The organism is Novosphingobium sp., from assembly GCF_041915465.1.
In the GTDB taxonomy this organism is placed as follows: Bacteria; Pseudomonadota; Alphaproteobacteria; order Sphingomonadales; family Sphingomonadaceae; genus Novosphingobium.
The window spans coordinates 1-45,274 of the sequence record NZ_JAYSBK010000013.1 but is presented as its reverse complement, the minus strand read 5'-3'; the positions used below and the strand labels follow the sequence as shown (position 1 = coordinate 45,274).

The following is a 45,274-nucleotide window of genomic DNA, read 5'->3' as shown; positions in this document are numbered from 1 at the left end:
GCACCTCGAATCGCGCGTCGGCGATACGCTGGACGCCGCGATCGTGCTGGCCAAGAAGCCCGATCCGCAGTTCCATGCGGTGCGGCTGGATCACAACCGGGTCTATGCCTTCACCTCCAAGACCCTGACCGCCGAAATCGGGCACAATCCCGATTCATCGGTGCTGTCGCGGCAGACGTTTCTGATCCACACCGAACTGCCTGACAGCTTCGTGGCGTGGAAGCAGGCGCTTGGCATGAGCGACCTGGAACCGGCTGCAATCGACCATTACGATTCCGGGCAGCTGATCCTTGAAGCCGCCGCCAATGGTCTTGGCATCGCGATCATGCACGACGACCACTTCAACCGCAGCCACGACGCCCGCCTGGCCAAGCTGTTCGACGTGCAGGTCGAAAGCCCCTATTCCTACTGGTTCATTTGCCGCCCCCACGCACTGGAAGTGCGCAGCGTGCGGATCTTCCACGACTGGCTGGTACAGGCCGGGCTGTGATGGGGATGCTGGCCGCTGCCCTGCTGCTTGCCCCGGCGGCCCCATCTGCCGTTTATGCAATGCAAAGTTCGATTACGCCGTCGTTCTCTTGCGAGGGCAGGCTCTCCCCCACCGAGACGGCAATCTGCCAGGATTTCGAACTGGCAGCCTGGGACCGGGCGATGGCGAAGATTTACCCGTTGCTCAAAAAGCAGTCGGAGATCACGCTCGCGGAGCATCGCAGGTGGCTTGGCCAGCGCGATGCCTGCGGCGCGGACGCCAAGTGTATCCTTTCCGCCTACCGAAAGTGGCCAGGCTTTGACGCCAATGTTCCAAGTATTGGCAGCAGCTTTCATCGCAAAGACACCGACTTTGACGACACGGCGGATATGACCGTTCTGCACATCTTTGGCGATTGGTACTATTTCTCGATCATGGCGCTGCACGTCCAAGTGCCGCCCGAAGGCGTCAACGATGGTCAGGCTTGGGGACTGATCGAACTGAAGAACGGCAAGGCCACTTACGACGAAGCGCCGGGTGAGGACTATTCCTGCCGTTTCCATCTCCAGCGCATCAGCGCAAGCCATTGGTCCGTTGAAGAATTCGGCGAAAACACGGTGTGTGGCGGCCTCAACGTGTTTCTCACCGGCGACTACGTTCGTTCAGCCCGTTCCAGGCACTAGAGGCTGGCAAGTTCCGCCGGTCGCGGCATGATTGCGCGCATGAAGCGCCGATTCGTCCTTGCCGCCCTGCCTATCGCCCTGCTGACGCTGACCGGCGCCACCGCCAAGAAGCCTGCTGCCAAGCGTGCGCCTGCCAAGGCTGCCGCCCCTGCGCCAAAGCCCGCGCCGCTGGGCGACACGGTGCGGATCGTGATGGTCACCACGGCCGGCACGATCGAGCTGGAACTGGATCACAAAGCCGCGCCGATCACGACCGAGAACTTCGTCCATTATGTCGACACCCGGCGGTTTGACGGGATGACGTTCTACCGCGCGATGCACCTGCCCTGGGGGGATCAGCCCAATGGCCTGATCCAGGCCGGGCTGCGCGGCAATCCGCAGAAGATCTTCCCGCCAATCGCGCACGAACCCACCAGCCAGACCGGCCTGTCGCACAGGACTGGCGCGATCTCGATGGCCCGCAATGCACCGGGCACGGCAGACGCCGATTTCTCGATCCTGCTTTCGGATCTGACCAGCCTCGATGCCGATCCGGCCTCGCCCAATCCGGAAACGCAGGCAGGCTATGCCGTGTTCGGCCGCGTGGTGACGGGAATGGACGTGGTGAAGGCGATCTGGGATTCGCCAATTTCGCCGGACAAGGGCGAAGGGCCGCTGAAAGGCCAGATGCTCGATCCGCCGGTAAAGATCATCACCGTCCGGCGCGCGCCAGTGCAGGCACCAGTTCAAGCGCCGGCGCCAGCGGCCTCGCCGCCAGCGCCGGTGCAGTAATCAACCTTACGAAATCGTCGCCTTGACGATCTTGCCGGGTTCGCGCGGCGGCTCGCCCTTGGGCAGAGCGTCGACGTGTTCCATGCCTTCTTCGACCGTGCCCCAGACGGTGTACTGGCGATCGAGGAAGGTCGCGTCGTCAAAGCAGATGAAGAACTGGCTGTTGGCCGAGTGCGGGTAGCTGGTGCGCGCCATCGAGCACACGCCGCGCACGTGCGGTTCGTTGTTGAATTCGGCCTGGAGGTCCGGCTTGTCGCTGCCGCCCATGCCGGTGCCCTGCGGGCAGCCGCCCTGGGCCATGAAGCCAGGGATCACGCGGTGGAACTTGATCCCGTCATAGAAGCCTTCGCCGACCAGTTCCTTGATCCGGGCGACGTGGCCGGGGGCCAGATCGGGGCGCAGCTTGATCTTCACGTCGCCGCCCGTGCCGTTGCCGGTATCGAGCGTCAGGGTCAGGTATTCGTCGGCCATTTTGTCTCTCCTGTGAGAATTTGCCACGGGATATAGGCACCTTGCGCACAAAGTCACGCCTTGCCCGGTTGCTTTTGTTTCCGACCGGCCTAGACCACGCCCGATGACTCCCGAGGAATTCGATCCTGACCTGTTCGAAGGCGCGCCGCCGGCGGCCGAGGGCGCGCGGGATTCGGATAGTCTGGACGAGGAAAACACTCTCAAGAAGGACTTCGTCCGGCGCGTCCGCGATGCGCTGGAAGCGAAGGACGACGCTGCGGTCTATGACCTCGTCGAACCGCTGCACCCGGCTGACGTTGCCGACCTGTTCGAACTGCTCGATGCCGATGAGCGTCCGCTGCTTACCAAGGCAATCAGCGACCTCATGGGTAGCGAGGTCTTCGCCGAGCTGAACGACCACGTGCGCGAGCTGCTGGTCGAATCGCTCCCGGCAGAAGCCGTCGCAGACATCGCCGAACAGCTCGACACCGATGACGCCGTCGCGATGCTCGAGGACCTCGACCGCGAGGACCAGGAAGCCGTTCTGGCCGAAATGGAGCCGGAAGATCGCGCCGCGATCGAAACCGCGCTGTCCTATCCGGAGGAATCCGCCGGCCGGTTGATGAGCCGCGATTTCATCGCGGTGCCCGAACACATGACCGTGGGCGACCTGATCGACTTCCTGCGTGAGGGCCACGATCTCGCCAACGAGTTTTGGGAAGTGTTCATCGTCGATGCGCGCCACCATCCGCTTGGCACTTGCGCGCTCAGCTGGATTCTGCGCACTCCGCGCTCGATCGCGCTGACCGACGTGATGAAGCGCGACCAGACCCTGATTCCGGTTTCGATGGACCAGGAAGAAGTGGCGCTGCGCTTTCAGAAATACGCGCTGATTTCGGCCGCGGTGGTCGATGAAAGCGGGCGGCTGGTCGGCCAGATCACGGTCGACGACGTGGTCCACATCATCCAGGAAGAAGCGGGCGAAGACGTCCTGCTGCTGTCCGGTGCGGGCGACGGCGACATCAACGAGCCGATCCAGGTGACGATCCGCACCCGCCTGACCTGGCTGGTGGTAAACCTTGGCACCGCCATCGTTGCGTCAAGTGTGGTCGGGTTGTTCCAGGGCGCGATCGCCAAGTTCGCGCTGCTGGCCGTGCTGATGCCGATCGTTTCGGGCATGGGCGGCAACGCGGGGACGCAAACGCTGGCGGTGATCGTGCGCGCGCTCGCCACCAACCAGCTGACCAGTTCGAACACCTGGCGCATGATCGGGCGCGAGTTCACCATCGCGGCGGCCAATGGCCTCTCGCTCGGCATCATGATCGGGACCGGCGTGGGGCTGATCTTCGGCAACCCGCTGCTAGGCGTGGTGATTGCATCGGCGATGCTGATCAACAACCTGGTCGCGGGCTCGGCCGGTATTCTCGTTCCGTTAACGCTTGACCGGCTCAAGATCGATCCGGCGGTATCGTCCGCTGTCTTCGTGACGATGGCGACCGACGTGATGGGTTTCTTCAGCTTCCTTGGCCTTGCCGTGCTGAGTGGTCTGGCGAGCTGACGGCAATGCCGCTGCATCTCACCAAGGTTGCCTATGGCGCCCAGTCGCTCGACGAGATGCGCGCATGGTTCGCGACGCGCGGTGACGAGGCGCGGCTGCACACGCGCTACCTGCCCAAGCGGATCGACGAGATCGTGCCGCCGGATGGATCCGAACCCGGTTCGCTGTTCTGGATCTTCAAGCACCAGTTGGTAATGCGTTCGCCGATCATCCGTTTCGAGGAAGTCGAAGGCGCCAAGAACCACATCGTGATCTTGCCCAGGCTGATCGAGGTCCACCCCGTGCCCAAGCGCGCCCACCAGGGCTGGCGTTACCTTGAGGCCAAGGATGCCCCCGCCGATCTCGCTGCAGGCGATGCGAGCGGCGATGTCATGCCCGGCGGCATGGCCAGCGAACTGGCGCGTTTGGGACTCGTCTAACCTACCACGCAATCAAGCGCGGGATCACAAGTCGCCCAACAAGGCCTGCAATCACCACCGTTGCTCCGTGCCAGACGCCGATGTGCAGCAGATCGTTGTGCGGGCAATAGAGCGCGACGGCAAAGATCCCCGCGCTGCCGGAAGCCACGCCCGCCATCAGCCCCGCCCGATCCGGCCGCGAGGGCGCGCCGCGCCGCAGCCACAGGGTCAGGACGGCCGCCGTAATCAAGCCCCAGACCAGCCCGAACTTCAGGCAATTGATGCCATCGCTGTCGAGCGTCATGGCCTGGCCGCCCAGCCGCGCGACAAGCCATTGCACCATCGCGGCAAGCGGCAGCACCGCGGCCATCAGCGCCGTCCAGCCCCAGCCCTCGCGCCGGATGCCGACATAGGGGCGCGCCATGTCGATCACCGCCCAGCTGGACGCGAGCGTCAGGACCAGGAACAGCCCGCCCGAAAGCAGCAGCATCGCATCGGGATGCCCGCTGGCAAGATCGCTGCGCAATCCGAACATGGTCACCATGCCCAGCACGCCGGCCAGCAGCGCCAAGATCGCCCGGCCCATCCCCGCGCGCTGGCGCAGCGGACGCACCGGGGCAAGATCGGCAACAAGCCCGGCGATGAAGGTGTCTGGATCGTGGGGCATGGCCTCAGGCTCTTTCAATCATGGCGGCGAGGCGCTTCAGGCCCCGGTGGATGTTCACTTTGATGAGGGATTCGCTCTGTCCCGTCGATTGCGAGGCTTCGGCAACCGACAGCCCCTCGATCCGGACCAGTTCGATCGCCCGGCTCTGCGCGGCTGGCAAGGCTTCGAACAAACGCTCAAGGCTGACGCGGGCGGCAACCGCATCTTCCTCGCTTTCAGCCGCGATGTCGGCTTCGATTGCGGCCTCCTCGCCGCGATAGACCTGCCGCAGGTGATCGACGAAGCGGTAACGGGCGATCGCGCCAAGCCAGGGTGTGAACGGGCGGGCGGGATCATAGCTTGCCAGCTTGCGGTGAACCGACAGCAGAGTGTCCTGCACCAGATCCTCGCATTGCTGGGGAAGCACCCTGCGCCGGTAGAAACGCAGCAACCAGTGCCGCGCCGCTTCGAGCAGCGCGGCATAGGCTTGCCGGTCGCCCCGCTGGGCAAGGCCAGCCAGCCGGGTCAGGGTGGCTTCATCGGCAATCATCTGCGGCGCAGTCCTACCACAAGCGCATCGAGCGAGAACAGCCCGCCCCCGCGCACGATCAGCATCAGCGCCAGCGCCGCCCACAGCGAATGGTCGGGCCACCAGGCATCGGGATAGACAAAGACCTGAATGGTCAACGTCATCGCCAGCAGCCCGACAGCCGCGCCGCGCGTGAACAGCCCTGCAACCAGCAGGATCGGCAGGATTTGCTCTCCCGCATTGCCCAGCACGGCGGCGAGGTCCGGCGGGAGGGGCACCCCGGCATATTCGGTGCGAAACAGCTCGACCGTGGTGTCGGTCAACTGGAACCAGGTGCCCTCCACCACTTTGGTCTGGCCAGAGCGCCAGAACACCCCGCCCAGTGCGAGCCGGGCAAGAACCAGCGCCAGCCCTTCGGGCAGACGCCGTTCCAGTTGGCGCGTCAGGGTGTCATATCCGGCAACAGCCTTGGTGACTGCGCTCACGGCTGGGGTTCCAGCGTCCCATGGCCCTTAGGCGTCTTGATCGAGAGGCAGGTACCGGCCTTGACCAGCTTCCACGCATTGCCCTGGTAATCACGCGTGGCGCTGCCGGCGCAGCTGGTGCCGGGTCCGGCCTTGCAATCGTTCTGCCCGGCCTTGGCGATGCCATAGCACTTTTCCATCGCGGGCTTCGCGGCCGGATTGGCGGCATGGGCCGAAGTTGCGGCAGCGGCAACAGCGGCGGCAGCAATGGCGGCAAGGGTCGTTGCGGTCTTGGTAGGCACGAAGGCATCTCCTTTAGTGGTGATGCCTGCCAATTCGCGCCTGATCAGAGGAAGGTTACAGCACCGGCCCGAAAAAAAATTTGCGCCGTCCTGTAACCTGCAGCCACTCTGCCACGAATCTGCTCATGCCACTTCGGCAAGACTTTCCATCCCTTAGAGCGGAGACAATTCATGACCCCCATCAAGACCGGCGCCAGCCTGGCCTCAAGCGTTGCCATGTTCGCGCTGAGCGCGCTGGCCCATGCCGCCCCCCCGCCCGCCGGTAGCACCGGCGCGGCGGTTGCATCGACCGACATGGTCCATTGCTACGGCGTCAACAGCTGCAAGGGCACAGCCGACTGCAAGACCACCCAGCACGACTGCAAGGGCATGAACGAGTGCAAGGGCCACGGCTTCAAGGCGCTCTCGGCGGGTACCTGCCTTTCCAAGGGCGGAACGATCGGCGACGTGAACTGATCACCCCCTAACCAGGCCCGGTCGGTCCAAACGCCCCCCTTGTCCTGCCGGCCGGGCCACCCCTTCCTTCCTGCCACTTGCGGACCCTTGCGATGCCTGACGCGATCCCCGTTTTCACCGGCTTTGGCCTGGGCCTGCGCAAGCAGCATCACCGCGAATTTCTCGACGCCGACCAGCCGGTCGACTTCGTGGAAATCATCTCGGAAAACTTCATGGCCTGCGGAGGCCGTCCGCTCGCCACGATCGAGGCTGTGCGCGAACGGCTGCCGGTCGCGATGCACGGGGTTTCGATGTCGCTGGGTTCAACCCAGGGCCTTAGCCGCGACTACCTAGCCGAGCTCAAGGCGCTGGCCCGCCGGATCGATCCCCTGTGGATTTCCGATCACCTGTGCTGGACCGGGGTCGACGGACTCAACACCCATGATCTGCTGCCGCTGCCCTATACCGAGGAAGCACTGGCGATCTGCGCCGCCAACATCGCGCTGGCGCAGGACGTGCTGGAACGGCCGCTGCTGATCGAGAACCCGTCGAGCTATGTCGCCTTTCCCGACAACACCATGCAGGAATGGGAATTCCTGACCGCGTTGACCGAACGGACCGGCTGCTACCTGCTGCTCGACGTCAACAACGTCTATGTCTCCAGCGTCAACCACGGCTTCGATCCCGCCGCCTTCCTGCGCGGCATTCCGGCGGAACGTGTGCGCCAGATGCACCTCGCCGGGCATAGCGCCGGGCCCGGGGGCATGTTGATCGACACCCACGACGCGCCGGTCCGCGCCGAAGTCTGGACGCTCTACCGCGAGGCCGCCGCCCGGTTCGGCCCCGGCGCGACGATGATCGAGCGCGACGACGCCATCCCGCCGCTGGGTGAACTGCTCGGCGAACTGGCAATCGCGCGCAAGATCGCCGGGGAAAGGCTTGCCGCATGACCCTGGCCCAGTGGCAGCACCAGTTCCGCGCCGAAATTGCCGCCGCCGACGATGGCCTGCCTCCGTCATCGACCGGGATGGCGATCTATCGCAACGCCTATCGCGCCCGGTTGGACCAGGCGCTCGAAACGTCGTTCGAGCTCACCCGCAAATGGGTCGGCGAAGAAAGCTTTGCCGCCGCGGCCGCGCATTACATCCTGACCTCGCCCCCGCGCAGCTGGACGCTCGACGCCTTTGGCCTGGGCTTTCCCGCGCTGCTGGAGGAACTCTTTGCAAACGATGGCGAAGTTGCCGAACTCGCGTGGCTCGAATGGGCCATGCAGCAGGCCTTCGCTGCGGCGGACAGGCCAGCACTCGACCTGGCCGGATTGGCCGCCGCCGGGCTTTCCCCGGCCGATTGGGACGCGCAGCGCTTTGCCATGGCCCCCGGCTTTGCTGCGCGCGAAGTACGGACGGCCTGCACCGCGCTGTGGCAGGCGCTGGCCGATGGCAATGCGCAGGACTTCGATCCGGCAGCCCCCGGTCCGCAATGGCTGATCGTATGGCGCAGCGGCTATTTCCCGCGCTATCGCCTGCTGGATGCCGACGAGTTCGCCGTGCTCGATGCGCTGGCCGCCGGCCATCCGCTAGGTGAAGCGCTGACCCGCGGCGATCCGCAAAGGCTTGGTCCCTGGCTCGCCGGATGGCTGGAACAGGGCTTGTTCTCGCCGCTTCCCGCGCGCTAGGCCTTGTTCCCAGACGGGCAAGCCGGTTCGGGCAAGCATGCCCCTTTACCCGCTGCGGCGCTAGGCTTTGCGCTCCGCCCGCAAACGTTCGACCACTGCGCGAACATCGTATTCGTCATCGCCCTCGTAACGCGGCGCATGTTCGGCAAAGGCCGCATCGAGCGCATCGATCCGCTCGTGGATGCGCACCACGTTATAGGAATGGGCAACCACAAAGCGTTCGCAGGTCAGCATCTGCGGGACGATGATCTGCGCGAATTCATCCACCGGCATGCCATGACGCATCGCTGCCTCGGGGCCGATCCCGGTGAAAACCCAGCCGGGGATCACCAGGCCGGCATGGACGTGCGCAGGCAGGTCCTCGCGCAGGTTCTCGGTCAGGCCCAGCACCGCGTGCTTGGCAGCAATGTAGGCCGCGCTGCCAGGCATGGCGCAGAAGAACGAGTTTTCCGAGCCGGTGTTGTAGATCGCGCCCGGACTGGCCTGCGCGGCAAGGCGCGGGGCGAAGGCGCGGCAGCCGTGCCAGACGCCCCAGAAATTGACGTCGAAGTGCGCCCGCGCCGCCACCGGGTCGACTTCCCACAGCTTCCCGCGCGGCCCGCCGACCCCGGCGTTGTTGAACACGAGGTCAACCCGGCCAAGCCGCTCGAATGCGGCATCGGCCAATGCCTCGACCTGGGCGAGGTCGGACACGTCGCAGGGTTCGGCCAGGGCATCAATCCCGGCTGCTTCCAGGCTTGCCACGACCGCGTCGAGCCGTTCGCCCGGCAGGTCGGCAAGAAGTACCCGCGCGCCCAAGGCGCCCAGCTGTCTCGCCACGGCAAGGCCAATCCCGCTGGCGCTGCCGGTTATCACCGCTGCGCCCAGTTGCAGGGCGCTGCTCACACCACCAGCCCTTCCTTCACCGCAACCTTGCGCAGCACCTGCGCATAGGTTTCAGGCTCCTGCGCGCCGGGGATCAGGAACTTGCCGTTGACGATCATCGCGGGAACGCCCGAGATGTTCATGTCCCACGCCGCTGCTTCCTCGCGCCGGACGATCGCGCCCAGCGCCTCGTCCTGCGTCGCGGCCAGCGCGCCCGCGCGGTCCAGCCCGACCGATGCGGCGATGTCGGCCAGCACTTCGGGATCGCCAATCTTGCGGCGCTGCTGGAAATGCGCGTCGAACAGCGCACGCTTGAGCCGGGTCTGGACCTCTGCCCCGCCCTCGATCAGCGCCCATTTGAGCAGCTTGTGCGCGGCAAAGGTGTTCCACATCATCGCCTTGGGCGGATCGCCCTCGCCCGAATAGGCGAACGAATAACCCGCTCGTTCGCCAATCGAAAGCAGCTGCGCGCGATTGGCCGCGGCCTGTTCGGGCGTGCGGTTGTACTTGCGGGCGATGTGCTCTTCCTGCCCTTCGCCTTCGGCGGGCATATCGGGATTGAGCTCGAAGGGCAGCCAGCGCACTTCGGCTTCGATCTCGCCCGAGAGCTGTTCCAGCCCCTTGGTAAGCTGCGAAAAGCCGATCACGCACCACGGGCACATGACATCCGAATAGATGTCGATGGTGAGTTTAGCGGGCGCGCTCATCGGGCGAGCCACCACTTGAGGAGGTGATGCGCCACGGCTTGTGGTGGCGGGGCGATGAAACGGGCATTGTCATCCCCGGCCATCGCGGCGGCCACTTCCTCGCGCGTGAACCAGTCCGCTTCGTCGAGTTCGTTGGTGTCGATCGTCAGTTCCGCGCTCGTGGCATAGGAATGGCAGCCGATCATCAGGCTCGATGGGAACGGCCAGGGCTGGCTCGCGACATAGGTTACATCGCGCACGTCGATCCCGGCCTCTTCGCGCACTTCGCGCGCCACCGCCTCCTCTATGCTTTCACCCGGCTCGACGAAGCCCGCCAGCGCCGAGAACCGCTTGGGCGGAAAGCGCGGCTGGCGGCCCAGCAGCAGGCTGCCGCCATGTTCGACCAGCATGATCGTGACCGGATCGACGCGGGGGAAATGCTCGGCCTTGCAATCGCCATTGGTGCAATTGCGCTGCCATCCCCCCTTGGCGAGCTTCGTGCCGCTGCCGCAGCGCGCGCAGAACCGGTGCCGGGCGTGCCAATCGACCACCGCGCGGGCCGTGCCATAGGTTGCCAGTTCCTCGCCCGAGAGCGCCGACATCGCTGCCCACAGGCGCGGGTTGGCCGGGGCAACCGAACCGATCAGCCGGGGCGCAACCTCGGCAAAGCAGGCCTTGCCGCCCAGCAGGCCAAGGAACACCAGTTCGCTGGCCGGGTCGGCATCGCCCAGCGTGCCCCAGTCCAGCGCGCCATCAGGCGTGATCAGCGGATCGAGCCCGTCCAGCTTCAAGAGCCGGGCGCGCCAGTCCATCATCCCTTCCAACGCGGCGGGATCGGCGCGGATATGGTCCGCCCGGTCAAGATTGCTGCCCGAAAATGCGATCGTTCCAACGCTCATTTCGCGATCCCCTGCGTGCTAAGGTCTGCACCGACCGCCTTGGGGAACTCCTCAAGGATCGGCAATTTTTCCTGCGGCATATACTGGACGAACAGCCCGGTGCGCAGCCCGAGACGCAATTGCGCATAACCGACCGTCCCGGCCGCGCCGGACCAGCCGAACAGGCCCTCGTCCTTGCCGGTGCCAACAATACCGCCAGCCCCGAAATGGTTTCCCGCCACCCAGGTCCCGCTCAGATCCGCAGTGGCGGGCAAGAGGTTCGATGTGCCCATGCGCACCGCCGCTTCGCTCATCACCCGGCGTCCGCCGATCGTGCCGCGCCCCACCAGCATGGTCAGGAAGCGGTCGTAATCGGCCGGACTGGTGACCAGCCCCGACCCACCGAAGGCGAAAGGAATCCGAGCCTGATAAACCGAGTGCCCCGGCCCGTCGATGGCGACCGGGCGCCGGCCAAGCAGCGAGTAATTGGTGGTCAGGTGCTTGTTGGCGCGAGGCGGGACCTGGAACCAACTGCTGGTCATGCCGGCGGGGGCAAAGATTCGTTCGTGGACGAAGCTTTCAAGTTCCTGCCCCGTGACGCGGCCGATCAGCAGGCCCAGCACGTCCAGCCCCATCGAATAGGACCACCGGGCGCCTGGCTCGGCCACCAGCGGGACCAGCGCAGTGCGGCGCAGGAACTCGTCCGGACCGGGGGTCGGCGCGCCATCGTTGATCCCGGACAGTTTGCCGAGCGAGACCAGGCCGGGATTGACCCCCAGCCGCGCCAGTTCCTGCGATGGTTTGTCCCTGCCCACCACGGCATAACCCAGCCCGCTGGTATGGGTCAGCAGATGGCGGATCGTCATGACATTTTGCGCCGGGCGCGCGGCAAGGCTGGTTTGCGGATCGATCGCGACCTGCAGCCTCGCGAACTCGGGGATGAAGTCGGCCACCGGCTGATCAAGCCCGATCCGCCCCTCGTCGATCAGGATCATCGCCGCCATGCCGGTAATCGGCTTGGTCATCGAATAGGCCCGGTAGAGGCTGTCCGGGCTGCTCGGATCGCGGTCAGCGAAGCCTTCGCGGCCGCGGGCGATATAGCCGGGCGCCTTGTCGCCCCAGCCCAGCGCGGCGATCATGCCCGCAACCTGGCGCGAGCGGACATACTTGTCGAGCATGGCGGTGACGGCGGGCCACTGCCCCTCGATCCCCTCGGCCGCAAAGGCCCATCCCGGCAGCGCGCCCATAGACGCCCCCGCGCCAAGCAGGGCGCAGCCACGCAGCAGCGCCCGGCGCGAGAGGATGGCGGCTTCTACCTGGCTCAAGGTCACACTCCCGGATCTTGTTCTTGTCCCGCAAGCGCAAGGCGGGCGGCCTTCGCAAACAGCGTTGGCAGGCCCGCTTCGTCCAGCCGCGCCAGCGGCCACCACTCACCGGTATCGGCGTCCAGCCTAGCCAAATCGCTCCCCGAATAAAGCATCAATTGCAATTCGAGATCGAAATGCGTGAAGCCATGCCTGACGCTGCCCGCGGGTTGCCACAGCCCGGCAATTGGCATGGTCCCGTGGCCGTCCGTGCGCGCGCTCCAGCCGTCGTCGGGCAAGGCGCGCATTCCGCCCAGCATGCCCTTGCCCTCGCGCCGGACAAGCCAGACAGCATCGCCGCGCACAATCCAGAACGCTTGCCCCCGGCGCAGTGGCTTGGCCTTCTTTGCGGTCTTGACCGGAAACCGTTCGGCACCCGCACGCCGCCCCGCACAGCTTTCCGCCAGCGGGCAGAGCAGGCAGCGCGGACTGCGCGCGGTGCAGATCGTCGCCCCAAGGTCCATCATCCCTTGCGCAAAATCGCCCGGACGATCGGTCGGCGTCAGCGCGTCGACGCGCGCGCGGATTTCGGCCTTGGCGGCGGGTAGCGGCGTTGCGATGGCAAAGAGGCGGGCAATCACCCGCTCGACATTGGCATCGACCACCGCCGCACGCCGATTGAACGCGATCGCGGCAACCGCTGCGGCGGTATAGGCACCCAGCCCCGGCAGTTCGCGCAAGGATTCCTCGGTATCGGGAAACACGCCGCCGCGCGCCGCCACGGCCCGCGCGCAGGCGATCAGGTTGCGCGCCCGGGCATAGTATCCCAGCCCTGCCCAGGCGGCCATGACGTCGCCCTCGTCCGCCGCGGCTAAAGCCTCGACCGTCGGCCAGCGCTCGGTAAAGGTCCGGAAATAGGGACCGACGGCCGCCACGGTGGTCTGCTGGAGCATCACCTCGGACAGCCACACCCGATAGGGTTCGGGCGGCGGCATGCCCGGCGCGCTGCGCCACGGCAAGGCGCGGGCATTGGCATCATACCAGCGCAATAGCCCGGCGGTAACGGTCTGGGTGCTGGAATCCATCCGTGCGCTATGGCATTGGCGGGGCTGCAATGGAACGGGATAGCGACAGCAAGAAGCCGGGCGGGCGCCGGTTCGAGCGTGCACGCGGCGGCGGCGTGCGCGCCGTGGGCGAACTGATGCCCGAAATCGGCCGCACCGCCTTTCGCCGCTTTGGCTTCGTGCAGTCGAGCGTGGTCACTCGCTGGCCCGAGATCGTGGGCGCCCGCCACGCCCGCGTCTGCACCCCGGAATCGATCCGCTTTCCGCCCGGCGAAAAGACCGACGGAATCCTGCAGCTGGTCGTGATGCCAGCTCACGCACCGTTGATCAGCCAGGTAATTCCCGAGATCATCGAGCGCGTGAACCGCTTCTTCGGCTACAATGCGGTCGCACGGGTCAAGCTTCGGCAAGGTGAGGTTAAGGCACCGCCTGCTCAGAAGAGCAATGCTGCCCCGCCCTCGCTCCGCCCGATTCCGATGGAACTCGGCGAGAGCCTGCGCGATATCGGCGATCCGGAACTGCGCACCGTGCTCGAATCGCTGGCCCGCGCGATGACTGCTCAAGACGGAACGAAAAACGATGAATAAGCTGATGAAGTTGCTTGGGGTTTGCGCAGCCATGGTTCTCGGCGCGGCAAGCCTGAGCGCGGCCACCAAGCCACCGGCGAAAAAGCCTGCGGCCAAGGTCGTGGCAAAGGCGCCGGCTCCCGACTGGACCAAGACGGTCAGGTATCTGCCGACCGGCAGCATCCTCAGGGGCAATCCTGCCGCCAAGGTCAAGCTGGTCGAATACATCAGCTATACCTGCCCGCACTGCGCCCATTTCAACGGCGAAGCCGGTGCGACGCTGGCGACCAGCTATATCAAGCCCGGCAAGGTGCAGGTCGAGATCCGCCCGTTCTTCCGCAATGTCTTCGACGTGGCGGTCTCGCTCGTTGCCCACTGCGGCCCGGCAAGTCGCTTCATGGACAATCACGATGCGATCCTGGCGGCTCAGGACACCTGGATCCAGCCCGCCCTGCACCCGACTCTGGAGATGCACGACCGCTGGATGAATCCCGATTTCGGCCAGCGCATGAAGGCGATAGCCGATGACCTTGGCCTGACCGGCCTGATGCAGGCCCGCGGTTATACCGATCCCCAGATTACCGCCTGCACCGCAAACCGCCCGCTCGCGGAAAAGATGGCCAACCTGACCGAGCAGGCCGGAACCGTCTACAAGGTCGAAGGTACGCCGAGCTTCCTGATCAACAACCAGCTCCAGACCGACGTCTATGATTGGACCGCGCTGCGCCCGATGCTGGACAAGTCGGTGCGCTGAAGCTGTCGATTGACCTGTGGAGAAGCCGAACCCCACGGACCTCCCGCCGTTTCCACCCGCAATCCGCCCGGCTAGTCTGGGTGGACTGTTCAAGAGGACTTCCCAGAGATGAACCTTCGCAACTTTGTCCGCCGCCTTGGCCTTGCCGCCGTCCTGCCGCTCGTCCTTGGCCTTGCCGCCTGCGGCAAGGGCGGTGAATCCGACACCGCCGGCCTGTCGGGTGAGCCGATTGCCGCGATCGCCCCGCCGGCTGGCAAGCTCTGGACGGAAACTGTCAACATCAGCCCTGATGGCGGCTATGTAATGGGCAATCCCGATGCCCCGATCAAGGTGATCGAATATGGCTCGCTCACCTGCCCGCATTGCGCCGAATTCGCCGAAACGTCGGGCGTGGAACTGCGCGACCAGTTCATCGCGAGCGGCCGTGTTTCCTATGAATTCCGCAACGTGATCCGCGACGGGATCGATCTTACCCTGGCGCAAATGGTGCGCTGCGGCGCTCCGGAAAGCTTCTTCGCGCTGACCGACCAGGTTTTCGCCAATCAGAAGTCGTTCTTCGAAACCGCCCAGAACGCGGGCAAGGATCAGCAGGATAGCGCCTTCAAGGCGGCTCCGGCGCAGCGCGGCATGGCGATCGCCAACCTGATCGGCGCGCCCGATTTCTTCGCGGCGCGCGGCGTGGGCAAGGACCAGCTGGGCAAGTGCCTGGCCGATTCCGCCGCGGCCGAAAAGCTCGCTACCCTGTCGAACGAACAGGGTCAGAAGTATGGCATCGAAGGCACCCCCACCTTCTTCATCAATGGCAAGAAGGAAGACTTCAACACCTGGCCCCTGCTCAAGGACGCGCTGATGAAGGCCGGCGCGCGCTGATCCGGGATTAGGGAGGCGGCGGGACGATCCGATGCGCATAAAGCGGCTCAAGCTCTCTGGTTTCAAGAGCTTTGTAGAGCCGGCTGAACTGCGCATCGAACCCGGCCTCACCGGGGTTGTCGGGCCGAACGGCTGCGGCAAGTCCAATCTGCTCGAAGCGATCCGCTGGGTCATGGGCGAGAGCAGCCCCAAGTCGATGCGCAGCGGCGGCATGGAAGACGTGATCTTCGCCGGCACCACCCAGCGCCCGCCGCGCGACTTTGCCGAAGTGGTGCTCGTCGCCGAGGACGCCGCCTGCGAAGAACTCGAAGTCGTCCGCCGGATCGAGCGCGGCGCGGGCAGCGCTTACCGCGTCAACGGGCGTGATGTGCGCGCCAAGGACGTGGCGCTGGTGTTCGCCGATGCTGCCACCGGCGCCCATTCCCCCGCGCTCGTCAGCCAGGGCCGCATTGCCGCCGTGATCGCGGCCAAGCCCGCCGAACGCCGCATGATGCTGGAAGAGGCCGCCGGGATCGCCGGTCTCCACGTTCGCCGCAAGGACGCCGAGCAAAAGCTCCGCGCGACCGAGGCCAATCTTGCCCGCCTCGAAGACCTGATGGGTCAGCTTGACAGCCAGATCGCCTCGCTGCGCCGCCAGGCCCGCGCATCGGAGCGGTACAAGACCCTGTCCGACCGCATTCGCATTGCCGAAGCGCGGCTGGTCTTCGCGCGGTGGCGCGATGCCGCTGCCGCAGCCGAAGCCGCCCGGGCAGAAGCACAGGCGGCCGAATCGCGTGTTTCGGCGGCGCAGTCTGCGATGAAGACCGCGCAGGATGCCCAGCACGCCGCGGCCGAGGCCCTGGCCGAAGCGCGCGAGGAACTGGCCGACCGGCGCGACGATGCGACCGCGCACGGCCACCGCATGGCCGCGCTCACCACCCAGCTTGAAGCCGCCGAACAGCGTCTTGCCGACCTCGACCGCCAGCGCCAACGCTTGGAAGAGGATCGCGGCGATGCCGACCGGCTAACCCGCGATGCCGCCCAGGCGCTCGCCAGGCTCGAACGCGAACTGGCCGATGGCGAGGCCGCGCTCGAGGCCGATGAACGCCGCCGCCCGGTGGTCGCCGCCGCGCTCGACGATGCCGACCGCAACCTGCGCCAGGCCGAAATTGCCCTCGCCAACGCGACCGCGGCGCAGGCCGGGGTCGAAGCGGAGTGGCGCGTTGCCGATGCCGCGCTCGCCGCCGCGCAGCAGCGCCTTGCCCGCCTCGAAAGCGAAGCGCGCCGTCAGGCCGAACTGCGCGAGGCGCTGAGCCGCGAAGGCGATCCGGCCAAGGCGCTGGCCGAAGCCGAAGCCGCACGCGAAACCGCTGCAACCGCACTCGAACAGGCTCGCGCCGCGCTTGAGGCGCAGCAGGCGCGCAAGGCCGAACTGCAAAGCGCACGCGACACCGCCTCATCCACGCTCGCCAGCGCGCGCGCCGAACTCTCCGGCGTGGAACGCGAATATACCGCCTTGGTGCGCGACCGCGATGCCCGCGCCAAACAAGCCAGCGGCAAACACGGCCTGCCCCAGGCGCTCGACCAGGTCCGTGCCGCGCCGGGCTATGAACGCGCGCTCGCCGCCGTGCTGGGGCGCGATGCCAAGTCGCCACTGGGCCCTGCCCCGGCGGATGAGGACGGGCGCTACTGGACCGGCGCCGATGCCCCGCAGGCCGTGGCAGACAGTCTTGCGACCCACGTCACCACCTGCCCGCCGCAACTCGCCGCGCGGCTTGCGCTGGTTCATGTGACCGATGCCGACGATGCCCGCGCGCTTGGTCCGGGTGAGTGGCTCGTCACCAAGGCGGGCCGCATCCGGCGCTGGGACGGGTTCGTCAGCCGGGGCGAAGGCGCAGCGGAGGCCGCCCGGCTTGAGGCGGAGAACCGCCTGACCGCGCTGGAAGCGGAATTGCCGCCGCTGCGCGCCGCGCTGGAAGCTGCAGAGGCTGCGCAGGCCAGCGTGCAAGCCGAATTGTCGCAGCTACAGGTTGCTCTGGTTGCCTCTGAGCGCGCCGTCTCAAGCGCTGCAGACAACGAACGCGCCGCCTTGCGCGCGGTCGACCAGGCCGAAGCCGCCAAGGCCCGGCTCGAGGCCCGCCGCGCCGAACTGGCTGCCGCCGCCAGCGATCTTGGCGAGCAGATCAAACAGGCCGAAGCGGAACGGGATGCGGCCGATGCCAAGCGGCGGGAACTGCCCGATCCCGCAACAGGGCGCGCCCAGCTTGCCGCGGCCCAGGCCCGCCACGATGCCGCGCGGCAGGGGCTCCAGACGGCCACTGCCGGGCTTGCCGCACACGACCAGGCCCTCGCGGTCGCGCGCGAACGCACCAATACCCAGCGCGCCGACATCAAATCATGGCAGGCCCGCGCCGGCGACGCCGCCAGCCGCCTCTCGCAAATGGAGCGCCGCTTCGCGGAGATCGAGGAAGAGCGCAGCGTCGTTGCCGCCAAGCCCGCCAGCCTGATGCGTGAGATCGAAGCCGGGGACGAGGTGCGCTCCCGCCTGGCCGCCGAACTCGCCGCCGCCGAAGCGCGGGTCACTGAAACGTCCGAGGCGGCGCGCGCAATCGAGGCCCAGTTCGTCTCCGCCAACGAGGCGCTCGCCGCTGCGCGCGAAGCCCGCGCCGGGGCCGCCGCCCGCGCCGAGAACGAGGAAGCCCGCCGCGCCGAAATGGCGGGGATTTCGGGCGAACGCTTTCAGTGCCCGCCGCCGCTGCTGCCCGAGCGCTTCCAGTTCGCCTCGGCCGAGGTGGCCAGCGCGCCGCAGGAATCGGCCGATCACGACAAGCTGGTGGCCGAACGCGAGCGGATCGGCCCGGTCAACCTGCTGGCGGCCGAGGAACTTGCGGAAACCGAGCAGCGCCACGGGGCGAGCCTGGCCGAACAGGCGGAACTGGCCGAAGCGGTCAGCCGCCTGCGCGGTTCGATCGGCAACCTCAACCGCGAAGGGCGCGAACGCCTGCGCGCCGCGTTCGAAGCGGTGAATACCCATTTCCAGCGGCTGTTCACCAAGCTGTTCGAAGGCGGGCAGGCGCATCTCGCGCTGGTCGATTCTGACGATCCGCTGGAGGCGGGCCTTGAAATCTACGCCCAGCCGCCGGGCAAGCGGTTGCAATCGCTGACCCTGCTATCGGGCGGCGAACAGGCGCTGACGGCGGTGGCGCTGATCTTTGCGCTGTTCCTCACCAACCCGGCCCCGATCTGCGTGCTCGACGAAGTCGACGCGCCATTGGACGATGCCAATATCGAACGCTTTTGCGACCTGCTCGACGCGATGGTGGGGGAGACCGACACCCGCTACCTGATCGTCACCCACAACGCCGTGACGATGAGCCGGATGCACCGCCTGTTTGGCGTGACCATGGTCGAACGCGGGGTCAGCCGGCTGGTCAGCGTGGATCTGGGCGGAGCAGAGAAACTGCTGGCGGCGGAGTAATCTGCCGCACCCCAACCAGACGCTGTGCCTTCTGGTTATCCTTGGCGACGCTCAAACCTTACGGGCCGCCATTCATTGCCCATATCGCGAAGCTCCACGCTCCACATTCCACCATCGTCGCCAGACAGCATAAAAAGCGGACTGGCCCTAACCGGAGCGCCCAGTCCTCCGTTCAGTTCAATCTCGACAAACGCCCAATCTTCGCCCTCGTGACCGCAGGCTTTGGCTCGATCGATGAATAGATCGAGGTATGCAACTGCCTTTGCCTTAAAAGCCTCCAAAGACTGCGCAATTCGTTCGGCCGCCGCCTCCTGATCAGGACAGGCCGAACCATCGACACCTTGAAGATAGAAGTAGGTGCCTTCGCTTGATCCGAACCAGCATCCGGCTTCGCCAAATTTGAACTCCATCAGCCTTTTCCTGTTTCGACTTCAATCCAGCACAAACCTCGGCCCCACGGCACCGCCAGCCCCGGCGCGGTCGTCCTTGTTGTAGAGGCGGCAGCGGTCGAGGCTGAGGCAGCCGCAGCCGATACATTCGTCGAGCTTGGCGCGGGTGCGGGTTAGCAGTTGGATCTTCGCGTCCATTTGCTTGCGCATCGAGCGGCTGAGTTTCTGCCAGTCACCCAGCGTCGGCGTGCGGCCTTGCGGCAGAGTGGAAAGTTCAGCCTCGATCTCGGCCAGGCCAAGGCCCAGCTTCTGAGCGATCAGGATGAAGCTGAGGCGGCGAATGTCGCTGCGCAGGAAGCGCCGCTGGTTGCCACCGGTGCGCAGCGCCTGGACCAGCCCCTTCTCTTCGTAAAAGCGGATCGCCGATACCGCGAGACCGGTTCGCCGCGCCAGTTCGCCAATCGGTAGCAGGTCATTGCGGTTCATCGGAGAGGTCCTACGCAAAACTCCTTGATCTCAAGTTAACTTGAGGTTGTATGATGTTCAAGCGCCTTGATTCGAATGCGCAGCAAATAGCTGAATAAAGGAGATTTTGATGCCAACCGGATTTCTCGAACACGCCAACCTGACGGTCAGCGATCCCGAGCGGTCATCGGCCTTGATGCAGAAATTGTGCTGCTGGCACGAACGCTGGCGCGGCCCGGCGCGGGACAACGGCTGGACGATTCACGTGGGGAGCGAGCGCGATTACCTCGCCTTCTACAGCAATGGCTCAGCCGAACGCTCGTATGACAAGGGAGCGCCGCTCAACCATGTGGCGCTGGTCGTCGATGATCTCGTCGAAGCAGAACGGCTGGTCGTCGAAGCGGGCTTGGTGCCATTCAACCACGCGGACTATGCACCGGGTCGCCGGTTCTATTTCTTCGACTGGGACGGCATCGAATTCGAACTGGTGAACTATGATTGATCCGCTTTCCCCCGCCCAGCTTGACGCCTACTTCGCCCGGATCGGCTATGCCGGTCGGACCGCTGCCGATCTCGAAACGCTGACCGCGCTGCACCGCGCGCACGTCCTGGCGATCCCGTTCGAGAACCTTGATGTCCAGCTGGGCACACCGCCGGGGCTGGAACAGGAATCGATCTTCGCCAAGCTGGTCGAGGCGCGGCGCGGCGGCTGGTGCTATGAGCACAACGGCCTCCTCGGTCGCGCCCTTGCCGCGCTGGGTTTTTCCGTAATGCGTCTCTCCGGCGGCGTTCTGCGCGAACTGCGCGGCGAGCAGTCGATGGGTTCGCACCTGTGCCTGAAGGTGACGCTGGACGGCGCCCCCTACCTCGTCGATGTCGGCTTTGGCTCAACCCAGATCGAGCCGCTCCCGCTGGCCGAGCAAACGTGGGCGGCAGAGCCGATGACCGGCCGGATCCTGCGCACCCAGGACGGCCTGTGGGGCTTTGCCATCGAGACTGGTCCAACCCCGATCTCCTATGACTTTCCCGACGCCCCTGCCGACGAGGGGCTGCTGGCCGAAAAGTGTGAATGGCAGGGCCGCGACGGCGAATCGCCCTTCGTCCAGAACCTGATCGTGCAGCAGCGTACGCCCGACGGCCACCTGATGCTGCGCGGCAAGGTGCTCACCGAAACCGGGCCGGATGGTTCCGCGACGCGCGAACTGACCTCACAGGAGGAACTGGTCGGCGTGCTGCGCCACGTCTTCGCGCTGGACGTGCCCGAAGCGGCACGGCTGTGGAGCGCTATCGAAGAACGCCACGCAGCGCTGTTCAGCTAGAGCAAGTCCGGCTGATCCGGCGCGGCCCAGCCGCCCGACCAGAGCTGGTTGGTGCGCTCCACCGTCAGGTCGCCCTCCCAGGTGCGGCACAGCGCCAATGCGTCTTCGGGGGTACCTTCGAGCCAATAGCGCTGAGCCGCGTGGCTGAGGATCAAGGGCATCCGATCATGCACCTGCGCCATCTGCGGGTGCCCGTCGACCATAACCAGCGTGTAGACCTCGCCCCATTCGGCGCTGGGCCGCCAAAGCCCGGCAACCGCGAACACGTCCTCGCCGGGCAGACCATACCAGGTGCGGGTCATGCGGCCCTTTTCGCCTTCCGCTTCGGCCCAGCCGGAAACGGGAACCAGACAGCGGCGGTGGACGAAGCTGTCGCGCCAGAAGCCGGTCAGCAGCTTGTCCTCGCGCGCGTTGGTAACGGGTTTGGGCTTAAGCTTCTGGCCCTGCTTGCCGGTTAGCGCCAGCGGAAAACCCCAGTTCATCGCCCGCGCCTGCCCTTCGGCGATCACCAGCCCCGGCAGCCCCGGATAGACCTCGTCGGCCAGGTTCGCGCCGCGCACCGAATCCACCTCGAACAGCTTGGCGACTTCATCGACGCCCTTCGTCATGCGGTAGAGGTTGCACATCAGGCGTTCCCGACCACCCAGCAGGCCAGTGCCAGCAGCAGGCCGAGCGTGCGGTTCGAGCGGAACCGGGCCAACGCGTTATCGCCATCGTCGGGATCGAGGCTCGCCGCTTGCCAGCCAAGGTGCAGCGCGGCGGGCAGCAGCGCCAGCAGCGCCACCCAATCGGGCCGCAGCAACCATACCGCCAGCGCCCAGAGCAGGGTCGCCCCGCCATAAAACGCCGCGACGCCCGCTTTAACATGGCGGCCCAGCGTGAGCGCGGAGGAACCAATCCCGACCAGCGCGTCATCCTCGCGGTCCTGGCAGGCGTAGATTGTATCGTAACCGATGCACCACAGGATCGCGCCTGCATAAAGCGCCGCCATCACGTCCAGCCGGTCAGACCGCAGCGCCGCCCAGCCGACCGGTGCGCCCCAGGTAAAGACCAGCCCCAGCCAGGCCTGCGGAAAGCCGGTGATCCGCTTCATGAATGGATAGGCTGCGACCAGCGCGAGGCTGCCAAGCGCCACAAGCTGGGCCTCGAACCGCAATTGCAGCAGCACGATCAGGCCGACAAGGCACAGCGCCACAAGCCAGATCCACGCCGCGCGCTTGCCCACCCGGCCGCTCGCCACGGGCCGCGCGGCGGTGCGGGCCACTTGCCGGTCGATGTCGGCATCGACGATATCGTTATAGACGCAGCCCGCCCCGCGCATCGCGATCGATCCGGCCAGCATCCACAGCAACAGGTCCCAGCGCCCTTCGCCGCCCGCCAGCAGCAGCCCCCAGGCGCAGGGCCAGAACAGCAGCCACCAGCCAATCGGCCGGTCGAACCGGGCAAGGCTGGCATAATCGCGCAGCGGCTGCGGCAGGGCGGCAACGATGCCCTTGTGCTCGCTGTCGGGGACGATTTCGCCGGTCGTGTTCGCGCTCATATTCGCTCTCTAGCCTGCGCAGCGAAATGCGCTAGAGGTCGGCCATGCCCGCAACGCCCGCCTGGCCGCCCAAATCCGCCCCGCGCCTGTTCGTGCCCAATCCGCTGGCCGAGGGCGTGGCAGTGGGAATCGAAGGTCCCCAGGCGCATTACCTCTCGCGCGTGATGCGCGTGGCCGAGGGTGACGCCGTGGTGCTGTGCGACAACGTAACCGGCGAATGGGCCGCGCGCGTGGCCAGCGCGGGCAAGCGCGACGTGGTCCTGGTCCCCGAAACTCTGCTGCGCGCGCGCGAAGAGGTGCCGGATTTTACGCTCTGTGCCGCGCTGCTCAAGAAGGACCGCTTCGACCTGGTGCTGGAAAAGGCCTGCGAACTTGGGGTGCGCTGCATCCAGCCGGTGCTGACCCGGCGCTGCGTGGCCGACAAGCTCAACCTCGAACGCGCCCGCGCGGTGCTGGCCGAGGCGGCGGAACAATGCGCCCGCACGGCCCTGCCCGAACTGGCCGAGCCGGTGAAGCTCGATGCGCTGCTGCGCGGCTGGGAGGCGGACCGCACCCTATTCTTTGCCGACGAGGAAGGCGGCGCGCCCGCCGCAGCATGCTTTTCCGCGCAGGGCGGCCCCGCAGCATTGCTGGTTGGGCCGGAGGGCGGCTTTGACGCGGCCGAGCGCGAAGCCGTGCGCGCCATGCCCCGTGCGCGCGCGATCACGCTGGGCCCGCGCATCCTGCGCGGCGAGACTGCGGCAATCGCCGCCACCGCGCTGTGGATGGGCACTGCCGGCGATTGGCAGGCCCCAAGATAAATTCGCTGGCGCAGGGGCGAGCAAGTCACTAATTCCCCGGCAATGAGCACCAGACAAGTTTCAGATAGCAACGATCCGGTGATCGAGAGCCGCGACCAGCTGATCGCGCCGATGATCAAGGGGGAGAAGCCGCGCGAGCGGTGGCGGATCGGCACCGAGCACGAAAAGCTGGTCTACGCCCGCAGCGACCATCATGCCCCGTCCTATGAGGAACCGGGCGGGATCCGCGACCTGCTGATGGCGCTCAAGGACTTCGGCTGGGAGGAAGTGGTGGAAGGCGGCAACGTCATTGCCCTGTCGGGCAGCGACGGCGCGATCAGTCTTGAACCAGCCGGACAGTTCGAACTTTCGGGTGCCCCGCTCGAAAGCCTGCACCAGACCTGCGACGAAACCAATCGCCACCTCGATCAGGTGCGCGCGATTGGTGAGCGTTTCAACATCGGCTTCCTGGGCCTTGGCATGTGGCCCGACAAGCGCCGCGAAGACCTGCCGATCATGCCCAAGGGGCGCTATGCGATCATGCTGCGGCACATGCCGCGGGTGGGGACCATGGGCCTCGACATGATGCTGCGCACCTGCACGATCCAGGTCAACCTCGACTATTCGAGCGAAGCGGACATGGCGCAGAAATTCCGCACCAGCCTGGCGCTGCAGCCGCTGGCGACCGCACTGTTCGCCAATTCGCCCTTCACCGACGGCAAGCCCAACGGCTTCCTGTCCTATCGCAGCCACATCTGGTCCGACACCGATCCGGCGCGTACCGGCATGCTGCCGTTCGTGTTCGAGGACGGCTTCGGCTATGAACGCTACGCCGAATATATGCTCGACGTGCCGATGTATTTCGTCTTCCGCGACGGCAAGTACATCGATGCCGCGGGGCAGAGCTTCCGCGACTTCCTGAAAGGCCAGCTGCCCGTGCTGCCGGGCGAATTGCCGACGATGAGCGACTGGCAGGATCACCTTTCCACCGCTTTTCCCGAAGTGCGGCTCAAGTCGTTCCTCGAAATGCGCGGCGCGGATGGCGGTCCGTGGAGCCGGATCTGCGCGCTGCCCGCGCTGTGGGTCGGCCTGCTCTACGATCAGGGCGCGCTAGATGCGGCGTGGGATCTGGTCAAGGGCTGGGACATGGACGGGCGCGAGGCGCTGCGCTCTGCCGTGCCGAAGCTGGGCCTCGATGCTCCGCTGCCCGGTGGCGGCAAGCTCAAAGACATTGCCGCCGAAGTGCTGGCAATCGCCCGCTCGGGCCTCGCCGCGCGCGGCAAGCTTAACGGCGTGGGTGACAACGAAACCGGCTTCCTCGCCCCGCTCGACGAGATCGTGCGCAGCGGCAAGGTTCCGGCCCAGCGCCTGCTCGACAAGTACAATGGCGAATGGGGCGGCGATCTTGGCCGCATCTACGAAGAGGGCGTATAATGGCGATCGTGGTTGTTGGTCAGTTTCGTCTGCCGGCCGAGCGCATGGAAGAAGCGCGCCCGATGATGCGCAAGGTGATGGAAGCCACCCGCGCAGAAGCTGGCTGCATCGAATACAACTATGCCGAAGACGTGCTCGATCCGGGCCTGATCCGGGTCAGCGAAGTGTGGGAAACCCGCGCGCAACTGACTGCCCACCTCAAGACGCCGCACATGGCCGTCTGGGGCGAGGAACGCGCCGGGCTTGGCCTGACCGGGCGCAATATAACCGTGTTCGAAGCGGACGCGGGAACGACGCTCTAAACGACCTTCCGGCTGGCCCTGACCCGCTGTCCCAGCCGGTAAAGCGGGGCGGTTATGGCGCCGTTGCGGTTCATCCAATCATAGTACGCGCGGTACTTGGGATCCTCGCCAAGGAGGTGCTTCTCCTCGGTCTTGGCGCGCCAGAAATAGATCGCGCTGACGCAGCCGAGGAAGAAGGTGTTGCGCACCGCATCGACCAGCGATCCGCTGTTGACCACCCACGGCATCCCGGCGAACCACCAGAAGGCGTTCTTGGCGAGATAGGCCGGGTGCCGGGTAAAGCGATAGGGGCCATTGGTCAGCACGCCGCGATAGGTCAGGTTCGAGAAGCGGATCCCGAAGGCCACGGTTGCCCAGGCATAGCAGGCGGTCAGGAACACCAGCCACAGCGCCCAGATCCAGGCCAGCGTGCCGCTTTCGCCGATCACGTGGAACCAGGTGTCATCGCCCCATGAATTGGTCAGGTAGAACAGCGGTCGATCGGGCGGACTCATCAACTGGAACGGCGGATAGCACATCAGCGCCGCCAGCCAGCCGGCCAGATAGGGATTGGCCGTGCGGATCTGCGCGTCGAGCGGCTTCATCGTCAGGACATAGCCAACCGTGCCGACCTGCTCGTCGAGCACGAACATCAGCGTGATCAGGATCGCGCTTACGCCCACCGGCGAGGCAAGGAAGTTCGACCAGTCGGGCGTGACGAGGTTGGCGAAGCCGCCCGGCACGATCGAGATCATGAAGGCCGTGAAGAAGCCCTTCACCGCCCAGGCGCGGGCATGGACGGCCACCTTTTGCGGATCGAACGGTTCCCGCCCGACCAGCATGGCGCCGAAGTGCCAGCATGGATCGCGCGGTTCCACCATGACCCGGTCAAGCCAGATCACATAAGGCACCGAAAGGACGAACAGCGGCACCACGACCGCGCTCAGCACGTCCATCGCGACCTGATATGGCCCGGTCCAATACCACCGCCCGAGGCAATAGAGTGCCGCGATCACCGCCCAGGTCGCCCATAGCCCCGCCAGCTTGGTCACCGAGATGTCAATCACCTCGCTCACCGCGCGCGGTTTGGACCAGTCGAGCCCGGTCGAGGGATTGCGGTGGACCTTGTTGACCAGCAGCGACCAGGCGACCATCGGCAGGGCGGTAAAGACCAGCCCGGTCAACGCCGCATTTGGGCCGGTCAGCCGCTCGCGCGGGCCGGGCAGGCCGAAATGATCGACCAGTTGCGGCCAGAAGTGGCAGACCAGGATCCAGCCGCACAGTCCCACCAGCCCCACCAGCCCCACGGCTGGCGAAACGTCGCTATGCGGCATCGGATCGGCAGGAACCGAGGCTGTTGCGGCCGGCTTGGTCATCGTCCCGCCCTAGACCACAAAGGGTTAAGGGCGGGGAAACGATGTCATATCAGCGAAACGCGGTGATCTTGCCGCTATCGTCGAGCACGTAGAGCATGCCGCCCGCAACCACCGGGGCCAGCGTGATCGGCGACTTGAGCGACGCGACCAGCTGCGGCTTGCCGTCGGTCACGGGCGCGGAATAGACTTCGCCACGCGAGTTGACGAACCAGAGTTTTTCACCGGCCAGGACCGGACCGGACCAGAAGATCGGGTTCTTCTTCTTCTTTTCGTTCTGGAAGCGCGCCAGCTGGGTCATCCAGCGGACCTTGCCGCTCGACCGGGCGATGCACAGCAGTCGCGAATCGTCGGTAAGCGTGAAGATCCAGTCCCCCGCGACCGCCGGGGTCGAAATCCCGGCAAGGTTGAGTTCCCAGATGCGCTGCCCGGTGACCAGTTCATAGGCAGCCATGCGCCCGCCCTGGCCCAGCGCGAAGACGCGGCCACGGTCGATGATCGGGTCGGCGTCGATGTCGGTCAGCACGCCAACGGTGGTGGAAAGCGAGGTGCGGGCAAGCGCGTCGTTCCATACCTGGCGACCGTTTTCATAACGGTAGGCTACCAGTTCGCCGGTCGAAAAGCCGGCGATCACGGTACCCTGGCCGGCAGCGGGAGCCGCCACGCCGAACACGCCGCTCTGCCCGGTTGCGGCAACCTGGTGCCACAGCTGCCCGCCATCGGCGGCGTCGAGCGAGAAGATCTGGTTGTCCTGCGTCATCACGAATACCGCGTTGAACGCAATCGTCGGCGAACCGCGCAGCGGGCCGGCAGGCTTCACCTTCCAGATGACATTGCCGTTGGAGGCATCGAGCACGGCCACTTCGCCAACGCCCGTCGTGATGTAGACCCGCCCGTCGGCAAAGGCGGCGCCGCCGCCGTAAACCGAACTGGAACCATCGCCCTTGACCTCGAAGCTGCGCGACCAGTGCTCGGCTCCGCTGCTCGCGTCATAGGCGTGGACCACGCCCTGGGTATCCATCACGAACATCTGCCCGCCGCCGATAACCGGCGAGGCGGCAAGCCGCTGGCTCTTCGACGAACCGGCAATCCGGACTGACCAGGCCGGTTGCGGATTGGCCCCGATGGCGAGGTTGCCATAGGCCTTGTTGGCAGTGCCGCCGGCCTGTGGCCAATCGGCATTGGCGTTGGCAGGCGGGACGACGACGGCAACGTCGGCAAGGCTCGGATCGACCTTGGCCCCGGATTCGACCCGGCTGAGGATCGGCACGCGATTGCCCACGGTTGGCGTGGTCGGTTTGCCCTTGCCACCGAAGGCGCCGCAGCCCGACAGGCCGATGACGAGCGCCAGGGCCAGCGGAACCGAGAGGCGGCGGGGAAACGAGTTCGAAGGCATCCGTTTATCCTTGTTGGGACCGATCACTGCTTTGCCGCAGGAGCAGCCGCGGGAGCGGGCGCAGGCGCGGCGGCGGCATTTTTGCCGGCCGCTTCGATCTGCTGCATGTCGACCCCGGCGTCGTAACCAAGTTGCCCGGCAAGCTGGCGTACGCGCCCGCGAACCGAGCGCGGGGCCTTTTCATCCTTGCCGATCGCGGCGAGCAGCGGACCGGCCTTGTCTGGCTGGCCCATCTTCAGATAGGCGATCGCGGTCAGTTCGCCCGCGCTGCCAAACCAGGGATTGCCCGGCACGGCCAGCGGCTTGAGTCGCGAAATCACCTCGGCGGGCGGCAGGGTGTCGAACTGGATCGAGACCGAGCGCAGCAGCGCAAGGTCGCGGAACGGCTGGGGGGCGGTGCTGTCGCCAGCAAGCGCGGCGAATTCCTTGGCTGCAAGGTCGCTCTTGCCCTGTTCCTGCAGGATCGCGGCGTGAAGCATGGCCGCATTGGCCCGGCTGCCCGCGCCGCCTTCCTTCATCAGCGGTTCGAGATCGCGCGCGGCGGCATCCGCGGCCACCCCGCCCGAGCCCAGGCGGTCAAGCGCGAGGATCGTCCGTTCCGACAATTCGGCCGCCGCCTGATTGCGGGTGTGATCCCAGTAGAGGTAACCGGCCAGGCCCAGCAGGCCGGCAATGATCAAGCCAGCCAGCGGCTTGCCATAGCGCTGGCCGATGCGCAGCAGGTCGTCCTGGCGCAGCGCCTCATCGACTTCGCGCAGGAAGCCGTCATTCGCGGCGGCATCACGCTCCTGCTGCTTGCTTGGGGTATTGGGGGTCAGGGCCAAGGGAATGCCTTTTACGCGCTCGTTAAATGACTGCGGGGCTGTTTAGCGGATGGCCCGGCCTTTTCAACGCTTCTTACTGGCTTTTGCCCGGTGAAGCGGGGGTGAACAAGGAGTTGGTCAAGGAAAAGAGGTTCGGCCCAGCGCCGCGGCGTAGACATCGCGGTAGGACGCGACCATTGCCCCCTCGTCATATTCGGCCTCGGCCCGGGCACGATTGGCCGCGCCGATGGCGGCGCGCAGCGGCGGATCGAGCGCCAGTTCGCACAGCGCCGCCGACAATGCCGGCTCGTCTCCGGCAGGGGTGATAAAGCGCCGGTTGTCCTTGGCGACCATCGCCTCGACATCGCCGACGCGCGGGCTGACAACGGCAAGACCCGCGGCCATCGCCTCGACCACCGAAATCGGGAACTGTTCGCTGTCGGACGACAGGGCGAACAGGTCGAACAGCCCCATCACTTCGGCCGGATCGGCAACGAAGCCGGGCAGGTGGACGCGGTGGCCGATATTGAGCGCGATCGCCTCGCGCCGGATCGTGTCGCGTTCGGGCCCCTCGCCCAGGATCACCAGATGCCAATAGGTTGGCATGGCGGCAAAGGCGCGGACCAGCCGCGGCAGGTTCTTGACCGCGCGCAGACCGGCCAGGGTGCCAAGCCACATCTCGCCATCATGCTTGATGATGCGCGGCAGCACGTCGGGCGCGCACGGCCGGCCATAGCGCGCAACGGGAATGCCATTGGGGATGCGGTGGACCATGCTGCGCGGCTGCTTCCAGACCTGCCGCGCGATCGCTTCCAGCCGCTGCGACGGCACGACCAGACCCTGCGCCCGCGACAGCGCGATCCGCCGGAACCAGTTGCGCGCGGGTTTGAGCCGGTCTGCCTCGTCCTGGTTGAAGCCATCCTCGTGATGCACCAGCGGCGGCAGGCCCAGCGCCTGCGCGAACAGGGTGTGGGCCATGACCCCGTCCATCGCCCCCCAGTTGTAGGTCAGCACCAGATCATAGCCCAGCATGGCCCGGGCAATCGCCTGCAGGCGGCGGGGGAAAGGCCGCCCCGCGAGCGGCGGAAAATCATCCGGGTAAGCAACCTTGAGCCCGCGATCGAGCGCGGCGGCCGCGCCCAGTTCACCCGGAACCGCCGAAACGACCGTATGCTCCACCTCGCGGCCAAAGGCATTCATAAGCTTTGCCGCGCGCAATTCTTTGCCGCCGGCCGAAAAGCTGGAATGGAGGTGCAGCAGGCGCAGCGCGATTACCCCTGCCCTTGGCCCGCGATCCTGGCGAGCAGCCGATCAATCGCGGCAACGGCTTCGGGCTCATCGAGCATCGGCGCGTGGCCCACGTTGGGCACGGTCACCGCTTCGGCGCCGGGCAGCAGGCTGGCCATCTTGCGATGGGCTTCAGCCGAAAGCACGTCGGACAATTCACCGCGCAAAAGCAGCATCGGCTTTGCGCCAAATCCGGCCAGCCCGGGCCACATGTCGACCCGGGCCTCGCCGCCGGGCTGCGAGAATGGCTCGGCGATCTTCATGTCATAGTCGAACACGATCCGCCCGTTGCTGCCGATCACCATGCAACGCTTGGCCATGGCCAGCCAGTCGGCAATTTCATATCCGGGGAAGGCATGGGCCTGCGATTCCTCAAGCGCGCGAGCGGCGTGCATCCAGGTCTCGAAACTGCGTCCCTGCCCCACATACCCACGAATCCGCTCCAGCCCTTCGGGCATCAGCTCGGGCCCGACGTCGTTGAGCAGGGCGCCCGCCAGCCGCTGCGGGGCGGTCATCGCCAGGATCATGGTCATCAGCCCGCCAAGCGAAGTACCGAACGAGACGAACTGCCCGATCCCGGCCTCATCCAGCAATACGACCAGGTCTTCGACATATTGCAGCGGGTTATAGGTCGCCCAGTCCTTGGCATAGGCGCTATCGCCACGGCCGCGCATTTCCGGGCAGATTACCCGCCATTCACCTGCGATTCGATCCGCGACATCGGCAAAATCGCGCGCATTGCGGGTCAGCCCCGGCAGGCACACCACCGGCGGGCGATCATCGCGCCCGGCATAATCGCGGCAGTGCAGCTTAAGCCCGTCCCGGCTGGTCCAGTAACGATCGGCGAATTCGCTCATCGATTAGGTCGAGGTCCTTGGCAATACGGCTTGTGCCGCAATGTGTTCGCGGTCACTATCGCCCGATGCGCGCCGAACCGCAAGCCGCCCCCTACACGCCCGCCTCGCCGATCACCAGCCTTTCGGACTGGCTGGCCGTGCCGGTCGATCCTGCCGACTTTCCGGAAACGACGCTGCGCTTTCGCAACACGCGCTGGGACAGTTCGGTCGGGCTGGGTGAGCTTGGCGATGCAGACTGGGTGCGACACTTCGGCCGGTTCGAGCCGCTGCCTCAAAACCTGCCCCGCCCGCTGGCGCTGAAATATCACGGCCACCAGTTCCGCGTTTACAATCCGGAACTTGGTGACGGGCGCGGGTTCCTGTTCGCGCAGCTGCGCGATGGAGCCGGCCGCCTGCTCGATCTCGGCACCAAGGGCTCGGGCCTCACGCCGTACAGCCGCACCGCCGATGGGCGATTGACGCTCAAAGGCGCGGTGCGCGAAATCCTTGCAACCGAGATGCTCGAGGCGCTGGGCGTCAACACCAGCAAGACCTTTTCGGTGATCGAGACCGGCGAGGAGCTGTTCCGGCAGGACGAGCCCTCGCCCGCGCGGTCGGCGGTAATGGTCCGGCTCAGCCACGGGCATATCCGCATCGGCACGTTCCAGCGCCTGCTCTATCACGACGAGCGCGAGCATCTGGCGCAACTGGTCGACTATTGCCTCGCGCAGTACCCCGGCCCGCTGCCGCCCGAGGATGTGCCGGGGCGCGATGAACCGGCGGTGATCCTGCTGCACCAGGTGGTTGGCCGGCTGGCCAGCCTGGCCGCGCAGTGGGCGGTCGCGGGCTTTGTTCACGGCGTGCTCAACACCGACAACATGAACATTTCGGGCGAGAGTTTCGACTATGGCCCGTGGCGCTGGCTTCCAAAGTGGGATGCCTCGTTCACCGCGGCCTATTTCGACCATGCCCGGCTTTACGCCTTCGGTCGCCAGGCCGAGGCGCTGCACTGGAACTGCGGGCAGCTTGCCGTTGCCTTGCGGATGCTGGCCGAAGCGCCCCCGCTGATTGCCGCGCTGGAACGCTTCGGACCACTCTACCAGACCGCGCTGGCCCGTCAGTTCGTCTGGCGACTGGGGCTAAAGCCCAAAGGGTTCACCGCCGATGCCGCACTGGTTGCCGAGGCGGAAAAGGCGATGCACGAGGCCGGGGGGGCGCCGCACAGCTTCTTCCACCGCCACCGGTTTGGGCGCGCGGCGCCGGAAAATGCCTTCGGCGCCTTGCTGAAGAGCTACGAGGCGGTCGACCAAGATCATGAAATATGGGCGGAAGGCGATTCTCCCGCCCTGCTGATCGACGATGTCGAAGCCTTGTGGAGCCGGATCGCCGATCATGACGACTGGTCGGCGCTGCACGACAAGGTCGCGCAAATCCGGCGGCTCGGCAGCGCGCTTGGAGTGCCGCCGATTACGGGATATTAAGGCAGACTGTTTTCCAAATTCCCAAGGGTTTTCTTGTAATCACAGACCAGCTAAGGCGCGATCTGACCCGGGGATCGCAACCTTAACAGACGGGACACCAGATTGAGCACCGCAGAGATCATTTCCTATGAGCCGGCCACCGGCGCCGAAGTCTGGCGCGCCAGGCGGGGCAACGTCGACGAAATCGTCGCGCGCGCTCGGCGGGCGTGGCCGGCCTGGGCTGCCCAGCCGCTATCGAACCGCATGGAACTGGTCCGCCGCTTCGCCAACGAAGTGCGCAAGGAGAACGAAAAGCTCGCCACGCTGATCGCGCGCGAAACCGGCAAGCCGCTGTGGGAAGCGCGCACCGAAGTCGAAAGCGTGATCAACAAGGTCGAGATTTCGATCCGCGCCTATGCCGATCGCACGTCGCAGCGCAAGCTCGACAACGCGCTGCAAGGCACCGCGGCCGTCCGGCACAAGCCGCACGGCGTGATGGCCGTGCTCGGCCCCTACAATTTCCCCGCGCACTTGCCCAACGGCCACATCGTGCCGGCGCTGATCGCGGGCAATGCGATCGTCTTCAAGCCGAGCGAAAAGACCCCCGCCACGGGTGAACTGCTGGTCCAGTGCTTTCATCGCGCCGGCATTTCCGCGGCGGTCGTCCAACTGCTCGTCGGCGGGCCGGAAGAAGGCCAGGCGCTCGTCGCGCATGAAGGGATCGACGGCGTGCTATTCACCGGCAGCGCCCATGCCGGGATCGCGATCAACCGCCGCCTTGCCGCCCGGCCCGACAAGATCGTGGCACTGGAAATGGGCGGCAACAATCCGATCGTGGTGTGGGACACGCCGAAGATCAGCGATGCCGCGGCGCTCGTGATCCAGTCGGCCTTTACCTCCGCCGGACAGCGCTGCACCGCCGCGCGCCGGCTGATCGTCCAGGCACCGCTGTACGATGCGCTGATCAGCGAAGTTAAGCGCCTTGCCGACCGGATCATCGTTGGCGCTCCGTTTGACGAGCCAGCGCCGTTCATGGGCCCGGTGATCGACAACCAGTCGGCCGACGGGCTTACCGAAAGCTTCCTCTACCTGCTCAGCCACGGTGGCAAGGCGATCAAGCACCTGGTCCGCCCGCGCGATGACCTGCCGTTCCTTTCGCCCGCGATCATCGACGTGACCGGGGTCAAGGAACGCCCGGACGTGGAACTGTTCGGCCCGCTGCTTCAGGTGGTCAAGGTGACCGATTTCGACGAGGCGATTGCCGAGGCGAACAACACCCGGTTCGGCCTTTCGGCCTCGCTGGTGGGCGGCACGCCGCAGGATTACAACCGGTTCTGGGCAAACATCCGCGCTGGCGTGATCAACTGGAACCGCCCGACCAACGGGGCTTCCTCGAACGCGCCGTTCGGCGGCATCGGCCTGTCGGGCAACCACCGGCCCAGCGCCTATTACGCGGCGGACTATTGCGCCTATCCGGTTGCCTCGAACGAGATGGAACAGCCGCGCGCGATGATCGGTGTGGGCCTGCGCGAAGCCTGATCCAGCGGCCTACAGGCCGTTGGTGACGATGATGACTTCGGTCAGCCCGCCCGGCTGCGCGCGCACGGCGATGGCAAAGCCCTGCCCGGACAGGATTTCGTCCGAGCCTGCCTTGCGGTGATCCGCGCGCAGCCCGGCCTTGGCCAGCATGGCATAGTGAAAATCGACCACCGCAGCGGGATCGACCGGCGTGACGTAACTGACCGAGCGCACCTTGCAGCCCGCCGCGTCGCTGCCCGCCGCCTCGGCAGTATGCCCGCGCGGATAAATCGGGAAGGCCGGGTGCAGCTTGGCCGCCCAGCCAAACGAATAGCCCAGCTTTGCCGCGCAGCCCTGGCCTGCAAGCCCCAGCGCGGCAGCGCGCGCCTCGGCGGTGATTGCGCCGTCGAGCGGGGAATGATCGCTGGTAGCGCTGGCTGCCGGGGCCGCGCCGATGCTTCCGCCTGCAAGTTCCTCAGCAGCGGTCTTGGCCGCCTCGACCTCTTCCGGGGTGCGCTTGAGCGGGGGCAATTCGCCATTGGCCGGGCCGCCGCCCGATAGCGCGGAATTGCCGCGGTTCTGGCTGGCAAGGTCTGGATCGGCCATGATCGGATCGGATAGCGCCCCGGTGATCGCCGGGTCGCGGTTCGCCTGCTTGTTGCTGTCCGCATCGCCCCCGCCGCAGGCCCCAAGCATCAGGAGCAGCAAGGCAGGCAAGACAGGGCGGCGGTTGGCGAACAGGGTCATCGGACTGCACGTTAAAGGCGTGGGCCCGCGCCGCCAAGCCGCGACTTGCTTCACGCCCCACACCCGGCTAGCCCAGCGGCAGCAATGCCTCCTCAATCCCCCGCAACCCGTCAGACCGGCCTGCCCTTTGCGCTTGGCGCCCACCTCATCTGGGGGCTGCTGCCGCTGTACCTGCGGCTGGTCCATGCGGTTCCGGCGGTAGAATTCGTCGGCTGGCGCGTGCTGTTCACCCTGCCGCTCTGCGCGCTGTTCATCGCCGCGCGCGGCCAGAAGAACGAACTGATCGCCGCGCTGACCAACTGGAAAGTGCTGCGGATGCTGGTGCTGAGCGCGCTGCTGATCGGCACCAACTGGCTGGTCTATGTCATGGCGATCCAGTCTAGCCACGTCTTCGCCGCCAGCTTTGGCTATTACCTCACCCCGCTGCTGCAGGTGCTGGCCGGAACGGTGTTCCTGCACGAGCGGCTGAGCGCCCTGCAATGGGCCGCCGTGCTGCTGGCCGGGCTGGGCGTGGTCCTGCTCGGCTGGGGCGAGCTGGATATGCTCGGCGTCAGCCTTGCTATGGCGCTCAGCTGGCTGTGCTATGGCTTTGTGCGCAAGGTGACGCCGGTCGGCTCGGTCCCCGGCCTGACGATCGAGACGCTGGTCCTGGCCCCGCTCGCCGTGCTGATCGTCAGCTGGTTCGCCGCCACCCCGCAAGGATCGAGCTTCGGCCACGCAGCGGGCCAAAGCCTGCTGATCGCCTGCGCCGGGCTGGTCACGGCTGTCCCGCTTCTATTCTTCGCCATCGCCGCGCGGCGAATGGATTTCACCGTGCTGGGGATGCTCCAGTTCGTCTCGCCCACGATCGTCTTCGGACTGGGCGTGACCGTGTTCGGAAAGCCGCTCGATCCCCTGCAACTGGGCAGCTTCGCAATCATCTGGACCGCGATTGCGCTGTTCGTGTGGGACTTGCTGGTGCGGCGCGGGAAGGCAGGAACTTAGTCAACCAAGCTGAACGAGTGGCCGCTGCGATAAGGTGTCTGGGATGATCTGTTTGGAGGGAATGTCGGGGGAAGTGGAAGCTCACACCCTGACCATGCATCTACGCCCTCTTGCGCCTCGGCTGTCCCTTATGAAGCAAAGGCAATGGACGTTTGCTCAATGCCGTCAGTGAACCATTGCAAATGAACTGCTGACTCTGCCACTTCCTCGTTGAGTTGTTCGACAGTTCTTCTATCGACGTTATCCAATCGATAAGTGCAGGTAGAAAGACCTTTTCGGCGAATTCCTTAGCGTCATTCCGCTGGTCAGATGGAACAGCACACGATGTGATCGAAAAGTGGCCACCATCTCCAACTTCATTTGACCCGGATGGAGAGAACCTTGCGCTCAAGGATGGTGCGTCTGTCTCCCAAACCTTGTAGCATTGATGCAAAGAAATTTGCGATCGAACGCCCGCCGCTTCAATCGCTTTATCAAGCAAAGACGGCTTTAACGAATAACTCCATCCTGCGGGAAGGCGATCCTTGAAGATGTCCATTTAGCAAGTATGCCATTCGCAAAGCGCCCTCACAATCAGAAGAGCGATCTATGTCCGCAAGGTTGTCGTGTCCTGAAAGTCCGCTCTAGGGCATGACCAACCCCTAGCCGACCAACCGCCACCCCAGCGTTTCGCCCGCGTGGAACGGCACGATCGAGGTGCCATTCGCGTCGATCTCGTCCGGCACCTGCACGCCGCCGCGTTCCAGCGTCACGGTGCCTTCATTCAGCGGCAGGCCATAGAAGCGCGGGCCGTTCTCGCTGGCGAAGGCCTCGAACTTGTCCAGCGCGCCTTCCTCGTCGAACACGGCGAGATAGCTTTCCAGCGCATAGGGGGCGTTGAAAATTCCGGCGCAGCCGCAGGCCGCTTCCTTGAGGTGGCGGGCATGGGGCGCGGTATCGGTGCCGAGGAAGAACTTGGGGCTACCAGACGTCGCCGCCTTGCGCAGCGCCAGCCGGTGCTTTTCGCGCTTGGCGACCGGCAGGCAATAGGCGTGCGGGCGGATCCCGCCGACCAGCATGGCATTGCGGTTGATGTGGAGGTGCTGCGGCGTGATCGTCGCGCCGATCCGCTCGCTGCCCTCGGCCACGAACTGGGCGGCTTCCTCGGTGGTGATGTGTTCGAACACCACTTTCAGCCCCGGCATCTCCTGCACCAGCGGGGCCAGCGTGCGCTCGATGAACACGGCCTCGCGGTCGAAGATGTCGACATCGTGGTCGGTCACCTCGCCGTGGACCAGCAGCGGCATCCCGATCTTTTCCATCCGCTCCAGCGCGGGGCGGATATTGGCAATATGGGTCACGCCGTGGGCCGAGCCGGTGGTGGCGTGGGCGGGATAGAGCTTGGCAGCAGTGAACACGCCTTCGCCAAAGCCGCGCTCGATCATGTCCGGCGCGATCCCGTCGGTGAGGTACGAGGTCATCAGCGGGGTAAAGTCGCTGCCTTCGGGCAGCGCGGCGTTGATCCGGTCGCGATAGGCCGCCACAGCCTCCACCGTGGTCGCGGGCGGCGAAAGGTTAGGCATCACGATCGCGCGGGCGAACTGCCGCGCGGTATAGGGCGCCACGCCTTGCAGGATCGCGCCGTCGCGCAGGTGAACGTGCCAATCATCAGGGCAGCGGATGGTGAGCCGATTCGTCATGCCGCCCCAATGCCACAGCGCGGCGGCCCGCAACAGGTTTCCGGCCCAAATGTCGTTCGTCCGTTCGTCAGGCGCAATGCGCCCTTGGTCGATCACGCCGCGCGGATCACATGGCTTAACGTATTAGGCAGGTAATACAGCAAGACTGCTTCAGGGAGATTTTCATGCCGATCAAGGCACTTGGCCGCACATCCTGGCTCGCGCTCGCCGCGATGGCCGCCTGCCCTGCCCCTGCGCTGGCCCAGCATACCGAGGAAAACGCGGTCGAATCCGCCGAGGACGCCTTTGGCACCGCCACCGGGCACGAGCAGATCGGGATCTACGACGAAGGCAACGTGCGCGGCTTTTCGCCGGGCAATGCCGGCAATTTCCGCATGGAGGGGATGTATTTCGACATCCAGGGCGGGCTCGGCAACCGGGTGATCGCGGGCGAGATGATCCGCGTCGGCCCGGCGGCGCAGGGCTATGCCTTCCCGGCCCCTACCGGGATCGTCGACCTTGAACTGAAAAAGCCCGGTAAGAAGCGCACCGTCACGCCCTTCGTCAGCTGGGACAGTTTCGGGTCGAAGGGGCTGGAACTCGATTTCGACCTGCCGCTCAATGGCGAAACGCTGGGCGTGGCAGGCGGGGTCGGACTGTCGGACAATCATTACGGCAACGGCGGCGGATCGAAGGCGCTGACCGCGGGCCTGGTCACGCGCTGGAAGCCCAGCGCCGGGGTTGAGCTGCTGGCCTTTGCCAACCACCAGGAATTCCATGACGAGAACAGCTTCTCGATCTACATCCCGACCGGCAATTTTTTGCCCGAAAAGATCGACCGCAACCTCTATCCCGGGCCCAGTTGGACCAAGAACAACAGCCATTCAAACACCTTTGGCCTCGTCGGCCATGCCAACATGGGTGACTGGACGCTGCGCGCCGGACTGTTCCGCTCAAGCTATGGACAGGACAAGGGCTTTGCCAACCTGGTGCTGATCGCGCCCGACATGAATGCCGAACGGCAGGTCTATGCCTTTCCCGGCAGCGGCTCGGCCTCGTGGAGCGGCGAGGGTCGCATCTCGCGCCGGATCGGCGACGGGCCGCGCCAGCACCTGATCACGGTCGCGCTGCGCGGGCGTTCGATCGACGGGAACTATGGCGGCGGCGACCTTGCCAGCCTTGGCTTTGCCCCGCTCAACACCGTGATCGACGTGCCCGAGCCGATGTTCACTTTCCACCCGCAGGTCGGCGATCATACCCGGCAGGTCACCGGCGGTGCATCCTACAGCCTCAAATGGAAGGGCATCGGCGAATTCACCGCCGGGGTGACCCGTACCCATTACGAAAAGCGCGTCGGCGTGCCGGGGCTGCCCGAGGCGCAAGGCTCGAGCAATGTAACCCTGCCCTATTTCAGCGCGGCAGCCACGTTGACGCCGAACTTCACGATTTATGGCAGCTACATGCGCGGGCTGGAAGATGCCGGGACCGCGCCGGGCTATGCCAGCAACGCGCATCAGGTCCTGCCCGCGATCCGCACCCGCCAGTATGACTTCGGCCTGCGCTGGTCGCCGGTGAAAGATACCACGTTGATCCTCGGCTGGTTCAACATCTCCAAGCCCTACATCGATCTCGACACGGCGAACTATTACGGCGTGCTGGGCAGCGAAACGCACAAGGGCGTCGAACTGAGCATCACCAGCAACCCGACCAAGCACCTGCGCGTCGTGTTGGGCGGGGTGTGGCAGGATCCCAAGGTGACCGCATCGCCGCTGATCGCGACCCCGGTCGGCGCACGGCCCGTTGGCCAGTCGCAACTGCGCACCCGCCTCAACGTCAACTGGACCCTGCCCTTCGCCCCGGCGGTGACGCTGGATGCCTATGTCAATCACGACAGCGAAATGCAGGGCAACGTCGAGAATTCGGTGCTTGTGCCGGGATCGACCCGCTTTGGCGGCGGGGTGCGTTACAAGTTCAAGCTGGGCGGCCATGACATGACCGCACGCGTTGCGCTCTACAACGTCAACGACACCTATATGTTCGTGCCGGTGGGCAGCGGGGCCTATTCCTATAACATTCGCCGCAACGTGCAGGCCTGGATCACGGCCGACTTCTGACGCGAGCTTGCGAATCGGCCTGTCGAACCCCAGTTAGGGCCGCATGAGTGCCACCCTGCTGACCAGCCGCGCCGTGATCCGCCTGTCCCCGCTCGAACCGGGCGAAGACGTGCGGGCTTTCCTGCAAGGGCTGGTGACCAATGACGTTACCGGACCGCTGCCGTGCTGGGCGGCGCTGCTATCGCCGCAGGGCAAGGTGCTGTTCGATTTTATCGTCTGGGCGGACGGCGACGACCTGCTGCTCGATTGCGAGGCTGCGGCGGCCGAGGCGCTGGCCAAACGGCTGTCGCTCTACCGCCTGCGCCGCAGAATCGCGATTGCGGTCGATCCGTCGCTGGGTGTTCACTGGCAGGCAGGTGACGGTCCCTCGCCCGATCCGCGCCTTGCTGCGCTGGGTCAGCGCTGGCTCGGCAATCCTGAAGGCGAGAGCGCCGAAGCCGCGTGGCTATTGGCGCGCCTTTCCAAAAACGTGTGCGAAGGGCAGGCGGAACTGGGCGACCTGCTCTGGCTGGAATGTAACGCCGCCGAACTGAACGGGGTTAGCTTTACCAAGGGCTGCTATGTCGGCCAGGAAAACACCGCACGGATGAACTGGCGGCAGAAGGTCAACCGGCGGCTGATCGTCGTGCCGTTGGAGCGCAGCAAGCCAGACCGCCAGCGCGTCAGCTACCCTGAACTCGGCCTCGCAGTCGACCACCTGCGGATCGAGGACATCGCGGACGAGCTCAGCCCGGATTGGCTTCAGCAGACCTGATTCGGTCCCAGTCCGGCCTTCAATGCCGCATCGACCAGCATCTGCGTGGCGATCTCGCGCGCGCAATTGCGATCGAGGCCAAGCGAGCCAGTCAGCGGACCGCCCAGCATCGCATCGCCCAGCGCCATCAGGCACAGCGCATGGGCCGAGGCGCGCATCTGCCCGGTGCCCAGTTCGTCGAGTTCGTCGACCAGATCATGGATCACTTCGACCAGCGGATCGAGCGCGTCCTCGTTGCCGTTGAGCAGCATCCAGCCTGCCAGCGCAGCGCCGCCTTCCTTGTCGAACGCGTCAAAGGCAAGGTCCACCACCTGCCGGGGCGAACCTTCGCCCGCGCGGCTGGCCTTCACCGCTTCGGCGATGATGTCGCAGACCTGCTGGGCATGAAACTCTGCCAGCGCCTTTTGCAGCCCCGCCGCCGAACCGAAATGGTGCAGCAGGTTCGCGTGCGTGCGCCCGATTCGCGAGGCCACCGCCTTGAGCGTCACCGCCTGCGGGCCCAGTTCGATCAGCAGCGCGCGCGCGGCTTCCAGCGCGGCAAGGCGGCTCTCTTCCTGGGTGAGTCTCTTTCTTATTGACATTGGTGTAAGTTACTCTAAATGGGTCAGCATGAACGCACCGACCAAATTCCCCCTCGACGTAGAACCCGCGGGCCTTTCGGGCAAGGCGGCTGTTCCCACTCCCGACGATCTCGTCATCACCGTGCGCGATCAGCGCTTTGGCCGGACGCGCAAGCCTTCGCGCTGGTGGCTGGGCGGCGATCCGATCGCCACCGCCTGGCACAACGCGCTGTCGGCCACCTTCCCGCGCGGCGAAGCGATGTTCATCGAAGCCGTGAAGGCGCACCGCGACGGCGCTCCGCCCAAGCTTGAGGCCGAGATCCGCGCGTTCGTGAAGCAGGAAATCAACCACACCCGCGAACACGTGGCATTCAACAAGGCCGCTGCCGACGCGGGTTATAACATGGACGGGATCGACACCCGGCTTGAACCGCTGTTCGCCGAAATCAAGAAGCGCCCGCAGATCGTGAACCTCGCTGCGACCATCGCGCTGGAACACTACACGGCGATCATGGCGCACGAGTTCCTCGCCAACCCGAAGCATTTCGCCAATGCCGAGCCGGAAACCGCGGCGATGTGGCGCTGGCACGCGATGGAAGAGATCGAACACAAGGGCGTCGCCTTCGACACCTATCTCCACGCCACCCGCGAATGGAGCCGGTGGAAGCGCTGGAAGGTCAAGTCGCTGATGATGCTGGTGATCACCAAGAACTTCATCAAGAACCGCTGGAACGATACGCTGGATCTGCTGGCGCAGGATGGCCTGACAGGGACGCGGATCAAGCTCAAGCTGGCCTGGTACCTGATCGGAACGCCGGGCGTGCTGCGCAAGATCGTGCCTGCGTGGTTCGCCTATTTCATGCCGGGCTTCCACCCTTGGAACCACGACGACCGCGCTCTGATCGGCAAGGCGGAAAGCGAATTTCCCGATGCCGTGATACCGGCGGCGGGCTGACCCTCTGCAAGACTCTCAAGAAGGGGGGCTCCCGCCGCAAGGCAGGAGCCCCTTTTCGTTGTCAGGCGGCTCGCATGACGCCGGCCGCGTCTTTGTCCCCGCCGTCGCAGTCGCTCGGGCTGCCAAGGTCGATGCTGTATTCGACCGACTGGGCGTCATAGCCGCGCGACAGGCTGTGGCGCTGATGGACCCGGCCCGTGGGGGCAAAGCCGATCTTGCGCAGCACTGCGCCCGATGCGGGATTGTCGATGAAGTGGCCCGCCACCAGATGGCGATGGCCAAGCACCTTGGCCAGACGCAGCACCGCACGCGATGCTTCGGTGGCGAAGCCCTTGCCCCAGTGCTCGCGCGCGAACCAGTACCCCAGTTCGACCTTACCGGCGAACTCCGCCAGCCCGACGCAGCCGACCAGCTGCGCAGGGGCGGCGCTGGTTGGCAGCGTCACGAAGAAATGCGGCAGGCGCTGGTCCTGCGGTTGCTGGGCAAACCAGCGGGCATCTTCGGCGGTATAGGGCCACGGCGCACTGGAAAGGTTCCGGACGACGCCTTCATCGGCGATCCGGCTGTGCAGCTCCTGCCAGTCTTCCGGCCAACCGGGCCGCAGGAACAGCCTTTCACTGCGAATGAACATCTATCGTACTCCCATCATCCGCCACGCACGCCCCCTAGGGCTGCTACGTGACACTGCCATTACGGCCTGAGCAAGGCGAACGCGCTGGGGCGAGGCCAAGTTCGGGTCAAGCTGAGGGAGAAAACGAAAAAGGGAGACGGGCCTGGCCCTCTCCCTCGTTCAGCCGGACTTCGTGGATCCGGCGGGGCCATCCCATCAAGGATGGCCCGTTATCGACCATCCGATTATTCGGCGGCGAGTGCCATGTCTACCGACACGTACTTGCGGCCCTGCTTGCCATCGTGGAAGCGGACGCGGCCAGCGGTCAGGGCGAACAGGGTGTGATCCTTGCCGATGCCGACGTTCACGCCGGGGTACACCTTGGTGCCGCGCTGACGGATAATGATGTTGCCGCCGATCACTTCCTGACCGCCGAACTTCTTCACGCCGAGGCGGCGACCAGCTGAGTCGCGACCGTTACGCGAGGAGCCGCCTGCTTTCTTGTGTGCCATGTCGAACTACTCCGGAATCTTATTCAGCAGCTTCGGCCGCATCGGCCTTCTTGGCGGCAGCCTTCTTGGGCGCGGCCTTCTTCGCTTCCCCGGCGCCAACCGAGAGAATGCGCAGCAGGGTCATCTGCTGGCGATGGCCATTGCGGCGGCGATAGTTGTGGCGGCGACGCTTCTTGAAGACGATCACCTTTTCCGACTTCGCCTGCGCGATGATCTCGGCCGAAACGACAACGCCCTTGGCGTCCTTGATTTCGCCGCCGTCACCAGCCAGCAGGACATCGCCCAGCGTGACCGTTTCACCGGCTTCACCAGCCAGCTTTTCAACCGCGATCTTGTCTCCGGCGGCAACCCGGTATTGCTTGCCGCCCGTGCGCACAACTGCGAACATGGTACGTGTATCCGTTCTTCGATCTAGCGTTGCCCTGCCCTTTTGAGCAGTGCACCGAACACCCCGCCACGAAGGTGGGGGCCCGGAAGAAGGGCTGCCCCTAGTCGAACCCGCCCCGAGTGTCAACGCATGAAGCGGGCGAAAATGCCGCAAAACCGACTCATTACCGGTATCACGACTGGCATCGCGTTACGCCCATGCTATGGCACTGGCATGAACCGCAAGATTGCACCGCTGTTGATCACTGCAACCGCCCTGGCACTCGGTGCCTGTGCTTCGGACAGGGACGGTTACCCTTCGCTTGCCCGCAGGCCGATCGAACGGCTGAACACCGCGCCAGAGCCGGTTGCGACGCCCGAAGTCCCCCCTGCCCCGCCCGGCCCCGAAGTGCTGAACCGGCTCGACGTGGCACTGGGCCGCGCGCGCAGCGCCGATGCGCAGTTCCGCCAGCACGAAAGCCCCACCCGTACTGCTGTTGCGGCAGCTCAGGGCGCGCCCGTGGCAAGCGAGGCCTGGTCCGTCGCGACGATCGCGGTGTCGGACCTCGAATCGGCCCGCAGCGATGCGATGATCGCGCTGGCCGATGTGGACGAGATCTATGCCAAGGCGCGAATCGAGGGCGGTGACACCACCGCGATCGAGGCCACGCGCAATCAGATCCTCGAAATGGTCACCGGTCAGGACGCGGTGCTGGACAGTCTGAAGGACGCGCTGACGCAATAGGCTCTTGGCCTAGCCCCAGCGGGCAAGGTCGGCATGATCCTGTTCGCGCGGTTCGATCCAGCGCCACACGCCGCCCGCCTTCTCGCGCTTCCAGAACCACGATTCGCTCTTGAGGTGATCCATCGCGAAATCGGCCGCGGGAAAGGCGTCGCGGCGGTGGCGCGCGGCGGCGGCCACCAGCACGATCGGTTCGGCCGGGAACATCACGCCGCTGCGGTGCAGGATCAGCAGGCCATCGAGCGCCCAGCGCGCACAGACCGCCTGCCCCAGCGCCTGCATCCCCGACAGGGTCAGCGGGCCATAGTGCTGCAGTTCCAGTGCTTCGACGGCGCCGTCCTGCCGGACCTGGCCCAGAAAGCTCACCACCCCGCCCGCGCCGGGATGGACGGCGGTAAAGGCGGCAAGCTCCGCGGCAGGATCGAACGGGCCAGTCAGCAGGCGAACGTCCATGCTCAGCCCCCGCTGACGGGCGGCAGAAAGGCCAGTTCGTCGCCAGCTGCCAGCACCAAGCCGCGTTCGCCAATCAGTTCGCCGTTCAGCGCCATGCGCACGCGCTCGTCGAGCAGGGCCAGCGCCAAGGCGGGGTCGAGCGCAGCCAGCACCGCTTCCAGCGAGCCCGGCGCGACATCCAGTTCGCTCCGCCCGGCAATGTCGGCCAGCCGCCCCAGGAACACCAGTTTCGCCACGCGGCTCAGCCTCCGGTCATCGACATATGCCGCGCAAGTGCAGGCGCGGCGCCGGGGCGGTCGATCACGAAGTGGTGCCGCTCGGGCTTGATCCGCATCGCGGTATCTAGCGCCTCCGACAGAGCCGCATCGGGGTGTTCCGAGCGCAAGGCGGCGCGCAGATCGACCTGCTCCGTGCCGCCAAGGCAGGCGTAGAGCTGCCCCGTCACGGTCACCCGCACGCGGTTGCAGCCATCACAGAAGTTGTTGGTCAGCGGCGTGATGAACCCGATCCGGCGTCCGGTTTCGGCAATCTCGACATAGCGCGCTGGCCCGCCGCTGCGGTAGGGGGTGGCATTCAGGGTGTAGCGCCGTTCCAGCGCCGCGCGAACTTCGTCCAGCGGCAGGTAGTGGTCGAAGCGGTCTTCCTCGACCTCGCCCAGCGGCATGACCTCGATCAGGGTCAGGTCCATCCCCTGCCCATGTGCCCACCCGACCAGATCGGGGATTTCGGCCTCGTTGATGCCCTTCAGCGCCACAGTGTTAAGCTTTACCGTCAGCCCCGCTGCGCGCGCCGCGGCAATGCCTTCGAGCACCTGCGGCAGGCTGTCGCGCCGGGCAAGCCGCGCGAAGGTGGCGCGGTCCAGCGTATCGAGCGAAATGTTGATTCGCTTCACACCGGCTGCGGCGAGATCGTCCGCGAATTCGGCAAGGCGGGTGGCATTGGTGGTGAGGGTCAGCTCCTCAAGCCCGTCTCCAAGCTTACGCCCCAGGGCCTGAACCAGCTCGATCATGTCGCGCCGCACCAGCGGCTCCCCGCCCGTCAGGCGCAGCTTGGTCACCCCGCGCGCGATGAAGCCCAACGCCAGGCGGTGCAGTTCCTCAAGGCTGAGCACGTCCT

Annotated in this window: 53 protein-coding genes; 24 read left to right on the top strand and 29 right to left on the bottom strand. The window is 65.7% G+C overall.

Annotation, left to right across the window (positions count from 1 at the left end; translation table 11 throughout):
- From ACE3SN_RS04325 to ACE3SN_RS04315, 3 genes are all read left to right on the top strand, one after another.
- Positions 1-490: LysR substrate-binding domain-containing protein (locus ACE3SN_RS04325; RefSeq protein ID WP_374527823.1), on the top strand; the 490-nt coding region annotated here is incomplete at its 5' end.
- Positions 490-1,152 carry a lysozyme inhibitor LprI family protein gene (locus ACE3SN_RS04320; RefSeq protein WP_374527821.1) on the top strand — a complete coding sequence of 221 codons (663 nt, stop codon included), beginning with the start codon at positions 490-492 and terminating at the stop codon, positions 1,150-1,152. The genes ACE3SN_RS04325 and ACE3SN_RS04320, both read left to right, overlap by 1 nt.
- 39 nt (positions 1,153-1,191) lie before the next feature.
- A complete protein-coding gene (locus ACE3SN_RS04315; protein WP_374527819.1) occupies positions 1,192-1,923 on the top strand; it encodes a peptidylprolyl isomerase in 732 nt (243 codons plus the stop codon).
- 6 nt (positions 1,924-1,929) lie between these two features.
- Here the strand turns inward: ACE3SN_RS04315 and ACE3SN_RS04310 are convergent, their stop codons facing one another.
- Positions 1,930-2,394 (bottom strand): peptidylprolyl isomerase, encoded by a 465-nt coding sequence (locus ACE3SN_RS04310; RefSeq protein WP_374527817.1) that lies wholly within the window; start codon positions 2,392-2,394, stop codon positions 1,930-1,932.
- Positions 2,395-2,497: 103 nt separating this feature from the next.
- Here ACE3SN_RS04310 and mgtE point away from each other — a divergent pair, with 103 nt between their 5' ends.
- On the top strand, positions 2,498-3,931 hold the full coding sequence (mgtE, locus tag ACE3SN_RS04305; RefSeq protein ID WP_374527815.1) for a magnesium transporter: 1,434 nt from the start codon (positions 2,498-2,500) through the stop codon (positions 3,929-3,931).
- 5 nt (positions 3,932-3,936) lie between these two features.
- Positions 3,937-4,350 (top strand): DUF1489 family protein, encoded by a 414-nt coding sequence (locus tag ACE3SN_RS04300; protein WP_374527813.1) that lies wholly within the window; start codon positions 3,937-3,939, stop codon positions 4,348-4,350.
- A gap of 1 nt (position 4,351) precedes the next feature.
- Here ACE3SN_RS04300 and ACE3SN_RS04295 read toward each other — a convergent pair whose 3' ends face one another.
- Genes ACE3SN_RS04295 through ACE3SN_RS04280 form a run of 4 tightly spaced genes read right to left on the bottom strand, consistent with a single transcriptional unit; the run spans position 4,352 to position 6,270 of the window.
- On the bottom strand, positions 4,352-4,996 hold the full coding sequence (locus ACE3SN_RS04295) for an NrsF family protein (RefSeq protein WP_374527811.1): 645 nt from the start codon (positions 4,994-4,996) through the stop codon (positions 4,352-4,354).
- Positions 4,997-5,000: 4 nt separating this feature from the next.
- A complete protein-coding gene (locus ACE3SN_RS04290) occupies positions 5,001-5,525 on the bottom strand; it encodes a sigma-70 family RNA polymerase sigma factor (protein WP_374527809.1) in 525 nt (174 codons plus the stop codon).
- Positions 5,522-5,989, bottom strand: coding sequence for a DoxX family protein (locus tag ACE3SN_RS04285; RefSeq protein ID WP_374527807.1), 468 nt, complete (start codon positions 5,987-5,989; stop codon positions 5,522-5,524). The genes ACE3SN_RS04290 and ACE3SN_RS04285 overlap by 4 nt, the downstream gene beginning before the upstream one ends.
- Positions 5,986-6,270 carry a DUF2282 domain-containing protein gene (locus tag ACE3SN_RS04280; protein WP_374527805.1) on the bottom strand — a complete coding sequence of 95 codons (285 nt, stop codon included), beginning with the start codon at positions 6,268-6,270 and terminating at the stop codon, positions 5,986-5,988. The genes ACE3SN_RS04285 and ACE3SN_RS04280 overlap by 4 nt, the downstream gene beginning before the upstream one ends.
- A 171-nt stretch (positions 6,271-6,441) precedes the next feature.
- On the opposite strand from ACE3SN_RS04280, the gene ACE3SN_RS04275 reads away from it, so the two are divergent.
- The 3 genes from ACE3SN_RS04275 to ACE3SN_RS04265 all read left to right on the top strand — a co-directional run bounded on the left by ACE3SN_RS04275 (position 6,442) and on the right by ACE3SN_RS04265 (position 8,380).
- Complete coding sequence (locus ACE3SN_RS04275; protein ID WP_374527803.1) at positions 6,442-6,726, top strand: hypothetical protein; 285 nt, start codon at positions 6,442-6,444, stop codon at positions 6,724-6,726.
- 92 nt (positions 6,727-6,818) lie between these two features.
- Positions 6,819-7,655 (top strand): DUF692 domain-containing protein, encoded by an 837-nt coding sequence (locus ACE3SN_RS04270; protein ID WP_374527801.1) that lies wholly within the window; start codon positions 6,819-6,821, stop codon positions 7,653-7,655.
- The gene (locus ACE3SN_RS04265) at positions 7,652-8,380 is read left to right on the top strand and encodes a putative DNA-binding domain-containing protein (protein ID WP_374527799.1); all 729 of its coding nucleotides are present in this window, start codon (positions 7,652-7,654) and stop codon (positions 8,378-8,380) included. Before ACE3SN_RS04270 ends, ACE3SN_RS04265 begins: the two co-directional genes overlap by 4 nt.
- 60 nt (positions 8,381-8,440) lie before the next feature.
- On the opposite strand, the gene ACE3SN_RS04260 is transcribed toward ACE3SN_RS04265, so the two are convergent.
- Genes ACE3SN_RS04260 through ACE3SN_RS04240 form a run of 5 tightly spaced genes read right to left on the bottom strand, consistent with a single transcriptional unit; the run spans position 8,441 to position 13,197 of the window.
- A complete protein-coding gene (locus ACE3SN_RS04260; RefSeq protein WP_374527797.1) occupies positions 8,441-9,265 on the bottom strand; it encodes an SDR family NAD(P)-dependent oxidoreductase in 825 nt (274 codons plus the stop codon).
- The gene (locus tag ACE3SN_RS04255; RefSeq protein ID WP_374527795.1) at positions 9,262-9,951 is read right to left on the bottom strand and encodes a DsbA family oxidoreductase; all 690 of its coding nucleotides are present in this window, start codon (positions 9,949-9,951) and stop codon (positions 9,262-9,264) included. The genes ACE3SN_RS04260 and ACE3SN_RS04255 overlap by 4 nt, the downstream gene beginning before the upstream one ends.
- Positions 9,948-10,829 (bottom strand): NAD(+) diphosphatase, encoded by an 882-nt coding sequence (gene nudC / locus ACE3SN_RS04250; protein ID WP_374527793.1) that lies wholly within the window; start codon positions 10,827-10,829, stop codon positions 9,948-9,950. The genes ACE3SN_RS04255 and nudC overlap by 4 nt, the downstream gene beginning before the upstream one ends.
- A complete protein-coding gene (locus tag ACE3SN_RS04245; RefSeq protein WP_374527791.1) occupies positions 10,826-12,133 on the bottom strand; it encodes a serine hydrolase domain-containing protein in 1,308 nt (435 codons plus the stop codon). Before ACE3SN_RS04245 ends, nudC begins: the two co-directional genes overlap by 4 nt.
- A 2-nt stretch (positions 12,134-12,135) precedes the next feature.
- Positions 12,136-13,197, bottom strand: coding sequence for an A/G-specific adenine glycosylase (locus tag ACE3SN_RS04240; RefSeq protein ID WP_374527789.1), 1,062 nt, complete (start codon positions 13,195-13,197; stop codon positions 12,136-12,138).
- 29 nt (positions 13,198-13,226) lie between these two features.
- Between ACE3SN_RS04240 and ACE3SN_RS04235 the strand changes: the two genes are divergently transcribed.
- The 4 genes from ACE3SN_RS04235 (at position 13,227) to ACE3SN_RS04220 (ending at position 18,823) form a co-directional block, all read left to right on the top strand.
- Positions 13,227-13,763, top strand: coding sequence for a DUF721 domain-containing protein (locus tag ACE3SN_RS04235; protein WP_374527787.1), 537 nt, complete (start codon positions 13,227-13,229; stop codon positions 13,761-13,763).
- Entirely contained in the window at positions 13,756-14,496 is a 741-nt protein-coding gene (locus tag ACE3SN_RS04230) for a thioredoxin domain-containing protein (RefSeq protein ID WP_374527785.1), read from the top strand. Before ACE3SN_RS04235 ends, ACE3SN_RS04230 begins: the two co-directional genes overlap by 8 nt.
- A 108-nt stretch (positions 14,497-14,604) precedes the next feature.
- The gene (locus ACE3SN_RS04225) at positions 14,605-15,366 is read left to right on the top strand and encodes a thioredoxin domain-containing protein (protein ID WP_374527783.1); all 762 of its coding nucleotides are present in this window, start codon (positions 14,605-14,607) and stop codon (positions 15,364-15,366) included.
- Positions 15,367-15,397: 31 nt separating this feature from the next.
- Complete coding sequence (locus ACE3SN_RS04220) at positions 15,398-18,823, top strand: chromosome segregation SMC family protein (RefSeq protein ID WP_374527781.1); 3,426 nt, start codon at positions 15,398-15,400, stop codon at positions 18,821-18,823.
- A gap of 35 nt (positions 18,824-18,858) precedes the next feature.
- Here ACE3SN_RS04220 and ACE3SN_RS04215 read toward each other — a convergent pair whose 3' ends face one another.
- Positions 18,859-19,233 carry a hypothetical protein gene (locus ACE3SN_RS04215; RefSeq protein ID WP_374527779.1) on the bottom strand — a complete coding sequence of 125 codons (375 nt, stop codon included), beginning with the start codon at positions 19,231-19,233 and terminating at the stop codon, positions 18,859-18,861.
- Positions 19,234-19,254: 21 nt separating this feature from the next.
- Complete coding sequence (gene soxR / locus ACE3SN_RS04210) at positions 19,255-19,698, bottom strand: redox-sensitive transcriptional activator SoxR (protein ID WP_374527777.1); 444 nt, start codon at positions 19,696-19,698, stop codon at positions 19,255-19,257.
- Positions 19,699-19,807: 109 nt separating this feature from the next.
- Here soxR and ACE3SN_RS04205 point away from each other — a divergent pair, with 109 nt between their 5' ends.
- Together ACE3SN_RS04205 and ACE3SN_RS04200 are read left to right on the top strand one after the other, a co-directional pair.
- Positions 19,808-20,179: a VOC family protein gene (locus ACE3SN_RS04205; RefSeq protein WP_374527775.1), complete on the top strand. Its 372-nt coding sequence runs from the start codon at positions 19,808-19,810 to the stop codon at positions 20,177-20,179.
- Positions 20,172-20,996 carry an arylamine N-acetyltransferase gene (locus ACE3SN_RS04200; protein ID WP_374527773.1) on the top strand — a complete coding sequence of 275 codons (825 nt, stop codon included), beginning with the start codon at positions 20,172-20,174 and terminating at the stop codon, positions 20,994-20,996. Before ACE3SN_RS04205 ends, ACE3SN_RS04200 begins: the two co-directional genes overlap by 8 nt.
- Here the strand turns inward: ACE3SN_RS04200 and ACE3SN_RS04195 are convergent.
- Positions 20,993-21,622 (bottom strand): SOS response-associated peptidase, encoded by a 630-nt coding sequence (locus tag ACE3SN_RS04195; protein WP_374527771.1) that lies wholly within the window; start codon positions 21,620-21,622, stop codon positions 20,993-20,995. The two genes, ACE3SN_RS04200 and ACE3SN_RS04195, sit on opposite strands and share 4 nt — an antisense overlap.
- The gene (ubiA, locus tag ACE3SN_RS04190) at positions 21,622-22,536 is read right to left on the bottom strand and encodes a 4-hydroxybenzoate octaprenyltransferase (RefSeq protein ID WP_374527769.1); all 915 of its coding nucleotides are present in this window, start codon (positions 22,534-22,536) and stop codon (positions 21,622-21,624) included. The genes ACE3SN_RS04195 and ubiA overlap by 1 nt, the downstream gene beginning before the upstream one ends.
- Before the next feature lie 44 nt (positions 22,537-22,580).
- Between ubiA and ACE3SN_RS04185 the strand changes: the two genes are divergently transcribed.
- The 3 genes from ACE3SN_RS04185 to ACE3SN_RS04175 are packed head-to-tail and all read left to right on the top strand — an operon-like array spanning position 22,581 to position 25,051.
- Positions 22,581-23,336, top strand: a complete 756-nt coding sequence (locus ACE3SN_RS04185; RefSeq protein ID WP_374527767.1) for a 16S rRNA (uracil(1498)-N(3))-methyltransferase — start codon at positions 22,581-22,583, stop codon at positions 23,334-23,336.
- A gap of 42 nt (positions 23,337-23,378) precedes the next feature.
- On the top strand, positions 23,379-24,749 hold the full coding sequence (locus tag ACE3SN_RS04180) for a glutamate--cysteine ligase (protein ID WP_374527765.1): 1,371 nt from the start codon (positions 23,379-23,381) through the stop codon (positions 24,747-24,749).
- On the top strand, positions 24,749-25,051 hold the full coding sequence (locus ACE3SN_RS04175; protein ID WP_374527763.1) for a putative quinol monooxygenase: 303 nt from the start codon (positions 24,749-24,751) through the stop codon (positions 25,049-25,051). The genes ACE3SN_RS04180 and ACE3SN_RS04175 overlap by 1 nt, the downstream gene beginning before the upstream one ends.
- Here ACE3SN_RS04175 and ACE3SN_RS04170 read toward each other — a convergent pair.
- The 5 genes from ACE3SN_RS04170 to ACE3SN_RS04150 form a co-directional block, all read right to left on the bottom strand.
- The gene (locus tag ACE3SN_RS04170) at positions 25,048-26,406 is read right to left on the bottom strand and encodes an isoprenylcysteine carboxylmethyltransferase family protein (RefSeq protein WP_374527761.1); all 1,359 of its coding nucleotides are present in this window, start codon (positions 26,404-26,406) and stop codon (positions 25,048-25,050) included. The genes ACE3SN_RS04175 and ACE3SN_RS04170 overlap by 4 nt on opposite strands.
- A gap of 49 nt (positions 26,407-26,455) precedes the next feature.
- Positions 26,456-27,799: a PQQ-binding-like beta-propeller repeat protein gene (locus tag ACE3SN_RS04165; RefSeq protein ID WP_374527759.1), complete on the bottom strand. Its 1,344-nt coding sequence runs from the start codon at positions 27,797-27,799 to the stop codon at positions 26,456-26,458.
- A 23-nt stretch (positions 27,800-27,822) separates the two neighbouring features.
- A complete protein-coding gene (locus tag ACE3SN_RS04160; protein WP_374527757.1) occupies positions 27,823-28,623 on the bottom strand; it encodes a tetratricopeptide repeat protein in 801 nt (266 codons plus the stop codon).
- A 117-nt stretch (positions 28,624-28,740) separates the two neighbouring features.
- Entirely contained in the window at positions 28,741-29,868 is a 1,128-nt protein-coding gene (locus ACE3SN_RS04155) for a glycosyltransferase family 4 protein (protein ID WP_374527825.1), read from the bottom strand.
- A gap of 5 nt (positions 29,869-29,873) precedes the next feature.
- Complete coding sequence (locus ACE3SN_RS04150; protein WP_374527755.1) at positions 29,874-30,746, bottom strand: alpha/beta fold hydrolase; 873 nt, start codon at positions 30,744-30,746, stop codon at positions 29,874-29,876.
- Between the two features lie 65 nt (positions 30,747-30,811).
- Here ACE3SN_RS04150 and ACE3SN_RS04145 point away from each other — a divergent pair, with 65 nt between their 5' ends.
- Complete coding sequence (locus ACE3SN_RS04145; protein WP_374527753.1) at positions 30,812-32,206, top strand: protein adenylyltransferase SelO family protein; 1,395 nt, start codon at positions 30,812-30,814, stop codon at positions 32,204-32,206.
- A gap of 102 nt (positions 32,207-32,308) precedes the next feature.
- Entirely contained in the window at positions 32,309-33,724 is a 1,416-nt protein-coding gene (gene astD, locus ACE3SN_RS04140) for a succinylglutamate-semialdehyde dehydrogenase (RefSeq protein ID WP_374527751.1), read from the top strand.
- Between the two features lie 9 nt (positions 33,725-33,733).
- On the opposite strand, the gene ACE3SN_RS04135 is transcribed toward astD, so the two are convergent.
- A complete protein-coding gene (locus ACE3SN_RS04135; RefSeq protein ID WP_374527749.1) occupies positions 33,734-34,450 on the bottom strand; it encodes a hypothetical protein in 717 nt (238 codons plus the stop codon).
- Positions 34,451-34,534: 84 nt separating this feature from the next.
- Here ACE3SN_RS04135 and rarD point away from each other — a divergent pair, with 84 nt between their 5' ends.
- Entirely contained in the window at positions 34,535-35,434 is a 900-nt protein-coding gene (rarD, locus tag ACE3SN_RS04130; RefSeq protein WP_374527747.1) for an EamA family transporter RarD, read from the top strand.
- 100 nt (positions 35,435-35,534) lie between these two features.
- On the opposite strand, the gene ACE3SN_RS04125 is transcribed toward rarD, so the two are convergent.
- Entirely contained in the window at positions 35,535-35,972 is a 438-nt protein-coding gene (locus ACE3SN_RS04125) for a hypothetical protein (protein ID WP_374527745.1), read from the bottom strand.
- Between the two features lie 103 nt (positions 35,973-36,075).
- Positions 36,076-37,113: a dihydroorotase gene (gene pyrC / locus ACE3SN_RS04120; protein WP_374527743.1), complete on the bottom strand. Its 1,038-nt coding sequence runs from the start codon at positions 37,111-37,113 to the stop codon at positions 36,076-36,078.
- Between the two features lie 164 nt (positions 37,114-37,277).
- Here pyrC and ACE3SN_RS04115 point away from each other — a divergent pair, with 164 nt between their 5' ends.
- Together ACE3SN_RS04115 and ACE3SN_RS04110 are read left to right on the top strand one after the other, a co-directional pair.
- Positions 37,278-39,206, top strand: a complete 1,929-nt coding sequence (locus ACE3SN_RS04115; protein ID WP_374527741.1) for a TonB-dependent siderophore receptor — start codon at positions 37,278-37,280, stop codon at positions 39,204-39,206.
- A gap of 43 nt (positions 39,207-39,249) precedes the next feature.
- Positions 39,250-39,960 (top strand): folate-binding protein YgfZ, encoded by a 711-nt coding sequence (locus ACE3SN_RS04110; RefSeq protein WP_374527739.1) that lies wholly within the window; start codon positions 39,250-39,252, stop codon positions 39,958-39,960.
- On the opposite strand, the gene ACE3SN_RS04105 is transcribed toward ACE3SN_RS04110, so the two are convergent.
- Positions 39,948-40,541 carry a TetR/AcrR family transcriptional regulator gene (locus ACE3SN_RS04105; RefSeq protein ID WP_374527737.1) on the bottom strand — a complete coding sequence of 198 codons (594 nt, stop codon included), beginning with the start codon at positions 40,539-40,541 and terminating at the stop codon, positions 39,948-39,950. The genes ACE3SN_RS04110 and ACE3SN_RS04105 overlap by 13 nt on opposite strands.
- Positions 40,542-40,569: 28 nt before the next feature.
- On the opposite strand from ACE3SN_RS04105, the gene ACE3SN_RS04100 reads away from it, so the two are divergent.
- On the top strand, positions 40,570-41,475 hold the full coding sequence (locus tag ACE3SN_RS04100; RefSeq protein ID WP_374527735.1) for a metal-dependent hydrolase: 906 nt from the start codon (positions 40,570-40,572) through the stop codon (positions 41,473-41,475).
- 61 nt (positions 41,476-41,536) lie between these two features.
- Here the strand turns inward: ACE3SN_RS04100 and ACE3SN_RS04095 are convergent, their stop codons facing one another.
- The 3 genes from ACE3SN_RS04095 to rplU all read right to left on the bottom strand — a co-directional run bounded on the left by ACE3SN_RS04095 (position 41,537) and on the right by rplU (position 42,985).
- Entirely contained in the window at positions 41,537-42,106 is a 570-nt protein-coding gene (locus ACE3SN_RS04095; protein WP_374527733.1) for a GNAT family N-acetyltransferase, read from the bottom strand.
- A gap of 224 nt (positions 42,107-42,330) precedes the next feature.
- A complete protein-coding gene (gene rpmA / locus ACE3SN_RS04090; RefSeq protein ID WP_374527731.1) occupies positions 42,331-42,597 on the bottom strand; it encodes a 50S ribosomal protein L27 in 267 nt (88 codons plus the stop codon).
- A 19-nt stretch (positions 42,598-42,616) separates the two neighbouring features.
- The gene (gene rplU, locus ACE3SN_RS04085) at positions 42,617-42,985 is read right to left on the bottom strand and encodes a 50S ribosomal protein L21 (protein ID WP_374527729.1); all 369 of its coding nucleotides are present in this window, start codon (positions 42,983-42,985) and stop codon (positions 42,617-42,619) included.
- A gap of 213 nt (positions 42,986-43,198) precedes the next feature.
- Here rplU and ACE3SN_RS04080 point away from each other — a divergent pair, with 213 nt between their 5' ends.
- Positions 43,199-43,708, top strand: a complete 510-nt coding sequence (locus ACE3SN_RS04080) for a hypothetical protein (protein ID WP_374527727.1) — start codon at positions 43,199-43,201, stop codon at positions 43,706-43,708.
- Positions 43,709-43,717: 9 nt separating this feature from the next.
- Here ACE3SN_RS04080 and ACE3SN_RS04075 read toward each other — a convergent pair whose 3' ends face one another.
- From ACE3SN_RS04075 to moaA, 3 genes are all read right to left on the bottom strand, one after another.
- Positions 43,718-44,158: a molybdenum cofactor biosynthesis protein MoaE gene (locus tag ACE3SN_RS04075; protein WP_374527725.1), complete on the bottom strand. Its 441-nt coding sequence runs from the start codon at positions 44,156-44,158 to the stop codon at positions 43,718-43,720.
- A 2-nt stretch (positions 44,159-44,160) separates the two neighbouring features.
- On the bottom strand, positions 44,161-44,394 hold the full coding sequence (locus tag ACE3SN_RS04070) for a MoaD/ThiS family protein (protein WP_374527723.1): 234 nt from the start codon (positions 44,392-44,394) through the stop codon (positions 44,161-44,163).
- A 5-nt stretch (positions 44,395-44,399) separates the two neighbouring features.
- A partial coding sequence (gene moaA, locus ACE3SN_RS04065) for a GTP 3',8-cyclase MoaA (RefSeq protein WP_374527721.1) occupies positions 44,400-45,274 on the bottom strand: 875 nt, incomplete at its 5' end.

Excerpts from the sequence above, each read along its gene's own strand:
- ACE3SN_RS04320 (WP_374527821.1), top strand. The coding sequence starts at position 490 with ATGGGGATGCTGGCCGCTGCCCTGCTGCTTGCCCCGGCGGCCCCATCT.
- ACE3SN_RS04315 (WP_374527819.1), top strand. The coding sequence starts at position 1,192 with ATGAAGCGCCGATTCGTCCTTGCCGCCCTGCCTATCGCCCTGCTGACG.
- ACE3SN_RS04310 (WP_374527817.1), bottom strand. The coding sequence starts at position 2,394 with ATGGCCGACGAATACCTGACCCTGACGCTCGATACCGGCAACGGCACG.
- mgtE (WP_374527815.1), top strand. The coding sequence starts at position 2,498 with ATGACTCCCGAGGAATTCGATCCTGACCTGTTCGAAGGCGCGCCGCCG.
- ACE3SN_RS04300 (WP_374527813.1), top strand. The coding sequence starts at position 3,937 with ATGCCGCTGCATCTCACCAAGGTTGCCTATGGCGCCCAGTCGCTCGAC.
- ACE3SN_RS04295 (WP_374527811.1), bottom strand. The coding sequence starts at position 4,996 with ATGCCCCACGATCCAGACACCTTCATCGCCGGGCTTGTTGCCGATCTT.
- ACE3SN_RS04290 (WP_374527809.1), bottom strand. The coding sequence starts at position 5,525 with ATGATTGCCGATGAAGCCACCCTGACCCGGCTGGCTGGCCTTGCCCAG.
- ACE3SN_RS04275 (WP_374527803.1), top strand. The coding sequence starts at position 6,442 with ATGACCCCCATCAAGACCGGCGCCAGCCTGGCCTCAAGCGTTGCCATG.
- ACE3SN_RS04270 (WP_374527801.1), top strand. The coding sequence starts at position 6,819 with ATGCCTGACGCGATCCCCGTTTTCACCGGCTTTGGCCTGGGCCTGCGC.
- ACE3SN_RS04265 (WP_374527799.1), top strand. The coding sequence starts at position 7,652 with ATGACCCTGGCCCAGTGGCAGCACCAGTTCCGCGCCGAAATTGCCGCC.
- ACE3SN_RS04255 (WP_374527795.1), bottom strand. The coding sequence starts at position 9,951 with ATGAGCGCGCCCGCTAAACTCACCATCGACATCTATTCGGATGTCATG.
- nudC (WP_374527793.1), bottom strand. The coding sequence starts at position 10,829 with ATGAGCGTTGGAACGATCGCATTTTCGGGCAGCAATCTTGACCGGGCG.
- ACE3SN_RS04240 (WP_374527789.1), bottom strand. The coding sequence starts at position 13,197 with ATGGATTCCAGCACCCAGACCGTTACCGCCGGGCTATTGCGCTGGTAT.
- ACE3SN_RS04235 (WP_374527787.1), top strand. The coding sequence starts at position 13,227 with ATGGAACGGGATAGCGACAGCAAGAAGCCGGGCGGGCGCCGGTTCGAG.
- ACE3SN_RS04230 (WP_374527785.1), top strand. The coding sequence starts at position 13,756 with ATGAATAAGCTGATGAAGTTGCTTGGGGTTTGCGCAGCCATGGTTCTC.
- ACE3SN_RS04225 (WP_374527783.1), top strand. The coding sequence starts at position 14,605 with ATGAACCTTCGCAACTTTGTCCGCCGCCTTGGCCTTGCCGCCGTCCTG.
- ACE3SN_RS04220 (WP_374527781.1), top strand. The coding sequence starts at position 15,398 with ATGCGCATAAAGCGGCTCAAGCTCTCTGGTTTCAAGAGCTTTGTAGAG.
- ACE3SN_RS04215 (WP_374527779.1), bottom strand. The coding sequence starts at position 19,233 with ATGGAGTTCAAATTTGGCGAAGCCGGATGCTGGTTCGGATCAAGCGAA.
- soxR (WP_374527777.1), bottom strand. The coding sequence starts at position 19,698 with ATGAACCGCAATGACCTGCTACCGATTGGCGAACTGGCGCGGCGAACC.
- ACE3SN_RS04205 (WP_374527775.1), top strand. The coding sequence starts at position 19,808 with ATGCCAACCGGATTTCTCGAACACGCCAACCTGACGGTCAGCGATCCC.
- ACE3SN_RS04200 (WP_374527773.1), top strand. The coding sequence starts at position 20,172 with ATGATTGATCCGCTTTCCCCCGCCCAGCTTGACGCCTACTTCGCCCGG.
- ACE3SN_RS04195 (WP_374527771.1), bottom strand. The coding sequence starts at position 21,622 with ATGTGCAACCTCTACCGCATGACGAAGGGCGTCGATGAAGTCGCCAAG.
- ubiA (WP_374527769.1), bottom strand. The coding sequence starts at position 22,536 with ATGAGCGCGAACACGACCGGCGAAATCGTCCCCGACAGCGAGCACAAG.
- ACE3SN_RS04185 (WP_374527767.1), top strand. The coding sequence starts at position 22,581 with ATGCCCGCAACGCCCGCCTGGCCGCCCAAATCCGCCCCGCGCCTGTTC.
- ACE3SN_RS04180 (WP_374527765.1), top strand. The coding sequence starts at position 23,379 with ATGAGCACCAGACAAGTTTCAGATAGCAACGATCCGGTGATCGAGAGC.
- ACE3SN_RS04175 (WP_374527763.1), top strand. The coding sequence starts at position 24,749 with ATGGCGATCGTGGTTGTTGGTCAGTTTCGTCTGCCGGCCGAGCGCATG.
- ACE3SN_RS04170 (WP_374527761.1), bottom strand. The coding sequence starts at position 26,406 with ATGACCAAGCCGGCCGCAACAGCCTCGGTTCCTGCCGATCCGATGCCG.
- ACE3SN_RS04165 (WP_374527759.1), bottom strand. The coding sequence starts at position 27,799 with ATGCCTTCGAACTCGTTTCCCCGCCGCCTCTCGGTTCCGCTGGCCCTG.
- ACE3SN_RS04150 (WP_374527755.1), bottom strand. The coding sequence starts at position 30,746 with ATGAGCGAATTCGCCGATCGTTACTGGACCAGCCGGGACGGGCTTAAG.
- ACE3SN_RS04145 (WP_374527753.1), top strand. The coding sequence starts at position 30,812 with ATGCGCGCCGAACCGCAAGCCGCCCCCTACACGCCCGCCTCGCCGATC.
- ACE3SN_RS04135 (WP_374527749.1), bottom strand. The coding sequence starts at position 34,450 with ATGACCCTGTTCGCCAACCGCCGCCCTGTCTTGCCTGCCTTGCTGCTC.
- rarD (WP_374527747.1), top strand. The coding sequence starts at position 34,535 with ATGCCTCCTCAATCCCCCGCAACCCGTCAGACCGGCCTGCCCTTTGCG.
- ACE3SN_RS04125 (WP_374527745.1), bottom strand. The coding sequence starts at position 35,972 with ATGGACATCTTCAAGGATCGCCTTCCCGCAGGATGGAGTTATTCGTTA.
- pyrC (WP_374527743.1), bottom strand. The coding sequence starts at position 37,113 with ATGACGAATCGGCTCACCATCCGCTGCCCTGATGATTGGCACGTTCAC.
- ACE3SN_RS04115 (WP_374527741.1), top strand. The coding sequence starts at position 37,278 with ATGCCGATCAAGGCACTTGGCCGCACATCCTGGCTCGCGCTCGCCGCG.
- ACE3SN_RS04110 (WP_374527739.1), top strand. The coding sequence starts at position 39,250 with ATGAGTGCCACCCTGCTGACCAGCCGCGCCGTGATCCGCCTGTCCCCG.
- ACE3SN_RS04105 (WP_374527737.1), bottom strand. The coding sequence starts at position 40,541 with ATGTCAATAAGAAAGAGACTCACCCAGGAAGAGAGCCGCCTTGCCGCG.
- ACE3SN_RS04100 (WP_374527735.1), top strand. The coding sequence starts at position 40,570 with ATGAACGCACCGACCAAATTCCCCCTCGACGTAGAACCCGCGGGCCTT.
- ACE3SN_RS04095 (WP_374527733.1), bottom strand. The coding sequence starts at position 42,106 with ATGTTCATTCGCAGTGAAAGGCTGTTCCTGCGGCCCGGTTGGCCGGAA.
- rpmA (WP_374527731.1), bottom strand. The coding sequence starts at position 42,597 with ATGGCACACAAGAAAGCAGGCGGCTCCTCGCGTAACGGTCGCGACTCA.
- rplU (WP_374527729.1), bottom strand. The coding sequence starts at position 42,985 with ATGTTCGCAGTTGTGCGCACGGGCGGCAAGCAATACCGGGTTGCCGCC.
- ACE3SN_RS04080 (WP_374527727.1), top strand. The coding sequence starts at position 43,199 with ATGAACCGCAAGATTGCACCGCTGTTGATCACTGCAACCGCCCTGGCA.
- ACE3SN_RS04075 (WP_374527725.1), bottom strand. The coding sequence starts at position 44,158 with ATGGACGTTCGCCTGCTGACTGGCCCGTTCGATCCTGCCGCGGAGCTT.